Source organism: Burkholderia sp. GW821-FHT14F03 (genome assembly GCF_058803765.1).
In genome coordinates this window covers 1,384-57,894 of record NZ_JBXAPG010000035.1, presented here as the reverse complement: position 1 = coordinate 57,894, position 56,511 = coordinate 1,384, and the positions used below count along the sequence as shown (strand labels likewise).

Below are 56,511 nucleotides of genomic sequence, written 5' to 3'. Positions count from 1 at the left end.
CAGCGCCATCACGCCCGCGTTGAGGCCTTGCGCGACGGCCCAGTAGCTCGCGCCGAGATACACCCCTTGCAGCAGCGCGCCCGCGAGCAGGTGGCGGCCCCACTCGCGGCCGGCCGGCCAGCGTGCGCGCGCGGCGAGCGCGACGCCGGCGTACAGCAGCGCGGTGCCGGCGAAACGGGCGAGCAGGTAGAGATTCGGATCGGCGTGGGGCTTGATGGCGCGAGCGACGATGAAGCCGGTCGACCAGAGCGCGACGAAGGTCGCGGCGAACACGGAAGCGAGCATGCGGACACGGCCGGACGCGGGCCGGCGAAAGGAAGCGGAAGCGCAGTATGGTGCGCGCCGCATCCGTCGTCTTGTCGAAAACTGCACGCGCCGCGCGGGCGGCGCGGGGCCGCTTACTCGATCGAGAAGGTGTCGAGCGGCTGGTTCGCGCTGGCGTCGGTCGCGAGCCGGGCGCTCAGCAGCTGGTGCAGGCGGCGCGCCTCGTCCAGGGTGAGGTCGATCCAGTACGGATCGCCGGCGGCGTCGTTGAGCCGCTCCGGCGGGAACTGGATTTCGAGCACGGTGCCTTTGCGATACATCTTTTCCTCGTCGGTGGCGTTCGGTCAGACGGCGAGTGTAGCAACCCGACGCACCGGCGATTCGCGCATGGGAGGAAATACACCATTGACGATGCCGCTGCGATCGGGCGCGCCTGACACATGCGCTTCAAACACCCGTACTACAATAGGCCGCCCTCATTTCGCCGGCCATCCGGGCCGGCGCTTCGCCGCAATGCTCGCAGAACAACGACATCAATACATCCTGTCCGAACTCGGCAAGACTGGCGCGCTGTCGGTCGCGGAACTCGTCCGCACGCTCGATGTGTCGCGCGAGACGATCCGCCGCGATCTCAACGCGCTCGCCGCGCGCGGCCTGCTGGTGATGACGCATGGCGGCGCGCTGGCCGCCGACCGGCGCGAGCCGAGCCTGTCCGAGCGCGAGGCCGCGCACGCGGGCGCGAAGCAGGTGATCGGCCGACGCGCGGCGACCTTCGTGCCGGACGGCGCGTCGGTGCTGCTCGATTCGGGCAGCACGACGCACGCGGTGGCGCTCGCGCTGGCCGACCGTCACCGCCTGACCGTCTATACGAACGACTGGCGGATCGCCTTCGTGCTCGCGCGCCGCAATGAAAACCGCGTGACGCTGCTGGGCGGCGAATTGTCCGACGACGAGGATGCGACCTTCGGGCTCGATACGATCCAGCAGCTGGCGCAGTACAACGTCGATTTCGCGTTCGTTGGCGCGGGCGGCGTCACGCCCGACGGCGATCTCACCGATTACTCGCGGCTCGCGGCGGAAGTGCGCAGCCGGATGCTGGCCGCGGCCGGCACCGTGGTGGTGGTCGCCGACCATTCGAAGTTCGGCCGCGTGACGCCGGTGCGGATCAACGGCGTCGAAGCCGCCCGCTATCTGGTCACCGACCGCGCGCCCGACAAGGCGATGCGGCGCGCGCTCGCGGCGCGCGGCCTCGAATTGATCGTCTGCGGCTGAGCGCGGCCGCGCGGAGCGGGGCGCGCGCGTGTTCCGGGTCGTTCAGCAGGATACGAAGCGCAGCACCGCGTCGCAGATCGTCGCGCGATGGCGGACCCGCAGGCGCGGGGCCGACGGATCGCGGCCGAACGCGGCGCCGAACGTGTAGCGGTTCGACACGCGGTGGAAACAGAACGAGCTGATCAGCAGGTGCAGGTCGTAGGGATCGACGTCGTCGCGGAACGCGCCGCTCGCGACGCCGCGCGCGAGCAGTTCCTCGATCGTCTTGATGATGCTGACGTTGCGGTTCTTGAACGATTTCAGCTGTTCGAGATACTTCGCGCCGTGGGTGTTCTCGATCGAGACGAGGCGCACGAAATCGCGATGCTTGTCGTGGTAGTCGAACGTGAATTCCACGAGCCGACGCAGCCCCGCGACCGGCTCCAGCTCGCCGATGTTCAGCTCCAGTTCGAGCGCGCGGATGTCTCCGTAGACTTTTTCGAGCACGGCCTCGTACAAGCCTTCCTTGCTGTCGAAGTAGTAGTACAGCATGCGCTTGGTCGTGTTCGTGCGCTCGGCGATCGCGTCGACGCGCGCGCCCGCGAGCCCCATCGCGGAGAATTCCTGCGTGGCGACGTCGAGGATGTTGCGCTTGGTCTCTTCGGGATCGTACTTGCGACGTGTGTCGTCGCGGCGTGCGCCGGCGGTGGGCGGCTCGCGGTTCTCCGACGCGGCAGCCTTGCTTCCTGGTTTCATTGTGTGGGTTCGGGCGGCAGCATGGACGGCGCATTCTAGCATGTGGAAAAGTGCCGTCCGGGTGGGCCGGATCCTCTAGGAAACCCTGATTGGACGGGCGCGCCGCGCCGTGCTGGAGGCGGGGCGCGCCGAATCCGGGCGATCATCGGGCGTCTTCAGTCGAATCGATACTCGCTGCTCACCAGTCCGCTGGGATACTGGCGGGTGGCCACATGCCGGAGCCGGATGTCGCCGGGTATCGCGCCGAACAAGGGCCTGCCCGAGCCGATCAGCACCGGCACCCGCGTGACCACGAGCCGCTCGATGAGGCCCGCGCGAATGAATGCCTGGATGGTCAGGCCGCCGTCGATGTAGAAATCGCGCGACCCGGTGGCCGTGAGTGTTTCGATGATCCCGGCGGGCGGCCCGCTCATCGTCTCGATCGCCTTTCCCTGCACGGCGGACAGATCGATAGGATGGCTACTCAAAATGACGGAGCGTTTTTTCTCGTAGGGCCATGACGGAAGCGCCAGAACGGTCTCGAACGTCTTGCGTCCGATGACGACCGTATCGATGCCCGCCATGAATTCCTCATACCCGTGGGGCTCGCCGCCGTCCGCCGGCAGGAAGTCGTACGCGCCGTCCGGCCGGGCGAGGAATCCGTCGAGGCTGGTGCCGACGAAGACCGAGATCATGGTTCGATTCCTGCTTGGCTTGATGACGGGCGAGGGATTTCCGATGCGATCCCGCTGGGTTGGATGCACCGTTTTTTCTCTCGAAAGATAGTCGAGCAGCGCGGAAGCTTCAAGGATGACGAAGCATCCGTCGCGGCGAGCCAGGGGCGCGCTGTCGTGAACGCGCGCTTGCGCTGCGACCTGTTCAGGAATCGGTCGTCGATGGAAAGCGCGCCTGCTGTTCGGGCCGGCGGACGTGATTCGCCGAGCGCCGGCTGAATGTCCGCTCGGGGGCGGCAATGGTCGCCCCTGTGGCATTCATGAACGAGGCGTTGCCCCTGCGCCCCGCCGAGACGCTTGCCGTTCCCGCCGCGTCACGCCGCCTCCGCCGGCGCCACGCTGTCCAGCCACTCGGCCAGGGCGGCGAACGGCTCGCTGTCCGCCGTCGCGTCCGGCGCGACGAGGTAGTACCCGGCGTCGCTCGCGAGCCGCAGCGTCGACGCCGCCGCGAGCCGTCCCGACGCCAGTTCGTCCGCGACCAGCAGCGCGGGCATCAGCGCCACCCCCAGCCCCGCATGCGCGGCCGCCGACAGCATCGTGAACAGCTCGTAGCGCGGGCCGCGCACCGCGCGCACGTCGTGTTCGAGGCCGTGCGCGCGGAACCAGTCGCGCCAGGCGTCCGCGCGCGTCGACAGGTGCAGCAGCGGCAGCTCCAGCAGCGCGTCGCGCGCGAGCGGCGCGCCGGCCGACAGCAGCGCCGGATGACAGACCGGCACCATCTCGCCTTCCTGGAACAGCAGCCGGCCGCGCGTGCCGGGCCAGACCGCATGGCCGAAGTAGATCGCCGCGTCGAACGGCGAGTCGCTGAACAGGAAGGCCTCGGTGCGCGCGGACAGGTTGACCGTGATGTCGGGCCGCCGCGCGCGGAACTGCGGCAGGCGCGGAATCAGCCATTGGCTCGCGAAGGTCGGCACGACCGCCAGTTCGAGCGTCGCGCCGATGCCGCGCTGCGCCATCAACTCCAGCGTGTCGCGCTCGATCCGTTCGAGGTTCTTGCGCACGAGCGCCGCGTAATGGCGGCCGTGCGGCGTCAGCACCACCCGCTTCTTGATTCTCAGGAACAATGCGACGCCGAGCCGTTCCTCCAGCGCCGTCATCTGCCGGCTCACCGCGCTCTGCGTGAGCGCAAGCGCATCCGCCGCGCGGGTGAAGCTTTCGTGGTGCGCCGCGGCCTCGAAGATCTGCAGCGCCGCAAGATTCGGAATGCCTTTTCGCATCGGGAAGAACGGCCGCGTTCGGCCTAGGTTGGTGAGTTTTAGGAATGAACTGGTGAGTTTATATCAGTTGCCGGCGAGTTCTGGCGCATCGAAAATGGCCCCGATTATTTTTTTCATTGCCTGTTTTTCGGCCGACCGGATGCCGGAAACAGCCGAAACGCCCCGGAAATCCCGATGAACGACAATCTCGCCGTCCTGCTCGCCTCGGTTCGCGACGCACGCGCCATCGACGCATTGATGCGGCTCATGCATGTTCCCGCACTGTTTTCGCGCGGCGAGCCCGGGGTGGTGACGCGCGCGGAACTCGCGCAGGCGCTCAACATGGCCTTGTTCGCGGACCTGCTCGAACGGGTGCCGACGGGCCGCGCCTACACCGACGACGTGGCGCGCACCGGCGGCCGCGTCACGTTCGACCACGGCGCGCTGCGCACCGTGCGCTGGCCGTCGTGCGGCGCGCTGCCGCCCGGCGAGGCCGCGTTCACGCGCATCCTGCGTCCGCTCGGCTATCGGCTGAACGGCACCTATCCGCTCGATCGCCTGAAGATGACGGGCCGCTCCTACGCGCACCTCGACGCGCCCGACCAGATTGCCCAGTACTTCGTCAGCGAGCTGCATCCCGAGCGCTTCAGCGGCGCGTTCCAGCAGGCGGCCACGCGGGTGCTCGACAGCTCGGCCGATCCGCTGACGCCGCACGCCGTCGCGACGCTCGCCGAGCTGGAGCGCGACGCGTGGCTGCCGCTCGCCGACGCATGCGCGCTGCTGCCGGTGCTGGTGCGCTGCTTCGCTCGCCAGCATGCGACGCCGAGGCTTTCGGACTACGAGACGCTGCGCGCCGAGTCGGCGGAAATGGCCTGGATCGCGACCGAGGGCAACGCGTTCAACCACGCGACCGACCGGGTCGCCGACGTGGACGCGGTGGCCGACGCGCAGCGCGCGCTCGGGCGGCCGATCAAGGCGGTGGTCGAGGTGTCGAAGTCGGGTCGCGTGCGGCAAACCGCATTCCGCGCGGACCCCGTGCTGCGCGCCTTCGTGGATGCGGCCGGCGCGCGGGTCGAGCGCGAGGTGCCGGGCTCCTTCTATGAATTCATCACCCGCGATCAGGTCGAGGACGGCGCAACCGGCCGCACGACGCTCGATCTCGGTTTCGACGCGGGCAATGCGACCGGCATCTTCAAGATGACGGCCGCCGCCTGAGCACGGGGAGCCACATGCAGGCCGCCATCGAATATCCGTTCGCCGCGCCGTTCGCCGATCCGCAGGGCTCGCCGATCCGCGAGCTGTTCCGGCATCTGGGCAAGCCCGGCATGATTTCGTTCGCGGGCGGCTATCCGTCGCCCGACCTGTTCGACCGCGAGGGCATCGCGGCCGCGCTGGCCGACGCCTGTCGCGACGATCCGCTCGCGTGCCTGCAGTACGGCGACACCGCCGGCGCGCCGGGCCTGCGCCGTGCGCTGGCCGAGTGGATGACGCAGATGCGCGGCGTGTCCTGCGAGCCGGATCAGGTGCTGGTCACGACTGGTTCGCAGCAAGGCTTCGACCTGCTGCTGCGCACGCTGATCGAGCCGGGCGACGCCGCGCTGGTCGAGGCGCCCGCCTATCCGGCCGCGCTGCAGGCGCTGCGCCTCGCGGGCGCGACGATCGTGCCGGTCGCGACCGACGCGCACGGCATCGACGCCGATGCGCTGCACGCGCAACTGGCCGCGTGGCCGGCTGCGCGGCCGCGTCCGAAGCTGCTGTACACGGTGCCGACCTTCGCGAACCCGACCGGCGCGACCTTGCCCGCCGAGCGCCGCGCGGCGCTCGCGCGGCTCGCGCAGGAACATCGCTTCGTGCTGGTCGAGGACGATCCCTACGCGGACCTGCGCTTCGCGGGCGAGCCGCTGGCGCCGATCCTCGCCTGCGCGGGCGCGGCGGACTGGACGGTCTATCTGGGCAGCCTGTCGAAGATCGTCGCGCCGGGCTTGCGGATCGGCTGGGCCGTCGCGCCGGCCGCGATCGCGCGCCGGATGACGGTGGCCAAGCAGACGAGCGACCTGTGCACCGCGCCCGTCGCGCAGGAGGCGGTGCGCCGCTATCTCGACAGCGGCCGGCTCGCCGGCCACCTGCGCACGATCGCGCGCGCCTACGGCGGCCGTTGCGATGCGATGATGCGTGCGCTGCAGGCGTTCCTCGCGGACGACATCACGTGGAGCGCGCCGTCGGGCGGCATGTTCGTCTGGGCGCGGCTGACGGGCGGCCGCGACGCGGCCGAGGTGCTCAAGCGCGCGCTCGAGCACAACGTGATGTACGTGCCCGGCAGCGCGTTCTACGCATGCGACGCGGATCCGGCCACGCTGCGGCTGTCGTTCGCCGCGGCGGGCGAGGCGGAGATTTTCGAAGGCGTGCGGCGCCTGCGCGCGGCATTGGCGGTGCGTTAGCGTGGGCGGCCGAGCCGCCCGCGCGGCTTGCATGCCGCGCGCGAACGCGTTTCAATCGATCAACCCAAGCGGCGCAGCCGCACCGATCAACCTGTCCCTCAAGAGGAAGTGATGCAATTCAACGACATTCTCGCGGCGCTCGACATCGATCTTGGCCAGTGGCGGGGCAGCGCGCTGACCGCGCGTTCGCCGCTCGACGGCGCGACGCTCGCGACGCTCGCCGTCGACAGCGCGGCCGACGCCGAGCGCAAGATCGACGCCGCGCACGCGGCGTTCCTCAAGTGGCGCTCGGTGCCCGCGCCGGTGCGCGGCGAACTGGTGCGCGTGTTCGGCAACGTGCTGCGCGAGCACAAGGCGGCGCTCGGCCGCCTCGTCACGCTGGAGGCGGGCAAGATCGCGTCCGAGGGGCTGGGCGAGGTGCAGGAAATGATCGACATCTGCGATTTCGCGGTCGGTCTGTCGCGCCAGCTGTACGGCCTGACGATTGCCTCCGAGCGGCCCGGCCACCGCATGATGGAGACCTGGCATCCGCTCGGCGTGTGCGGCGTGATCTCGGCGTTCAATTTCCCGGTCGCGGTGTGGTCGTGGAACGCGGCGCTCGCGTTCGTGTGCGGCGACTCGGTCGTGTGGAAGCCGTCGGAAAAGACCCCGTTGACCGCGATCGCATGCCACACGCTGTTCGCCAAGGCGCTGCACGAATTCGAGAAGACCCACCCGGGCGTCGCGCCCGCGGGGCTGAGCCAGCTCGTGCTCGGCGCGCGCGAGGTCGGCGAGGTGCTGAGCACGTCGCCGAAGGTGCCGCTCGTCAGCGCGACGGGCAGCGTGCGGATGGGGATCGAGGTCGCGAAGGTGTTGAGCGCGCGGCTCGCGCGCAGCATCCTCGAACTCGGCGGCAACAACGGCATGATCGTCGCGCCGAGCGCGGATCTCGATCTCGTGGTGCGCGCCGTGACGTTCTCGGCGGTCGGCACGGCGGGCCAGCGCTGCACCACGCTGCGCCGGCTGATCGTCCATCGCAGCGTGGCGGACCAGCTGCTGCCGCGCCTCGAAAAGGCGTTCGCGAGCGTGACGGTCGGCAATCCGCTCGAGGCGGGCACGCTGGTCGGGCCGCTCGTCGATCGCGCGTCGTTCGATGCGATGCAAAAGGCGCTGGCCGACGCGCGCGAGCAGGGCGGCACGGTGCTGGGCGGCGAGCGCGTCGATCTCGGCCATGCGGATGCGTACTACGTGCGGCCTGCCCTTGTGCGGATGCCCGCGCAGAGCGCCGTCGTGGAGCGCGAGACTTTCGCGCCGATCCTGTACGTGCTGGTCTACGATGAGTTCGCCGACGCGCTCGCGGTGCACAATGCGGTGCCGCAGGGGTTGTCGTCGTCGATCTTCACGAACGACGTGCGCGAGGCCGAGCAATTCATGTCGGGCGCGGGCAGCGATTGCGGGATCGTCAACGTGAACATCGGCACGAGCGGCGCGGAGATCGGCGGCGCGTTCGGCGGCGAGAAGGAAACGGGCGGCGGCCGCGAATCGGGCTCCGATGCGTGGAAGAGCTACATGCGCCGCGCGACCAACACGATCAACTACAGCCGCGAGCTGCCGCTCGCGCAAGGCGTGAAGTTCGACGTGTAAGCGCCGAACGGCGCGGCCTGGCGCCGCGTTCGTCCGCATCGCATCGGGCCGCGCGCCCGGCCGCCTTCATCGCCGGATCCGCGCGTCGTTGCATCCGCAACCGCATCGCCTGCCTGCCGACCTTGTGGGCCGGCGGGCCGCATCGGGCCGCGCGCCCGGCCGCCTTCATCACCGGATCCGCGCGTCGTTGCATCCGCAGCCGCATCGCCTGCCTGCCGACCTCGTGGGCCGGCGGGCCGCATCGGGCCGGGCCGCGCGCCCGGCCGCCTACGCGGCGGTGCGCGCCGCCGTCGAGCCGCGCACCACGAGTTCACCCGGCAGCACCAGCGTGCGCGCCGACATCGTCCGATCCGCGAGCCGTTGCATCAGCAACTGCATCGCGTTCTTGCCGATCTCGTAGACCGGCTGCGCGATCACCGTCACCCCCGGGGTGACCAGTTCCGTCCACGCATCATTGTCGAAGCCGGCGAGCGCGATGTCGTCGGGCACGCGCACGCCGTGCTCGCGCAGCGCGCGGTAGGCGCCGAGCAGCAGCAGGCCGTTGCTCGCGACGAGCGCGTCGGGCCGCGCCCCGGGCGCAGCCGCGAGCCATGCGGCCACCCGCGCATGCGCGGCTTCCGGATGCGGCTCGACGAATTCCACGGCGGCGTCGAGGCCGTGGCGGCGCAGCGCGTCCATGCAGCCCGCGTGCCGCTCGCGGCCCGTCGTGCTCGCATTGCCGAACAGGCCGGCGATGCGCCGGTAGCCGCGCGCGACCAGATGTTCGACGAGGCGCGTCGCGGCGTCGCGGTTGTCGAGCGTGACCGCATCCGCCGCGCCCGCGGGGCCGGCCCGGTCGATCATCACGACCGGGAACGCATGCGCGCGCGCGTCGAAGCGCTGCGCGGCGTCGTGGGTCGGCGAGTAGATGACGCCCGTCACGCGTTCGCTTTCCATCAGGCGCAGGTACATCGCCTCTTTTTCCGGGTTCTCGTCGGTGTTGCAGAGAATCACGCGCATCCCCTGCCGGTACGCGGCGTCCTCCACCGCGCGGCTCACCTCCGTGAAGAACGGATTGCGCACGTCCGACACGAGCAGGCCGATGGTCGCGGTGTCGCCCGAACGCAGCCGCCGCGCGGCCGCGTTCGGCCGGTAGTCCAGCCGCTCGATCACCTCCAGCACGCGCCGACGCACCGCGTCTTTCACGGGACCGTTGTTCGACAGCACGCGCGAGACCGTCGTGACGGACACGCCCGCCGCTTCCGCGACATCCTTGATGCGTAGGGTCATGGCAGTGGAATCGATTTCTTTTCTGATCGGTACTTACCCTGAGTCTGGTGCGAGATCATGCGCCGGTCAGCCAGACCCACGACCACGCGCCATCGGGCGCAAGCCGCCATTTTACAGGGCGGGTGGCCCGCCGACACGGGATTTTGCGATTTAGGGCGCGCTTGACTGAAAAAGTGGTATCGATTTCAATACGCACATTCCAACGATTCGAATCCAGGAGACGCGATGTCGATGTTGCTGACTGCGGAGCAAGTCCGGCTCGGCGCCGAGCCTCGCTCGAAATACGAGGCGATCGCCGAGGCCGGGGCGTTGCTCGTGGCGGCGGGCGCGATCGAGCCCGGCTATGTCGACAGCCTGCTCGGGCGCGAACAGGTGTCGAACACCTACCTGGGCCAGGGCGTCGCGATCCCGCACGGCCTGCAGGCCGATCGCCACCTGATCCGCCGCACCGCGATCGCGGTGCTGCAGGTGCCGGAGGGCGTCGAATGGCACGACGGCGAACGCGCCCGTCTCATCGTTGCGATCGCCGCCCAGTCCGACGAGCATATCGCGCTGCTGCAACGCCTCACGCGCCTGATCGGCGAACCGGGCCGGCTCGATGCGCTGCTGGATGCGCACGATCCGCGACAGGTGGTCGACGCGCTGAACGGCGCGACGGCCGCGACCGATGCCGCCGCGCCCGCGCCTGCGATCGTCGCGGCGACGCCGGCCGATTATGCGGAGCGCGCCGAACTGACGCTCGACTATCCGCACGGGCTGCATGCGCGGCCCGCGAGCGCGTGGGTGGGCACCGCGAAGCGTTTCCAGGCCGCGCTGCGCGTGCGGCATGGCGCGACGGCCGCCGATCCGAAGAACCTCGTGAGCCTGCTGCAACTCGGCGCGACGGCGGGCGCGCAGCTGGTCGTGTCCGCGCAGGGCGTGGACGCGGCCGATGCACTCGCCGCGCTGACGCGCACGATTGCCTCGCTGGCGGCCGAGGAGCACGCGCGCGCGGCCGCCGCGAAGGCGCGTCGTGAGCCGGCGCCGCCGGCGTGGACCCCGCAGGGCGCGGCGACCGTGATCGGCGGCGTCGGCGCGGGCCCGGGCTTCGTGGTCGGGCCGGTGCGCGTGCTGCGCGGCGCGCGGCTCCAGGTCGACGACGTGCCGGGCGATACGCTCGAAGCGACGCGTGCGCTCGACCGTGCGCTGCGCGCGACCGGCCAGGAGCTCGATGCGCTCGCGCGCGACACGGCCGCGCGTCTGGGCGCGGCGGAAGGCGAGATCTTCGGCGCGCAGCGCGCGCTGCTCGACGATCCCGAGCTGCTCGCGGAGACCGCGCGCCGGCTGCTCGACGGGCACGGGCTCGCGTGGGCGTGGCACCAGGCCGCGGAGCAGCAGGCTGCGCGGCTCGCGGCGCTGCCCGATCCGCTGCTCGCGGCGCGCGCGATCGACCTGCGCGACGTCGCGCGCCGCGTGCTCGCGCAGCTCGGCGTGGCGGGCGCGGCCTCGTCGCTGCCCGATACGGCGCGGCCGTCGATCCTGATCGCGGAGGATCTGACGCCGTCCGACACCGCACGCCTCGATCGTGCCGTCACGCTGGGTTTCTGCACGGTGTCGGGCGGCCCGACCTCGCATACGGCGATCCTCGCGCGCACGCTCGGCGTGCCGGCGGCGGTCGCGTGCGGCGCCGCGCTGATGACGGTGGCCGACGGCGCGGACGCGGTGCTGGACGGCGCGGCCGGACGGCTGTACGTGGGCGTGTCCGCGCAGGATCTCGCGCGGGCGCGGCAGGTGCAGGCCCAGTTGCTGGAGGACGCGCGCCGCGCGGCCGCGAGCCGCGCGCTGCCGGCGACGACGCTCGACGGTCATGTGCTGGAGATCGGCGCGAACCTGACCCGTCCCGACCAGGTGCGCGACGCGCTGGACAGCGGCGCGGACGGCGTCGGCCTGATGCGCACCGAGTTCCTGTTCCTGGAGCGCGACCATGCGCCGGACGAGGACGAGCAGTTCGACTGCTACCGGCGCATGGTTGCCGCGAGCGGCGGCCGGCGGCTGATCATCCGCACGCTCGACATCGGCGGCGACAAGCAGGTGCCTTATCTGAACCTGCCCGAGGAGGCGAACCCGTTCCTCGGCGTGCGCGGCGTGCGGCTGTGCCTGCGCCGGCCGGATCTGTTCGTGCCGCAGCTGCGCGCGCTCTACCGTGCGGCCGGGACGGGGCCGCTGTGGATCATGTTCCCGATGGTGTCGACGCTGGACGAAGCGCGCCAGGCGCTCGAACTGGCCGAGCATGTGCGCGCCGAACTCGACGCGCCGAAGGTGCCGCTCGGCATCATGGTGGAGACGCCCTCGGCGGCCGCGCTCGCCGATCACTTCGCGGCGCTCGTGGATTTCTTCTCGATCGGCACCAACGATCTCACGCAGTACGTGCTCGCGATCGACCGCGAGCATCCGGAGCTGGCGCGCATGGCCGAAAGCCTGCATCCCGCTGTCCTGCGCATGATCCGGCAGACGGTGGACGGCGCGCGCCGTCATCGCAAGTGGGTCGGCGTGTGCGGCGGGCTGGCGGGCGAGCCGCTCGGCGCGTCGATTCTCGCGGGGCTCGGGGTCGACGAGCTGTCGATGAGCGCGCGCGACATCCCGGCCGTGAAGACGCGGCTGCGCGGCGCACGCCTCGATGCGTTGCAGGCGCTCGCCGAGCGCGCGCTCGCATGCGCGGACGCCGATGCGGTGCGGGCGCTGGACGGCGCGGACATCCGGGCGGCCGCATGAAGACCGTCGTGACCGTGACGCCGCATCCGGCGCTCGACCAGACCGTGCGGGTGGCGAACCTGGCGCCGGGCGAGGTGAACCGCGCCGAGTCGCTCGAAGTGAACGCGGGCGGCAAGGGCGTCAACGTGGCGGCGTGCCTCGCCGACTACGGCCTTGCGACCATCGCCACCGGCCTGCTCGGCGAGGAGGACCGCGGCGCGTTCGAGGCGCTGTTCGCGGCCAAGCACATCACCGATCGCTTCGTGCAGGTGGTGGGCCGCGCGCGGATCAACGTGAAGCTCGTCGATCCGGCGCGCGGCGAAACCACGGACATCAATCTGCCGGCCGCGCGCGTGACGCCGGCCGAGGTCGACGCGCTCGCGGCGCGGCTGCGCGAGCTGGCGGCGCCGGGGCGATGGTTCGTGCTGGCGGGCAGCCTGCCGCCCGGGGTGGACGCGGGTTTCTATCGGCGCGCGATCGCGGCGCTGCGCGGCGCGGGCGCGCAGGTCGCGCTCGATACGAGCGGCGCGCCGCTGGCCGAGGCGCTGTCGGCCGGCCCCGACGCGCTCCCCGATCTGATCAAGCCGAACCGCGAAGAACTCGCGGCGGCGCTCGGGCACGCGCTGGAGAGCGACGACGCGGTGCTGGAGGCCGCGTGCGCACTGGTCGGGCGCGGCATCGCGCGGGTGGTCGTGTCGCTGGGCGCGCGCGGCGCGCTGGGCGTGACGGCGGACCCGGGCGCGGGCGCGGCGCGTTGCCGCGTGTTCCGGGCGACGCCGCCGGCGGTGCCCGTGGCGAGCACGGTGGGCGCGGGCGATGCGCTGGTCGCGGGGCTCGTTGCCGGGCTCGTCGAGGGACGGCCGTGGGACGAGGTCGGGCGACGCGCGACCGCGATCGCGGCGGCGAAGCTGGCGCGGGTGGGGCCGCATCTGCCGGGGCGGACGGCGCTCGATGCGCTGGCCGAACGCGTGGCAGTCGAGACATACACGGTGGCCGCGCCGATGGGCGCGGCGATACAGCGGGCCGGATAGGCGGAGACAACGGCAATGGAAAAAATGATAGGACTCGTCGCGGCGCCGGAACAGGCTGCCGCGCCCGTGGTGGCGGCGCAGGCGTTGAGCCGCGCGGCGCGTGCGCGCGGCGCGGCGCTGGCGCTGGAGACGCGCAGCGCGCTGGGCGTGGAGGCGCCGTTGTCGGCCGCCCAGATCGAGGCGGCGCGCACGGTGCTGATCGCGGCGGACGTGGGCGTGTCGATCGACGCCGCGCCGTTCGCGGGCAAGACGATCGTGCGGGTGACGCTCGACGATGCGATCCGCGAGGCGGACGCGGTGCTCGCGCGCGCGGCGGACAGCGCGCGGCGCGAGACGCCGGCAACCTCGGCGAGGCCGCCGAAGGTTCTGAAAATCGTGGCGGTCACGTCCTGTCCGACCGGCATCGCGCACACCTTCATGGCGGCGGAGGGGCTTGCGCAGGGCGCCCAGGCGCTCGGTCACGAGATCCACGTGGAGACGCAGGGCTCGGTGGGCGCGCAGAACCCGCTGACCGACGCGCAGATCGCGGCGGCGGACCTGGTGGTGATCGCCGCCGACACGCAGGTCGACAAGAGCCGCTTTCGCGGCAAGCGGCTTTACGAAACCGGCACCAAGAGCGCGATCGGCAAGGGCGCGGCGCTGCTGGAGCGCGCCTGGGCGGAGGCGCGCGTCGAGGGCGACGCGCCGGCGCGGCCGCTCGCGGACCAGGTGGCGGCGGCCAAGCAGACGCGCGCGGCGCAGGCGGGCGGACCCTATCGCCATCTGATGACGGGCGTGTCGTTCATGCTGCCGTTCGTGGTGGCGGGCGGCTTGCTGATCGCGCTGTCGTTCGCGCTGGGCGGCATCTACGCGTTCGACGACGCGCACCGGGGCACGCTCGCCTGGGCGCTGTTCCAGATCGGCGCGAAATCGGCGTTCGCGCTGATCGTGCCGGCGCTGTCGGGATATATCGCGTACTCGATCGCGGATCGCCCGGGGATCGCGCCGGGCATGGTCGGCGGGATGCTGGCCGCGAGCCTCGGGGCCGGCTTCCTGGGCGGGATCGCATCGGGTTTCCTGGCCGGCTACGCGGCGTTGCTGATCAACCGGCGCCTGAAGCTGCACCGCAACCTCGAAGGCTTGAAGCCGGTGCTGATCATTCCGCTGCTGTCGACGCTGATCGTCGGCTTGCTGATGATCTACGTGGTCGGCACGCCGGTGGCCGCGGCGCTGCATGCGCTGGAGGGGTGGCTGCGCTCGATGCAGGCGGGCAGCGCGCTCACGCTCGGGCTGATCCTCGGCGCGATGATGGCGTTCGACATGGGCGGGCCGATCAACAAGGCCGCGTATGCGTTCAGCGTGGGCCTGATCGCGAGCCACGTCTACACGCCGATGGCCGCGACGATGGCGGCCGGGATGACGCCGCCGCTCGGCATCGCGCTCGCGACCTGGCTGTTCCGCGCGCGCTTCTCGCCGGAGGAGCGCGAGGCCGGCAATGCGGCCGCGGTGCTCGGCATCGCGTTCATCACCGAAGGCGCGATTCCGTTCGCCGCGCGCGATCCGATGCGCGTCATTCCCGCCTGCGTCGCGGGTTCGGCGGTGGCCGGCGCGATCTCGATGGTGGCCGGCGCGGAACTGAAGGTGCCGCACGGCGGGATCTTCGTGCTGCCGATTCCCAATGCGGTCTCGCATCTCGGCCTGTATGCGGTCGCGATCCTCGCCGGCACGCTCGTGACCGCCGTGGCGGTGGGGGCGTTCAAACGCAAGTAGGCGGTTCGCCCATGCGCCCGGCGCTCCGCCGGGCGTCGCGGTTTTCCCGACGATCTCGTGCGTCTTTGCATGCCGCGGCGTGGGCGCGCCGGTCGTCCGGTCGAGTCGGGTCGATGCCGGAACCGATCGCCTGACGGACGTTCTCCCTTCTTGCACTCGACACGCACGCTCGCATCGTCATCGGGGCGGCGTGTTGGCCGAGCGCGTCGGATTTCGCCGTGCATGTCCCCGCCGGCGGCAGCGGTTTCTCCGTGTCCGCGCAGGGCGACCATGCGGCGGCGAACGACGACGTCGACATGCCGGCGCGCGTGGAGGGCACCCGCGTCGTATCGATCGCTTGCGCCCGAACATGACTCCCGGTTCGACATGCGTTTCGGGACGCTCCGCTCGATGCGGCGGCGAGTGCTTGCCGACGAGGCGAACGACGGCGGCAATCCGGCTTCCTTATATGAGTGCGCGACAAGGCGCGCGTGGCCGGTCTCGTCGCGCGCGCTTCCCCCGCCGTCTTCCGATTGCCAATTCATGTCGATGGCGCATCCCCGCGCTTGGGAGCGGCGCCCGATGCCGGTGTGTCGGCAGTTTGAAGAAAAGCTTGCGATGAGTTTGCAGGTGATTGGATTAATGAAATAAATCGGCGCGATGAGAGGTAACGTTGAATAGTCGATAAATATCAATAAAATCGAGCAAGGAATTTTCCGACATGATTTAATTGGAACATTCCTATTTTTCCATTCGAAACCACTGATGGGCAAAACGCCACGGGATGAACGCGTGGCGTTTTTCGTTTCGGCTGCGCGGATCTTGCGCGGCCGGCGCAAGATCCCGCCGCGCGTTGACGAGTGGACGACACGATCCCGTTCCGAGGGGGATGCCATGCCGCTGATTACCGTTTCGATGTTTCCTGGCCGCAGCGATGCGCAGAAGGCCGCGCTCGCCGAAGCGCTGACCGACGCGTTCCTGAGCACCTGCGGCGGCGACCGCGGCGGCGTGTGGGTGATCCTCGACGAGGTGCCGAAGTCGAACTGGGCGGTGGGCGGGCAGTTGCGCGCCGGCGCCGCGCCGAAATCGGAGTAGGCGTGTGACGAAGGTGTGCGCCACATGCTGAAGAATCTTTCGCTCTTCTCGCTCGTCGTCGCGGTTTGGGGCAGTACCTGGTTCGGCATCAAGCTGCAGGGCGGCGTCGTGCCGATCGAGCTGTCGGCCGGCTATCGCTTCCTGCTCGCGGCCGCGTGCCTGTTCGTCATCAGCGCGGCAACCGGCCGGCGCCTGCGGTTTCCGCCGCGCACGCACGCGCGCTTCGCGGCGATCGGCGTGCTGCAGTACGGGGTCAACTACATCCTGTTCTATCACGCGTCCGAATACATGGTGTCGGGGCTGATGTCGGTGGTGTTCGCGCTGTCCGCGAGCTTCAACCTGATCAACGCGCGCGTGTTCCTCAAGCGGCCGATCCGGCCCGGCATCGCCGTCGCCGCCGGGGTCGGCGCGCTCGGCCTGTGCATCGCGTTCTGGCCGGACATCCGCCGCAACACGGCCAACGACGGCATGCTGCTCGGGCTCGCGCTGAGCCTCGTCGGGACCTTGTCGTTCTCGCTCGGCAACACGCTGTCCGCGAAGGTGCAGGCGGCGGACGTGCCGGTCATGTCGGGCGCGGCGTGGAGCATGCTGTACGGCGGCGCGTGGTCGACCCTGTTCGCGCTGTCGCGCGGCGCGGTGCTGCAATTCGACTGGAGCACGGTCTATGTCGGCAGCCTGCTGTATCTGTCGATCATCGGCTCGGCGGTCGGGTTCGTCGCCTACCTGACCTTGCTCGGCCGGGTCGGGCCGGGGCGCGCGGCGTTCACGACGCTGCTGTTTCCGCTCGTCGCGCTCGGTTTTTCCGCCGCACTCGAGCATTACCACTGGAATCCGTATCTCGGCGTCGGCGTCGTGATCGTGCTGCTGTCCAACGCGACGATGCTGAGGCGGCGCTGAGCGTCCGCGCTCGACGGGGCGCGGCGGTCGGCCTGCCGTCGTGCGTTCAGCGTGCGCGAAGGCCTTGCAATGAGGCGGGGGAGCGGCGAGGCGGCCGGCGCGACGCGCGTCGGCACACGGTGGCGCGACCGCCGCGGCGCGGTTGCCCGCGCCGCGCGGTGCGTCAGTGATGCGAGTAGGTGTCCTGCGCAGGCGTATGCCGTGCGTGATGCTTCTTGTGGTGCTTCTTCTTGGTCGCCTTGTGGTGAGGCGCGGCGGTCGGTTGCTGCGGCGCGCCATTCATGGCCGGTTGCGCCGGAGCGGGCGCCGGCGCCGCGGCGCCGCCGTTTCCGGACATCGTTGCCTGGCCTTCGCCGAACTGATAGTTCGTTTGCGCATAGGCGGCGGCCGTCGTGGCGAGCACGGCGCATGCGCCGGCGAGCAGCTTCGTGACTTTCATCGGGAATCCTCCTTATCTGAACCGGGCGAGAGCATACCCTGTCAGACGGGCGGGATCATGTCGTTTCGGTGACAGCGAAGCATCTTTGACAATTCCGCCCGCGCCGTGTCATTTGCCGCACATCCGATGTTCAGTACTGCCGGTTTTCGTCCCCGCGGCGATCGTCGCCCCGGTCGTCCCTGGGCGGATGCGCACGCTCCCACTCGGCGCGTTCCCAGTAACGGTGCCCATCCCAATAGCGATCGCCGTGCCAGCCGATGCCCACGTTCACATCCACGCCCGGCCCGGGCGCGGCCGGATAGACCGCGCATCCGGCCAGCGCGATCGTGACGAAGGAGGCCAGCAGCGCCGGCGCAATCAGTTTGTTCATTGTCCAATCCCCTTTTCGAGTCGGGTGGCTGTTTCGCGCACCCTGTCATGGAGCATAAGCACGACGCGCGTCACGCGAAGTAAGGGATTGCAACGATTGATGACGGCGCGCCGCGCTGGCGGTGCCCGCGCCGCGCCGGGGCGCGGCGACCGCCGATCGTCAAGCAGTGTCAGCCGCGCGGGCGGCTCAGGCCGCGGGCGGCGGCACGTTCTGCACCACCAGCATTTGCGGATTCGACAGCTGGATGCCCGCCGCGCGCAGCCGTTTCAGGATCTCGAACAACAGGTCGCTCTTGGTCGACGATGCGATGCGCGGGCTCGCCACGTAGCCCGTCACGCTCAACGTGATCCCGTCCGGCGTGAGCTGGCTGAAGGACACCGACGGCGCGGGCTTGTCGAGGATCGCCGGGTGTTCGCGGTACGCCTCCAGCAACAGGTCGCGCACCTGCTCCGGATCGGTGTTGAGCGGGAAGGTCAGCACCAGCGTCGCCACGCCCTGCGTGCTGTTGCCCATCGTCACGTTGCGCAGGTTCTGCGAGATCAGCTGCGAATTCGGCACGATCACGGTCGAGCGGTCGCTGAGCTGGATTTCGGTCGCGCGCACGTTGATGCGGCGGATGTCGCCCTCCACGCCGCTGATGCTCACCATGTCGCCGACCTTCACCGGCCGCTCGGTCAGCAGGATCAGCCCCGATACGAAGTTCTTCACGATCTCCTGCAGGCCGAAACCGATCCCGACCGACAGCGCGCTCACGATCCAGGCGAGGTTGTTCCACTTGACGCCCAGCATCGACAGCGTCATCAACACGACCAGCACGTAGCCGAGGTTGCTGAACAGCGTCACGAGCGACGCGCGCATCCCGGGGTCCATGCCGAGCGTGGGCAGGAACTTCGTGTCGAGCCAGCGGCGCACTGAGCGCATCACGTACATGCCGATCGCGAAGCCGATCAGCGCGTTCAGGATCTGGTCCGGCACGATGTTGAGCGCGCGCAGCTTGTCGCCGCCGAGCATTGCGAGCAGGCTGTCGAACAGGTCGCCCGGCGTGGTGCCGAAGCCGCCCGTCGACAGCGCCAGCACCGCGAGCAGCAGCAGCACGCTGGTGCCGATCCCCGACAGCACGGTCGAGGCCTGTTCCAGGTGGCTGTCGGTCAGGCCGAACAGGTGCTTGATCAGCTTGCCGCTCGAATGATTCGCGGAAAACACGCTTTCGCAGATGTCGCGCGTGAGCTGCGTCAGCAGGTAGGTGCTGCACAGCACGATCTCGAACCACACCAGCTCGTAGGTGATGAAACGCGCGACCGTGATGTAGCCGATCAGCAGCGCGAGCAGCGACGCCACCACGGCCAGCGTGACGGCGGCATGGATCAGCCCCGCCAGCGTCGAGCGCGCCTCGGGCGGCTCGCCCGCGGCCGCGAGCGCGGTGCGCACGCGATTCGCGCGCAGCAGCGATGCGCCGATCGTCAGCACGACGACCAGCGAGACGATGCCGCGCCCGAACAGCGTGACCTGCAGGCTCGTGTCGGCGATCCGGTTGATCTGCTCGAGCGTGCCGGACACCAGCAGCAGCGCGCCGAGGATCGCGGGAAACGGCCGCATCGCGCGCGCCACCGGATCGGCCATCTCAGGCAGCCGCCAGGTCGGATGCTCGGTGCACAGCAGCGCGCGGCCGAGGCCCGTGATCAGCGCGCAGGTCAGCGTGAGCTTGGTGAACTCCGTCGCGAGATCGAGCAGGGCCGGGGTCAGCTCGTGGTTGAAGAACAGCGCGACGAACATCACCTGCACCGCGACGCCCGTCGCCAGCAGGGTCGCCAGCGCGGTCGACAGCGCGAGCGCACTGCGCCGCAGGCGGCTTTCCGGCAGTTGGTTCACGCTGAACCACGCGAGCCCGCGTTCGAGCAGGCGGCGCCCGCCGAGCCACACCGCCAGCGCGAGGATCAGCAGCAGCGCGGTCGTGATGCGCTGGCCCGGCTGCCAGGCCGTGTGCCACAGGTCGGCGAGTTCCGCGTCGAATGCGTCGAGGCGTTGCTGGTCTTCCGGCAGCGGCCGGTACAGCGGCGCCCAGAACTGCGCGCCCAGGATGCTGCTCGAGCGCAGCGCCAACTGGTTCTTGAGCAGGCTGCGCCGCAGTTTCGCGAACTGCAGCGTCAGGTTGAGCAGCTTGCTCCGTTCATCGGCCGCCTGCTTGAGCGCCGCGTCGAGCTGGGACTTGCTGCTGCTCAGATTCTCGCGCTGTTCGGCGACGGCCGGTGTTTCCGGCGCGGCGCCCGCCACGGGCGGCGGCCCGAGCACGTCGAGCTTCGCCTGCAACTGGGCGCGCTGCGGCGTCAGCACGGTGGTCAGCTTGTCGACGTCGGCGCTCAGCTGCTGGGTCGCGTCGTCGAGCGCGTCCAGTTGCTTGCTGCTGGTCGCGCTCGACGTCTGTTGCTTGATCTGGTCCTGCGCCGTTTGCAGCCGCTTCAGTTCGGCCGCGATGGCCTCGCGGGTCATCGCGGGCGCGGTGGCGATATCGGGCACGAGCGCGGTGGGCGCGGAAGCAGTAAAGACGGCGGACGCAGCGGATGCCGTGGATGTCGCGAAGGCGGGCCGCTGCGCCGCCATCCCGGCGGGCAGCCAGTGCAACAGGACGAGGAGCGCGAGATAGCGCGCGCAACGGGACAGTTTGGATATATGCATGGGTAACCTTACGAACTGCTGACGATCGTGGCATCAGTGAATGGCTCGTAGCTTGCCACGGTTCGGCCGATCGACGCGGTTCGGCGGGTCGCGCATATCGATCCGGCGCATCCGGCGCATTGCGCCGAGGCGCGCGCCGGCCGCGTCATGGGCCGGTAGAATGCGCCGGTGTCCCGCCGCGCGGCGGGGCGCCTACGATCACGACATGCATCCGCCAGGAGACAGCGCCCGATGGCCTTACCGGAAACTTCCCCGCGCGCGTCCGCCACGCCCGCTTTCCCGCTCGACGCCGCGACGATCGCGGCGCGGCTCGACCGCCTGCCCGCCACCCGCAGCATCTGGAAGCTGGTGGTGCTGCTGAGCCTCGGCTTTTTCTTCGAGCTGTACGACCTGCTGTACAGCGGCTATGTCGCGCCGGGCCTCGTCAAGAGCGGCATCCTGAGCGCCACGACCCACGGCCTGTTCGGCACCACGGGCGTCGCGAGCTTCATCGCGGCGCTGTTCGCCGGGCTCTTCATCGGCACCATCGCCTGCGGTTTTCTCGCCGATCGCTTCGGCCGCCGCGCGGTATTCACCTGGTCGCTGCTGTGGTACACGGGCGCGAACGTGGTGATGGCGTTCCAGGACACGGCCGCCGGGCTCAACTTCTGGCGCTTCGTGGTCGGCCTCGGGCTCGGCGTCGAGATGGTGACGATCGGCACGTACATCTCCGAGCTGGTGCCGAAGCAGATCCGCGGCCGCGCATTCGCGTGCGAGCAGGCGGTGGGCTTCACGGCGGTGCCGGTGGTCGCGTTCCTGGCCTATCTGCTGGTGCCGCATGCGCCGCTCGGCTTCGACGGCTGGCGCTGGGTCGTGCTGATCGGCGCGCACGGCGCGATCTTCGTCTGGTGGATCCGCCGCGCATTGCCGGAGAGCCCCCGCTGGCTCGCGCAGCAGGGGCGGCTCGCGGAGGCCGACCAGATCATGACGGCGCTGGAGGCGCGGGTCGCGGCCGAGTACGGCCGTCCGCTGCCGCCGCCCGCGCCAGCCGACGCCGCGCCCGCGCGCGGCCGTTTCGCGGACATGTGGGTGCCGCCTTACCGCAAGCGCACGCTGATGATGACGCTCTTCAACGTGTTCCAGACCGTCGGCTTCTATGGTTTCGCGAACTGGGTGCCGACGTTGCTGATCAAGCAGGGCATCACGATCACGACGAGCCTCATGTATTCGAGCGTGATCGCGCTCGCCGCGCCGCTCGGCCCGCTGCTCGGCCTCGTGATCGCCGACCGCTTCGAGCGCAAGACCGTGATCGTCGCGATGGCGGGCGCCGCGCTCGTCTGCGGGCTGATGTTCAGCCAGGCCTCCGCGGCGGGGCTGCTGGTCGGCCTCGGCATCTGCCTCACGCTCGCGAACAACATCATGTCCTACAGCTTCCACGCGTATCAGGCGGAACTGTTTCCGACCGCGATCCGTGCGCGCGCGGTCGGCTTCGTCTATTCGTGGAGCCGGTTCTCGGCCATCTTCACGTCGTTCGCGATCGCGGCCGTGCTCAAGGGTTTCGGCACCACGGGCGTATTCGTGTTCATCGCGGGCGCGATGGCGATCGTGATGGCGACGATCGGGCTGATGGGGCCGCGCACCAAGGGGATCGCGCTCGAACGGATCTCCGGCTGACACCGGGCCGGCGCGCCGGCAACGGGCGCGCCGGCGCCGCGCTCAGGCTTCGAGCGCGAGCAGCGCGAACGAGGCGAGCCAGTGCTCGCCCATGTAGTCGCCGGCAACGTGCGCGAGCGCGGTCGACAGGTGAGTGTCGGCCGCGTCCAGCAGCACCGCGCGGCGGGGGTCGCCGTCCGCCAGCGCGCGCGCCAGCGCGCGCTGGCACCATGCGCGGCTCAGGTTCAGCCCGTCGAGATGGGCGATCTTGCCGTCGCTGCGATCGGTGACCGTCGCGGGCGTAAACAGCGTGGCCGGGCGGCGTTCGGCCAGCTCCGGCAGGAAGCGCGCGAACCAGCCGTCGAACTCGGCCGGCGGCAGGACCCGCCGCATCAATTCCGCCTCCATCAGCGCGGGCGACAGGAATTCGTCTCCGCTGGGCTCCCACGCCTGGCAGTGCGCGTCGCCGAGGTGCCAGCGGCGCGCGGTGTCGACGATCAGCGCCGCCAGCGCGTCGTGGCCGGTCTGCCGCGCGAAGTCGAGCGCCAGCGACAGGGCGAACGCGGTGTTGAAATGCGTGCCGACCCGCAGCGGATAGATCGCCTTCGGCAGGAACGCGGTGAAGCGCTCGACAAAGCGCTCGGTGAGCGGCGCGAGCGTGCGCGACCAGCGGCGGCCGTCGTCGTCGGGCATCGCCGCGAGCTGCGCGGCCAGCGCGAGCAGCCAGCCCCATCCATACGGACGTTCGAAGCCGCGGTTGTGCGGCAGATCCAGGTAGGCCGCCTCGCCGGCCATCTTGTCGGCGGTGAAGTGCGCATCGACGACCGAGCGGATCTGCGCGGCCTCGGGCAGGCCGGGATAGCGGGCGAGCAGCCGCGTGACGAGCCAGTAGCCGTGCACGCAGGAATGCCAGTCGTAGCTGCCGTAGAACACCGGATGCAGCGCGCGCGGGCCCTGCACGTCCTGGGGACCGTCGAGGCTGTGCGTGAGCTTGTTCGGATATTCGCGCGTCAGGTGCTTGAGCGCGAGGGTCGCGAAGCGCGAGGCAAGGGCGGGAGTGAGCAGGTGTGAGGTCACGATGAGCAGGGCGTCGGGTGGACGGGCGCCACGCGACGCGGCGTGACGGCTGGCGCTCATGTTACCCGGCGCGCGCGGCGGGCGTTTGCCCGTGATGTACTCAGCGGCCGCAGCCCAGTTGCCGGTAGCGCGCGTCGAGCGCGGCCCGTCGCGCATCGGGTGCGGGTTGCGCGGCCTGCGGGCGGGAACCGGCCGGTGCGACGAGCGCATGGCCGGTCGCGGGGGCGGCGGCCGGGCGTGCGGTGGTGGACGGTGTCAGGCCGGCGGACATCGCGGTGCGCGCGAGCGCGTCGCGCTGCGCGGCCAGTTTCCGGCAGGCGGCCTGGCGCGCCGGCGCGCGCGCGGGGGCGGCGGCCGTCGCGGGCTCGGCCGGCGCGGCGAATGACAGCGGGGGCGGCGGCAACGGCTGGGTCGGCCGCAGGCCGAACGGCTGTTGCGGCACCGCCTGCATCTGCGCCGGCTGCAAGCCGAACTGGGCGGCGGCGGCCGCACCGCCGGCGAACGTGACAGCGAGGCCCGCGATGCAGAGGATCGGAAGTTTCATGGGTGACGATGGAAGCGCGCGAATCACGGCGCGGCGCGCGATCTTCTCATGGCCGACCCTCGCGCGTCGAGCGCCGTTCGTCGCCGCGCGGTGCGTTTCGCGCCGGTGGCGGACGCTTCGTCGCATGCCGCTTCGGCCGCCGCCGCGCGCCGCGCACACTGGCCGCATCGTGATCGATTGATAGGAGGAAAACGCGATGTCGCCTTATCTGTTGACCCATCTCGTCGCCGCGGGCGTCTGTGTCATACTCGGCGCGGCTTTGGCGCTGTCCCCCAAGGGCGGTGCGCGGCACCGGCTGCTCGGCCGGATCTGGTGGGCGGTGATGGTGATCGTGGCGCTCAGCTCGTTCGGCATCCGGATCCAGAACGACGGCCGCTTCTCATGGATCCACCTGCTGTCGATCCTGATGCTCGCGACGCTCGCGCGCGCCGCCTGGGCGATTTACCACGGCGACGTGGCCGGCCATCGCGCGGCCATGACCCGTGCGATGTTCGGGCTCGGGTTCGCCGGCATCGCCGCCGTCGCGGTGCCGGGCCGCATGTTGAACCTTCTGTTCATGGGGTGGATCGGATGGCCGTCGTAAATCTTTCCGCCGCGGCCGCCGCCTATGCGCATGCCGCCGGATCGCGGCGCGGGTTCCTCGTCTCGTTCGCGCGCGGCATCGTGGTGATCACGATCGGCAATCTGCTGATCGCCACGAGCTTCGCGCTGATCGAGGGCAGCGGCTGGCACGCCAATCTCGTGTTCGGCGAGGCGATCGGCTTCGCGATCATGGTCCTCGTCCAGGTCGGGCGGCTCGCATTGCAGCGTGCCGGACTCTTCACGCTGCCGCGCTATCTGGCCTGGGCGATCCTCAGTATCGCGCTCGGTTCCTGTGCGGGCATCGCCATCGCGAGCGTCCTGCTCGGGATGCCGCTTGCGCGTCTCATCACTGCGCAGGAACTGGCGATCGTCGGCTGGATCGCGTTCCTGTGGACCGCGCTCGCGGTCTGGTTCGGCCTTTCGCGCGCCCGGATCGAGGTGTTGCGCGAGCAGTCGACGCAACTCGCGCTGCAACGCGAAGTCGCGGAAGGCGCGGCGACGCGCGCGCGTCTGCAGGCGCTGCAGGCGCAGATCGAACCGCATTTCCTGTTCAACACGCTCGCCACCCTCGACAGCCTGATCGCGACGGATCCGCCGCGCGCCCGACATCTGCTCGTGCAACTGAACCGGCTGTTGCGCGGGGCATTGCAGACCTCGCGCGTGGAGCGAGAGACGCTCGCCGAGCAGTTCGCGCTGATCGAGGCCTTGTTGGAGGTGCACGCGGTGCGGTTCGGCGCGCGGCTCGCCTACCGCGTCGCGTTGCCCGCCGCGTGCGCGTCGCTCGTCGTGCCGCCGATGCTGTTGCAGCCGCTCGTCGAGAACGCGATCCGGCATGGCATCGAGGGCCAGCTCGACGGCGGCCGCATCGACGTGAACGCGACTCGCGACGCGACGCACCTGCAACTGTCGGTCGTCGACACCGGGGCCGGCTTCGGCGCCCATCCCGCGCGCGCGGGCACCGGCATCGGGCTGGCGAACGTGCGCGCGCGGCTCGACGCGCTGTACGGCCGTGAGGCGATGCTCGCGATCGACGAGAACCGGCCGCGCGGCGTCGTCGCGCGCATTGAATTGCCCTTGCACGCCTGCATGGCGGAGGGGGCGGCATGAGCGGCGTTCCGCAGATGGAGGCCGGTGCGCCGACCGCGCTGATCGCGGACGACGAGTCGTTGCTGATCGATGCGCTGCGCCGCGAGCTGGCGCTCGTGTGGCCCGCGCTGCGCATCGTGGCGACCGTCGGCGACGGACGCGGCGCGATCGAGCGGATTCGCGCGCTGCAACCGGACGTCGCGTTCCTCGACATCTCGATGCCGGGGGCGACCGGGCTGGAGGTGGCGCGCGCCTGCGCGCCGCTCGCGCGGCCGCCGGCGATCGTGTTCGTGACCGCCTACGACGAGCATGCGCTGGCCGCGTTCGACGCCGCGGCCGTCGATTACCTGCTGAAGCCGCTCGAGACGGCACGGCTTGCACGCACCGTCGCGCGGCTCGGCGAGCGTCTCGCGGGGCGTGCCGCCGATCCGCTGGCGCAGCCCGCGCTGGAACGCCTGCTTGCGCGGCTCGAACCGCGCGTCAGCGCGCCGCCGCTGCGGTTCCTGCGCGCGGCGCAGGGCGAGACGGTGCGGCTCGTGCCGGTGGACGACGTGTTGTATCTGGAGGCGGCGGACAAGTATGTCGCCGTGACGACGCGCGACGAGGCGCTATGGATTCGCGCGAGCCTGCGTGAACTGCTCGCGCAGCTCGATCCCGCGCGTTTCTGGCAGGTGCATCGCGGCACCGTGGTGAATGTCGATCATGTGGAAAGCGCGCGCGTGAACGGCTTCGGCAAGATGACGCTGACCCTGCGCGCGCATGCCGCGACCGTGGCCGTGAGCCGGCAGTACGCACACCTGTTCAGGCAGATGTGACGCGGGCGCGCCCGCGCCCGTGATGCGCGTGGTTTCCGGTGCGCGCCGGGACGGCGGCGCGCACCATGCGTTACCCGTCGGGCTTCGCCGACAACTCCTTCAGCCCCGCTATCACGGTCAGCAGCGCGCGTCCGTGCTCCTCCGAGCCATCCCAGGCCTCGACGATCGCATCCCGCAGCAATTCGTTATAGCCGGACGCCCGCCGGCCCGACATGGGCACGTTGACGCCATAGAAACTGCATAGCTTATTGAATGGCGCGCTCTTGCGCAGCCGGCGTCCGTTCGATAGTCTCAGCCGCGACACGGTCGGCTGGCTTACCCCGGAAAGTCGCGCTATTTCGCTGGATGAGCGTGTATCCGCCGCCAATCGACTCAGTAGATCCTGCACCGAAAATTTCGTGTCTCGGGTTCCCATGGTATGCATTATACTTATACATTAACGAATATTGAATTGCTCGTTGAAGTTGGCGAGCAGCAGCACCCCGAGAAAGCTTGATGACCTTGAAACACCTGCCCCCCACGTTTTGCTGGACCAAGATCGGCACCGAGTCCGGCGAAGCGCTTCCGACCACCGTGCTGCGCAAGGAATGGGAGCGGCGGATGGGTGGCGGGCGGTTTCTGTGGGGGATCGGCCAGTCGCTCGGCGCGAGCGCGCAGGTGGCCGCGCATCGCATGGGGTCGCTGATGGCGCTGTTCTCGCCGGTCGCGAGCCGGCCGCGGGCGCACGAGCGCAAGCCGGAGGCCGGGCTGCTGTGGCATGCGTGGATCGACGCGGCCGGCCAGGTGCGTCAGCTGCCGTTGCACACCATCATCGCGAGCCGCGCGACGCTGCCGTCCGGGCGGCCCCGCCTGCATCACCACGCGCTCGTCTGCGCGTCGCCCACGCCGCTCAGCATCGGTACGCGCCTGAGCGTGCATCCGGAGCATTTGCGCAGCGTCGGCACCGGGCGCGCGCTGGGCATCGCGCAGGGCGCGGCCGTGGTCGATTGCGTGGGCCGCGACGAGCCGGCGAGCGGCAAGCGTTATCCGCTCGCGTTGTCGGTCGAGCTGGAAGCGCCGTACGTGGTGAGGCTCGCGCAGCCGAGCGTGCTGAAGGCGCGCGATCTGGCCGAGCTGAACAAGGCGGCGCGCGATGGTGATTTCGAAACCTACGCGGAGCACGTGAAGCGTTTGCGCAACCGGCCGTGCGCGGAGGATGTGCGCGGTTTCACGCGCGATCTGTTCGATGGGCCGCCGCCGGCTGTGGAGCCGGCGCGCGGGTTCAGCGGGAAAGCGCATACGCAGGTGAGCCTGTTCCTGTGACCGGCTGAGTCGCAGGCACCGGGCACCATCCGCGCGAGTCGCGCGGATGGTGCGCCGTTCAGGATCACGCGCGATGCGCGGCGGCCGGCGGGCCGCATCGGTCGGTGGGCGCCGCGCATCGCGGCGGCCCGCCTGTTGCACTTGCAACCTGACGGAGGACGGTGAATGACGATCATGAATCACTCACGCGAGGCGCTGGCCGCCCAGCGCTTCTTCGAGGCAACACGCAATGTCGATCAGGCATTCCGGGCGGTACGCGGCGAACACGACGAGGATGCGTCGGGCGAGGCCTACGCCAGCGCGATGTCCCGGCTGGATGAAGCGCTCGACGAGCTTGCGCGCGCCCAGGCATTGTTCGATTCGGCGGTGCGGGTGTGTGGCCGACGTTATTGAGCAAGGGGCGGCGTGGGTGCGATCGCTGCCGCCGCGCTGGTGACGGGAGGCGCGGGGCGGCGTGACGTGTCGCGTGCTTGTTTCATGACTCGCACGCTCCTCGTGCGCGGGGCCCGATGGGGATGTCGTCGAGGTGGTCGCGCGCATCGTTGATCGGCAGGTTCGACAACGCCTTCTTGCGTTCGTCGATTGGCCAAGGCGCGGCCGCTCGGCCGCGCTTCACTACTGTTCGCGCACGTGCGCGTTCTTTCAATTGCACCGCCGGCTTGCGATCGCTCGTCTTGATCGCCGTGCGCGCTGCTTTAACGTTTGATCAGGTTCCTGCACGCCTTCAGGAATCACTCGCGCGGCGCGATCGCGGTGGCCGGCGCCTGATCTCGATTGGGTTGGCCGCGATCAAGGCCCGACATGCGCGGGACAACCCGCCTCATCCCAATCACGTTGCGTCTCGCGATTCCTGCTAGCCTCCACATCGCTTTTCCGGCTGAAGTTGCGCGGAAGAGGTAAATGATCCGATGGAGGGCGGAATGGGGACGAGAGAGAGAATCGCGGCCATACGCGGCCGGCTGACGCAGCAGGACCGTCTCCTGAAACTGGATACGCCGGCGGGGAATGACGTTTTGCTACCCCACCGCGTTGTCGGACGCTCACGGATTGGCCGGGATTTCTTCTTCCTGCTCGACTGCGTATCCACCTCGGGAGATGTCCGGCTCAAAACGCTGATCTCCCAGGACGTCACTCTCTGGATTCAGCAGACCGATGGATCTTACCTGCCGCATCACGGCTATGTGCATACAGCGCGCCGGCTTGGGGCGGATGGGCATCTGACAAGTTACCAGCTCGGTTTTTCCTCGTGGATGCACTTCCTGAGATTCCGTCGCGACCAGCGTCATTGGCAAAGCAAGGCTGCGGACGAAATCATCGCGGACGTCTTCAACCAGCACCCTCAGGCACGAGGAATGTTCCGGTTTGCGCTTTCGAACGTCCTGCCGGCACGCACATATTGCCGGCAGGACGAGACTGACTGGAACTTCGTCCACCGGATCCTCGAGTCCGAAGGACTGTATGGCGTCTGGCGGCAGGCTGTCGACGGCAAATCGCATACGCTGGTCATCACCAACCGTCTGCAGACGCTCGAACCGCTTGCGCCGGCAGCCGTCGGATTCCATCGTGCGGGCGTGAACAGCGAGGCCGATGCACTGACGCAATGGTCGGGCACGCGGACACTGCAATCCGTGCTGCTGTCGACTCGCACCTTCGACTACAAGCATCCTTCGACGCCCGCCAATCCGAAGGGGACATCGATCCCGACGATAGTGAATCAGGGCGCGTTGCCCGCTTCAATCGAGGTCTATGAATACACCGGCGGGTACACGTTTCGGGAACAGAGGCGTGGTGATCAGCTGTCGACGATCCGCGTGGAGGAGTGGGAGTCTCGGGCCAAGCGCTTTCACGGTGTGGGCAGTCTGCGCGCAATGGATGCGGGCCGGCGCTTTACGTTGACCGGTCATCCCGAGCACGATCGGGACGCAGTGGACCAGAACGAATTTGCGAGCATCGAGGTTGAGTGGGCCATTGAGAACAATCTTCCTCTCGCAGGGCACGAAGCGAACTATCCGCACAGCCTGAGTAACCCGTTCGCCCGCGCCCTCGCCGACGATCCCGGTGAGGCATTCGGCGTGAATCACGTGGACGGATCCACCGGCTTCTATCGGATTTGCGTTGAGGCGCAGCGCACGACGGTGCCGTACCGAAGCCCATTCGAACATCGCAAGCCCGAAGCGAAGCTGGAATCAGCAATCGTGGTGGGACCAAAAGGCAGGGAGTGCTACACCGATGAGCTGAACCGGGTGAAGGTGCGGTTCATCTGGGACCGGCTCGACGAAGCCGACGAGCGGGCATCATGCTGGGTGCGCGTGGCGCAGTCCGATACCGGGGAGGGTTATGGCGGCGTCCACATGCCGCGCGTGGGTGAGGAACTGCTCATCGGTCACATCGGAAATGATATAGACCGCCCGATCGCGCTTCATCGCGTCTACAACGGCGTGAGGAAACCGATGTGGCACTCGAACGGCCTGCTGTCCGGCTATCAGTCCCAAGAGCACGGTGGAGGCGGCGGCTACAACCAGCAGGTGATGGATGATTCGACGGGCCAGCCGCGGATGCGGGTCATGAGCAGCCACGGCATGAGCGGCCTGCATCTCGGCTATCAAATCGTCCAGGACGGTAATTCACGTGGCGCGTATACCGGTAGCGGCTTTACCTTGCGTACGGACTACGCCGGCGCGGTCCACGCGGGCGAGGGATTGTTTCTCAGTACCCATCAGATCGACGTCGATGGCCAGCCGCTCGATACCACCGAGCCGCGTGAGATTCTGGCACGCGCAGATCTGCTGATCGAATCGCTTTCTTCGGCAAGTTTGACCGCCGGGGCTGAGCATATGAAGCCTGGCCGTGAGGTGCTCTCGCAGTTCGCGAAGGCCACTCAGCACAGTAAGGCGGGGGTAGTCGGCGGCGGCAACACGGCAGGCGGCGGGACAGGCAATGCGAATGCGTTCTCCAAGCCCATCTTGCTTGGATCGAGTCAGGAGTGCATGGGATTTACCACGGGTGCTTCGTCGCAGATGGTTGCAGACGAGCATCTGAATTTCGTGAGCGGCAAGGATACTTACTGGGCCGTTGGAAGATCGCTGGTTGCGAGTGTCGCAGAGAAAATCAGCGTGTTCGTCCAGCGCGCCGGCATGAAACTGATCGCCGGAAAAGGCACGGTCGATATCTTGGCGCTGACCGATCAGATGCGATTGTTCTCCGAACTCGGCCTGAGGCTCAAGAGCCGTAACGGCTGTATCGAGATCGACGCGAAAACCGAGCTGATGCTCAAATGCGGCGGCTCATATATTCGCATCACCTCCGAAGGTATCGAGGACGGCACGCGCGGGACACGCACGATCAAGTCGGCTGCATTCAGTAGGCAGGGGCCGGGTTCGGTGGCCGAGCACATGAACAGCCTCGAGACGCCGGCGTTCAACGACAAATACCTTTTGCGCGACCGGATCACGGGCGATCCGCTCAAGAACCATCCCTACGAGATAGTGCGTGGGGACGGCACGCGTCTGACGGGAGTCACGGATGAATTCGGCCATACGGCCGAGCAGAAAAGCAACGATATCGAAACCGTGATGATTCGGGCGCTGCGTCGTGGTGTGAGCAAGGGATGAGCGAGCATCCATGAGCGACAATCATTCCGACGGCCCGGGGGCGACGGACCAAACGTTCGGCGGCGACGATGCCGGAGTTGTCCGCCTTGCGTCGCGGACCGATGCGGACGGCCACTCATCGGCCCGTGCGCCCTTGACGCCAGCCGACGACACCCGCGCGAAGGAGAGCTTGCACGACCTGCGTCCGATCATTCCCGTGATTTTCATACCCGGTGTGATGGGTTCGCCGTTGGCTACCAAGGACAGTGGAGACGCGGCATGGTCCCCACCGAATACCGACACGATGGGCGCAATACTTGGCGCGTTGTGTTCGCTCGTCGCCGGATGGTTTCGCAGCGCGTCGTCTCGCGAAGCGCTTTTCGATCCCGATAGCGTGACGGTGACGCCGTTCGGTCCGCTCATCGATCTCGGGAAGCAGGATCCGATTACCGGGGAGGAGGCGCGGCGGCGTGGGTGGGGCTCTGTCTACCGGACGGGTTATCAGCCTGTTCTGCTGTGGCTCGAACAGCAATTGAATAACCCTATGCTGCTTGGTGAGCCAGAAGGGGTATGGATCAATCCAGATTCTGGAGGCGAGAAATGGACACTCCATCCGGTTCTGGGTACCGATCCAAAGATCTACGGCGCCTTTGCGAGTCCAGGAAAAGGACGGGCGATTGCACCAGACTCCGCAGAATTCAAGAAATTTGCGAAGTATCGCTATCGTGTCTATGCGATTGGATACAACTGGTTGCAATCGAATGAGTTATCGGGGCAGGATGTGGTGGAAGGTTTGGATGTTCCCGATCCGCAAACAAAGAAGACGGCGCGGCTGATGGGCGTCAGCGAGATCTGCAAGGAAAATGATACCGGTAAGGCAATTATTCTGACGCATTCGATGGGAGGGCTGGTCGCCCGCTTTGCGGTGGTGAATGACGGGTTGGAGGGCCTTGCACATGGTGTATTCCATGGGTGTCAACCTGCCACGGGTGCGCCACTTGCAGCAAAGAGATTCAAGACAGGCGGCGGTCCTGAAGGCGGCGTGAATGGTTTCGTTAATGGCAGTCTGCTGGGACGCGACGCCGACGAGTTTCTGGCGGTGATGGCGAATGCACCGGGACCGTTGGAGCTGACGCCGATGCCGGATTATCACAATGGTGCCCCGTGGTGGATTTTTGCTCGACCAGATGGGCAGAGGCTGATGGAGTTCCCGCAAGAAGGTAATGCGCTAAATGACTTGTATCTGAATTCGCAGTGGTACGGTTTGCTGCCGAACGAAAAACAGCTTGATCCGGCAGGTGTCGTGATGAAGCGACTCAAGAGGATTGGACGGGAAGGTAGTCTGCCGGACCACTATGCAAAAACCATAACCAAAGTCGTCGAACGACAAAATCAGTTAATCGGCAAATATCATGGTGCGACTTATGTGGCGTACGGCGAGGGCGGTCTCGACTTCAGACCACCGCAGCCCGGCATGACGACGGAGTCCAACGACAAGGGTGGACCAACCATCGAAAAAGGCGACCCTACGAAGAGTCTGCTGACGTGGGGTAACGCAATCTGGACGGGGGATGTGCCATCCGATGTGCAGGCGGCAGAACTTCAGGCCGCGAAGTTGCTGCACGATTCGGGCAAAGGCGAGATCCGCGTGTTTTTGGAGCGGCGCAAACTCAGTGTGACCTTCGCAGTCCAGAAGACGAGCACTTTGCCCGACGTGAATGCCAAGACCGACTGGACGCAGGTAGCAGCCAGGACAGGCATTATCCGCGGCGACGGCACCGTGCCGGTGTGGTCGGCCGACGCGCAGGCGCGCGGACTGAAACCCGATGTTCCCGGTGATCCGGTCGAGGGTGTCCAGATGGCGTTTGTGCAGGGCGGATATCAGCACATGAACAGCTATGCGCACTCGTGGACTCACTGGGCGCTGCTCTACAGCGTGGTCCAGATCGTCAACGATATTTAGATGCCGAGAACATGCTAATGACCGGCCTCCTTCGCTCGTTCATTCTGCTGGTAGGTCTTTGTGCTTGCTCTCTCGCGTTTCCCGGGGAACCAACGATGAACAATCCGCTGAGGTCCGGAGTACGTCCGTGGTGTATTGGCCGCCTGATGTTCGACCGGCCGATGTCGAGCGAGATTTCGAACCAGACCTACACATGGAGAGGCGAAAAACTGGTGACGATCCATGATACGTCGCTCGACGCTTATCGCAGCAAGGTCGGGGCGCGAGAGAACGAGCTTCGGACTAAAAAACGAGTGGATCCCGGGAATAGAAATGCCGAGACGTCCCACGCGTGGCTGGAGAAAGCATTTTCACCTGTGCAGAATTCCCGGGTCTTTATTTTCAATGATGCTGTAGCGACGGCATATAAACTCCCTTTCAACTCGGAGGGCTACATCCTTGTTGGACGTACACTTTTCAAAACCTCGGGGACTTTTGGTGCCACGGGCCTTGACCTCTCCGAAAGTGTCTATGAAGACATGTACAGACGCATCAAGGCACGCGATAACTGGGCAGTGCCCACGGAACCGGGCTTCTGCATAGACGGTGGGATCGTTACCGGATCTTCGACTTACACCGAGGAAGTCAGCCAGTCATTCGCGCTGATGCCGGGGCGGCCTGCGTTGCTACTGATTAAGCTGCGCGATTCGATGGACGACGACCAGGCTCAACCGCTCACCAAAAATCTGGCCGCGCTGCGCGCGCAACTCGATCGCATGCCGGGGAGCTATCGCATTCTGCGCAAGGGAAAGCGGGTGGTCGCCGGGATGAGCGCCGAGGAAGTGCTTTTTGCGCTTCAGGACGGCCCGGTTACGGTCTACCGCTTCTATCTGCTGGCGCCGGGCAATCCTGCCACGCTTGCACAACCGCATACCTCGGTCGAGTTGCTGATGGGCAACGCTTCTCGAAGCGATCTGCCGTCCGATGAGGCGACGTCCCCGGTCGACGAGGCGGGAGCGCTGCAGCTATGGGACACGCTGCTGAATAGCCTCCGCCCGCGACCTGACACAGTGTAGGAGGCGCAAATGCGGCGCTATGACATCGTGAAAGGCGACAAGACGACGGTAGGCGGCATCGTGCAAGGCGGTGATAGTTGCGACCGGCTCGGTGCGCGCGAGCAGGCTTATGAAAACGATCCGATCCTGTGTCCGGTCTGCGAGGCCGTCGGTGTGATCAAGTGCGAAGGCGCGCGCATTTCCATGACCGGTCCCGATGGGCGGCAGGCGGCCCTGAGCGATGATCTGTGCGTTTGCCTTTGTTCCCCGCATCCTCGTCTCGTTCCGTCGCAAACGACATCCTACGTCGACATATAGGCGGCCGCGCATATCGGCAGTCGGCCCGGTCCGGCCCGTTCCGGTGCGCCGCGGGCGTCCTCACCCAGGACGGGAGAGGGCGCAACCCAACGCGTTTCATGGACAGCAACAGTCGCCTTCGTTATATTTATAAAAATATAACGGGGACATTCATGAACATCGAGATGCAGCAAAGTGGCGCGGGCAAGCAGGCGGTCGGAAGCGCGTTTGTGCTGGAGCAGATGCGATTCGCCCGCGACAGGACCTGGGAAGTCGTCGAGCGCGTCGCGCAAGCGATCGAGCCGGGCATGCGGGAATCGGAAGCCGTCGCGCATTGCAAGGACGTGATCGCGACGTCGGGTGCCGATCGCATCTGGCATCCGGTCATCATCCGTTTCGGCGAAAACACACTGAAAACCTTCAAGCAGCGTTCGGACGACGATCCGCGCCTGCATGCCGACGATATCTTCTTCATCGATCTCGGCGTCGTCTGGAACGGCCACGAGGGTGACGCCGGCGCGACCTTCGTGGTGGGCGCGGATGAGGAGAAGCGCGCGTGCGCGTCGGCCGCCCGCATGCTGTTCGACGAGGTCGAGCAGCGCTGGCGCGACGGCGGCGTCGCCGGTACCGCGCTTTATGCATTCGCGGAGCAGCGCGCGGCCGAGATGGGCTGGCGTCTGAACCTGGATATCAAGGGGCATCGCGTCTCGGATTTTCCGCACGCGATCTACAAGGCGGGGAATCTCGGGGATTTCGACGCGCGTCCCGACGCCGGCCTGTGGATCCTGGAAATCCAGCTCGCGCATCCGACCCGGCCGTTCGGCGCTTTCTACGAAGACCTGCTGGTCTGACGCGGTGGGTGGCCGCCCGGGTGGGCGGCATGGATGGACGAACGGCGCGGCATCGGCCGGCGGGTCCGGTGTGGTCGCGTCGCGCAACTGAAGGAGTATGGTGTGCCCTTGCTTTTCTCGTCGGTCCGGGCGGCGCGCGTGGGGCCACGTCGATCGGCGCTACGCACCGCCGCGATCCTGACGCGGGTTCAAGCGTCGCATTGCCGTTGGCGCGCGACCGCGGCGTTGAAGAGGCCGTCGACTAGGTCGGGTGGATTGTCGGCGAGCAGGCCGAAGATCATGGCCGCAATCCCAATGCGCTAGCGTTACCGGCACCCAAATTGCTCGATATTCCATCAATGCGGGCCATCGGATATCACCTGAATCAAAAGATGTAGCGGTACCCCGCGCTGACGGACCAGGGCTTGCCCAGCCTCGCGCCATCGACGTACTCGTAGTCGACGTACAGCCGGTGGCTATCTCCCATCGAAGCAGAAACACCGAGCCCAAGCTCCGTGCGGCCGCCTGACAGATCCGTGCGCGTGGCGATGCCGTTCGTGCGCACGGTGCTCTTGCCATCGAACTCATGCGACCGCGCCAGCTTGACGTAGGGCTGCACGACATTCCCGTTGCCCAGTACGAAGCGCCGGCCCAGCAGCGACCCTGCGCGGAACTGCAGTGAAGCGCCGGAGCCGGCGGATACGTCGAGGCCATTGCTTGTCCGGTAACTGTCACCGCTGACGTGGTTAAGCGCCATGCCGGCTTGTGGTTCGATGAACCAACCCGCGCCCAGTTGCAGTTGCCGGCCAATTTCCAGGGTGGCGCCGATCGCGTTCTGCGATGTCTTGCCCTTTACCGAACGGCCGTCGGTTGTCTCGACCTTGAAGTCTTGCCGGAGATGGTTCGCTTTGAGTACGCCGTCGACGTACCAACCGGTATCGGCCAGCCACGTGGCATAGCCGCCCAGATGATAGCTATCGGCGCTGCCCCGGCCCTCGCCGGGGAATGTGCGATCCGAATAGCTGTAGCCGGCCAGGGCACCGACATACCAGCGTCCGCCATTGACGGTCAGCATTTTGTCCGCGCCCAGCTGCAAGCCCCCGAGGTTCTGCGCGAAGTCCCGGCCTCCCTTGTTGTCCAGCTTCTGGCGTTCGCCGAACCCCCGGACCCACAGACCATCGCGGCCATTGCCTTGGCGCAGCTCGCCCATGCGCCTGGTCAGCGCGGCTGACTCGGCGTACCAGATCGCCTGCGCCGTGCCGACGGCGGAGGTATTGATCGCGGCATTGGCCGTGGTCGACAAATGCTCCGGGCGCGGCCTGATTGGACCAGGCAGTATCACCGGTGGGGGCGCAGGCGGGAGCGTCGCCGGTGGTATTTCAGCTTCGGGGTCCACCGGCGGCGGTGATACGGGTGGGGGCGCCACGGGTGGTGGATCGGGGGGCAGCAGACGCGCGGTATTCACCAGGCTCCAATCCGAAGCCCGCCCGCCTACCGTGTCATTGGTTTTCAATTCATAGCGGTAAGTCCCGACATCCACGACCTGACCGTGATTGGCCAGCGAGAACAAGCCGGAGCCACCTTCGGTCTGGATCAGCGTGACGACGCCGTGCTCCGCCAAGGGCTCGGCTCCGCTATGGGCGATCAATACACGGTGGCTTCCTTCGACGGTGCCGACGCGCAGTTGGTCGGAATGGCCGGCCACGAGGTCGGTGCGCATTTCGAACAGGCCGCTGCCGCTGAGCGTACCGGAGACGTCGAGCACCTTGAAGCCGGTATTCGGCGTGGAGAACGAGATCGTGCCCGTCGTTTCCAGATCCTTCACCGCAGAATTGGCGCGCATTTGCCAGAGACTTCCGTCGTCGATGTTCAGCTTGTCGACGGTGCGGCCGCCGCGATCGAGCAATGCGCCGGTCAGCGTGGAACTGTCCCGCAGACTCACGCTGGCAGATCCGCTGTCGATCACTACATCGCCGACGAGCCGGCTTCGCTGCGCGTTGAGTTCCACGTGGCGGGCTGCGATGGCCGGGGCATTCGGATCGCTGTCGTTGATCCATTCATACACGTGCAGCGCGGCGCCATCGATGCCTGCCGCGCGCGATTTTCCAATGATCGTGGTGCCGATCAGGTCCGCCTTGAGGCCGCTGCCCGAGACGGCGATGCCGCTGCCATCCTCGGTTTCGATATGGCTATCGACGAGCGTGATTTCATTGTCCACGCCGGATTTTCTCGCATAGGCGTTCACGCCATCGGCGCCTTGGCCAAAAGTACGCAGAGCGACGCCATCCAGGGCGACGGACACCCCCGGGTTGCCCATCATCAGGGCCGTGGAGAAGTCACCGTGAGTGCGGACTTTCGTTCCGGTTGCCGTCAGGCGAGCGCCGTTGGCGAGCATGCCATAGGCCGTATTGCCATGGGTGACGACCGAACCGCCGTCGAGCGCTACGTTCGAGACTGCGGTGCGCGAGACCACTCCTATCGCCGAGTCGCCGAAGGTTTCGATGGCGACGCCACGCGCGCTGATGTTCGCCCGGCCGCCGCTGCCGGAATATAACTCCGAGGCGTAGAGGCCATGCCCGCTGCGACCATAAGTCGTAATCTTGCCGCCGTCCATGATGACTGTGCCATCGCGGGTATCGATTCCTACGCCATTGGGGCCGGTCATCTCGATGGTCGAATCCTTGAGGGTCGCGGCGCCCCTGCTTGGAAGCCAAAAGCCCGACACATAAGTGCCGTTGCTGGTGATCTGCACACGCTTCAAAGAGACCTGGACGCCGCTGCCTTGGGCGATGATGCCGTTGCCTGTCTCCGAGCGGATTATCACGTCCGTCAGGATTGCTTGGGATGGCATCAAGGTGGGACCTGATGCACTGCTCAGGAGAATGCCGAAGCTATAGGCATTGATGCTGCTTTGCGCAAGCGAGAGCGTACCGCCATAAGCGTCGACGCCCATGCCCCGGAGCGAGGAGATTGCCGTATTGGTTGCCGTCACGCTACCGCGATAGATGCCGATGCCGGTGTTTCCCCTCTGTTCTTCGGTGCTGTTGGCGTTGAGCCTCGCCTGGTCCAGGACGACGTGGCCGCCGTCCTGGGCACTCACCGCGGCGGCGTTAACGCCCAGGGCGGTGATTTTCACGTCCCGGCCGAAGATGGTCGCGCCATTGCCCTGGGCGATCAGGCCGTGGCTATCGCTGCCTTGGGTATGAATCGAACCACCGGTGATGTCTGCGCGGGCGCCATCCCTGACATGAACCGCATAGGAATGCAGCCCATCAGTGGTGATCGTGTTGCCGCTCAAAATGGCTTGGCTTCCCGTATGCCGCACCGCGACGCCTGTCGCATCCCTTGCCCCCAGCGCCTGAATCGCGCTGTTGGACAGCGTCAGCGTGCCCGCAGAGTCGACCGCGATACTGGCCGGTGCGGCTTGCCCGCCGGCGATACCTGACTGGATGACGACGCCATCGCCCGACAGGCTGTTTTCGGATCCGCTGATCGTGATTGCCGTGGCATCTTGTGTGATGACCGTGTCGCCGGGGTTGAGCACCATGCTTTCGCCCTGAGGGGTCGACAGGTTGATGCCGGGATGGGCATGCGCGGCCGCCGTTGTGGGTAGAGAGGGGAGCAGGGCCGTCAAGACGGCGAGGGAGAGCCGGGTTGGTCTGAGCGTCATTGAGGAGGTTCCGTCGAACGCATCTCTACGCGAAACTCCCCGGATCAGCAGGCGGGCACGAAAGCGACGGGCTAAGTTCGTAGAGCTGGGATTTGCTTGAGGGATTGGGACATTTCAAGCGATGCCATATTCTTGCTGCTCACCGTTTCGATGCCTATGAGACCGATCTTAAATATCGAGAGAATCGCCTTGCAGATGGGACGCGGCCCATTTCATTCGCGGCAATCCGCTCCATCGATTCCGGCAGCGCCAGCACATCGGACTTGACGGAGGCGGCGCCGCGACGCCCCGGATACAGGGCCTCCAGGGTGTCGTCGAGGCTGGCTCGGATACTTCTCAAGAAATGGCCGTGGACGTTCCTGCGGGCCGCGAAGAACGTCGTGAAATTGACCAATGACGCATCCTGTTGACGCGCACGCGTCTTCCCGCTCGGCCTGGATCAGGCCAGCGTACCGACGGCCTCGCTGAAGTGAACACGTTTCGTTGAGAGGCCGGCCGAGACGAGGATGCGCAGGAACGACAATCCTCGTTATGTTTTGCGGTATATTACGGTTCACCGAAGTCGCGAGGGACCGTCGATGTCGTGGTGGTTGCCGTGGTTGACCACGATTCCGCCGCGATGAGGGCGAGGCGGATGATCTGGCAAGGTTGTCGTTCATCCGGAGCGCGGGGTCGCGCGTCGAGCGGCGCGCGCATTCCATCGGCAAGATGGCTGCTGTGTGCGATCGCCTTGCGCTGCGCGTCCATAGCATATCTGCGGCACATCGGCTCCGAGGGGCTCCATCGCGCTCCCTGCCGCGTTTGACTTTTGTCGTGGCGCGCGCCATCGATGCCGATGGCGTGGCCTGCGTCGAACGTGTATGCGGCGGCCGCATGCACCGGCCGCTCAATGGTGCGACGCGGAGCCGCGCAACGATCCGACGGTGCCCACGGCGCGGAGCGAGGCGCCGGGCGCCGATCGATGACGGAATCCCGGCACGCCAACTGAAGGAACCGTTCGATGGACAAGCCTCCGTTCCAACTTTCCCGGCTGGTGTCCGGCCAGGCCGATGCGCCGCCGCTCCGTCCGTTCCAGGACCGTTGCTGCGAACCCGCATCGTCCGCCCGGCCGCTCGCGCCGCGCCGCGCGCGGCTCGCCGAACTCGACATGCACATCCATTGCTCAGTGATCGGCACCTGCCTGACAATCGGCGAATTGCGCAAGCTCGTGCCGCGTCACGCGGACATCGATCGCGAGCACGCCACCGATCTGCAGATCCATCACGCGGCAGTCGAACTCGCCGTGCAGGGCGGGGAGGGCGCGAAGGCGCTGCACAAGGCGCTCGACCAGCGCTATGCGGCGGCCATCAAGCGCTTCACACCGGTCAAGGATGTTGCCGGCCTGCGCGAACTTTGGCGCGAGGCGCTGAAGACGGGCGACGTGCCGCCCGCCTACTGGGCCGTGATGACGCATCCGGCCGCCACGCTGGAAATGCGCCAGCTCGCGTTCGGCGACGTCCACATGCTGTCGCATCTGGTGGGCGCGGCGAACCGCGCGGACATTCGCCGGCTGGTCGCGCTCGAGGAAGACAACGCCCAACTCAGGAACAAGATCGAGCGGCAGCAAGCGCGCTTCCAGGCGTTCGCGCTCGAACGCGACGCCGAAGCGCGCGCCCGGCGCGCGACGCTCGATGCCCGGCGCGCATCGCCGCGCGGCCCGGACGCGGAAGCGCCCGAGGCGGAAGCGGAGCGGTGGCGGGCGACGTTGGGCGAGCGCGACGATGCGCTCGCGCAGCAGGCTGGGCGTTGCGCCACACTCGAACGACGCCTGAAGGAAGAACAGGCGCGTGTGCAGACGCTGCGCGCGCAACTGCAGCAGACCTACGACCAGCTCGACGCACTGCGCGGCGAAGCGCTCGCGATGGAGCAGGCGGTGGTGCGCACGGCCGTCGAGGCCGACGGCGAAGCGGCGACGCTCGATTCGGTGCGCGGCAAGCGGATTGTCTACGTGGGGGGCCGTCCGGGTTCGACGGCGGCGATCCGCCGGCTCGTGGAGGCCGCGGGCGGCTGGCTGAACCTCCACGACGGCGGCATCGAGGATCGCAAGGGCCGGCTCGCGGCGCTGGTGCCGGGCGCGGACCTGGTGGTGTTCCCGGTCGACTGTGTCGATCACGATTCGATGAGCACGCTCAAGCGCCTATGCGAGCGTCATGGGGTGACCTATCACCCGCTCCGCACCGCGAGCGTGGCCAGCTTCGTCGACCTCGTGACGCGCGCGCCGGAGGCGGCCGTGGGCGCGCCCGGCTGCGGCCGCACGCCGGCGTTCTGCCTGCGCCACGGCTAGGGCTGGCGATGCGTCACGGCTGCATGAATTTCGTGAGGGCCGCGATCTGCCGGGCGCAGCTCGCTTCGGCCTGCCGCTCGATGTCGCGGTAGAGCCGGACCATCTCTTCGCCGACCGTCGTCAGCGCGCAGCCGCCGCCGCTGTGCCCGCCTTGTTCGGAGACGGTGGCGGGCGACTTCAGCGAACGGTTCAGTTCATCGATCAACATCCAGGCGCGGCGATACGACATGCCGAGGCTGCGCGCGGCCGCCGAGATCGAGCCGTGCTCGCGCACCGCTTCGAGAAGGGCCACCTTGCCAGGCCCGAGCGCGACCGTATCGCCGCGGCGGATGCGCATGCGGAAGCTGACGACGGGTGGGGTGCCGGGCGTGGCGGAAGTGGGGGATCGGCTCATGCGGGCAAGCATACACGAACGATGCTGCCGCCCGCCCCGCAGGCGGCTAGGCGCCTGGCGGGAAGCAGCGCGCGTGATCCTCGCAGCCGAAGCAGCCCGGTGCGGGCGCGGGCGGCGCGCCCTGGTCGAGGGCGACCTCGCGCGCGAGGAATTTCTTCCAGCGCAAGGCGGCCGTGTTGCGTGCGGCGAGCGCGGGGAAATAACGTTCCAGCAGCGCAGACACGTCATCGCGCCCGTCGAGCCCGAGATCGCGCCACAGATGATCCGGGCGCAGGCACGCATGCGCGATGATGGCGGCGAGACAGGCGGCGTCGCCGCGGTGCGCCGCGGCGCCGGCCTCGCGCATCAGCAGGCTGCGCAGCGTCGCGACGAAGGCGGCGTGCGGTGTGGGGATCGCCGTGGGCGGCGATGTCTCGACGACGCCGGGCCGCAGGCGCGGAAAATGCCGTGCGAGCAGCGCGCGCAGGCGCGCGGGCGACAGCCCGAGCGACGGGTCGAGCGTGGTCGGCGCATCTTCGCCGGCGCGCGCCGCGAGGAGCGTGGCGAACAGGCGGGCGTCGGTCGAGCCGGGATTCGCCGCGTCGATGAGCCGGGCGTGCAGCGCGCGCCGGGCGGCGAGGCTGCAACAGGCGTGCGCGGGGCTCATGGCGTTACTAGGCGCGCGACGATCCGGGTCAGCCGGTTGACGTGCCGGGGCGCGGGGAAGCGATCCGCACCGGAGTGGAGCACGGGCGCGCCCTCGGCTTCGTCGAGCGGCCGGCCGCCGCATTCGTGGGCGACGATCGCGTGGTCGCCGATCTCGGTGTTGAACAGCTCGTGCCAGGAAAACGTGACCGCGTAACCGTCGTGCCCGACGGCCAGGAGGATCATCCGCTTGAAGTCGCCGGGGGTGTCGGAGCGGAGTCCGGCGCGCGACAGGAGATCGGTCAGCCGCACGCCGCGGTACGGCTCGATCCGGCGGATGAAGCGCCGCGTCTTGAAGCAGCGCAGGTCGAACGGCTCGGCCGTGACGCTGTCGAGGCGGCGCAGCGCATCGAGGGACAGCGACAGCGGCTGGACCACGTCGCCGCTCACATCGAGGCGGCCGACTTCGGCCATGACGGATGGGGTCGATTCCGCATTGTCCATCCTCCGCCTCCAGGTCGATCCCGGGCGACTGCCCGAGCGTGATATCCGGGGCTATATTACGCGGCAACGCCGCGCCATGCTACGCGCGCCCCGATTCCAACTGCTCCACCGCGTCCTTCACCGCATCGCGAAAGCGCGTGAGCGCGGCGAGGTCGGGCGCGGGCGGCTGCATCGCGACCCACAGCATCTCGATCAACTGTTCCGCGGTCTGCTCGGTGTCGAGCTTGCGGCGGCCGAGGATCGCGTCCCACAGCACATGTTCCATCGGTCCGAACACCAGCGAGCGCAGCAGGCTGAGCGGCAGGTCGGAGCGCACCTGCCCCGTCGCCTGGCCGCGCGCGAGCACGTCCATCAAGGGCGCGGTGTAGCGCCGCTGCAATTCGGTCAGCTCGTCGCTGAGCGCATGCTGCTTGGCGCGCCCCTCGGACAGCACCAGCGCGCACAGCCCGGTGCCGTTCACGAGCATCAGCCGCAGGTGGGTGCGCACGATGAACGCGAACTGCTGGCGCACCGGCGCGTCGCGCGGCATGCCGTCCTCGAACGCCGCGATGATCTCGTCATACCAATCCGCGATCACGCGCGCGCACAGCTCGCGCTTGCCGCGGAAGTAATTGAACACCGTCGCCTCCGACACGCCGATGCGCTGCGCGATCTCGGCGGTCGTCGCGTGTTCGTAACCCTTTTCCGCGAACACGTCGCGGCCCGCCCGCAGGATGTCCTGCACGCGCTGCTGGGATTTCCGGCTCGCCGGCGCGCGCGCGAGATCGGGGCGCTCGGTCTTGAGGGAGGAGGTCATGAGTGGCTGCCTGCGAGGGATCCGATGCGCTCGATGATATCTGAGTGTCACTCAAAAAACTATTGACTCTATCCCGCATCCAGCGCGAAACTAGCCAAAATTTCCGCAAGATATCGTGCTGTATTGGTGAAATACGTGGTTTTGAGTGTTGCTCAAAATCACGCCCGCAGACTTTCTGGAGACGGAGGAGACATGAGCAACCTGCCCGGCGTGCAATTCATGCTCGGTGAAGACATCGACATGCTGCGCGACGCGATCGCGACGTTCGCGGCCAAGGAGATCGCGCCGCGCGCGGCCGAGATCGACCGCACCGATCAGTTCCCGATGGACCTGTGGCGCAAGCTCGGCGAGCTGGGCGTGCTCGGCATGACGGTCGCCGAGGAGTACGGCGGCGCGAGCCTCGGCTATACCGCGCACATGGTCGCGATGGAGGAGATCTCGCGGGCTTCCGCGTCGGTCGGCCTGTCCTACGGCGCGCACTCGAACCTGTGCGTGAACCAGATCCACCGTAACGGCACCGATGCGCAAAAGCGCAAATACCTGCCGAAGCTGGTGTCCGGCGAGCATGTCGGCGCGCTCGCGATGAGCGAGCCGAACGCGGGCTCCGACGTCGTCAGCATGAAGCTGCGCGCCGAGCGGCGCGGCGACCGCTACGTGCTCAACGGCACCAAGATGTGGATCACCAACGGCCCCGACTGCGACACGCTGGTCGTCTACGCGAAGACCGCGCCCGAGGCCGGCCCGCGCGGCATCACGGCGTTCCTGGTCGAGAAGGGCATGAAGGGTTTCTCGGTCGCGCAGAAGCTCGACAAGCTCGGCATGCGCGGCTCGCACACCGGCGAGCTGGTGTTCCAGGACGTCGAGGTGCCGGAGGAGAATATCCTCGGCGAACTGAACGGCGGCGTGAAGGTGCTGATGAGCGGCCTCGACTACGAGCGCGCCGTGCTCGCGGGTGGCCCGACCGGCATCATGGCCGCGTGCCTCGACGCGGTCGTGCCGTATATCCACGACCGCAAGCAGTTCGGCCAGTCGATCGGCGAGTTCCAGCTGATCCAGGGCAAGGTCGCCGACATGTACACCACCTTCCAGGCGTGCCGCGCGTACCTGTACGCGGTGGGCCGCCATCTCGACTCGATCTCGTCGGGCGGCCACGTTCGCCAGGTGCGCAAGGATTGCGCGGGCGTGATCCTGTACACGGCGGAGAAGGCCACCTGGATGGCGGGCGAGGCGATCCAGGTCCTCGGCGGCAACGGCTACATCAACGAATACCCGGTCGGCCGCCTGTGGCGCGACGCGAAGCTCTACGAGATCGGCGCGGGCACGAGCGAGATCCGCCGCATGCTGATCGGCCGCGAGCTGTTCGCGGAAACCGCCTGAGTCCACCGGGAGCACGCACGCGATGTCGATCATCGAATCCAGGCTGAATCCGCGTTCCGACGAGTTCCGCGCGAACGCGGCGGCGCTCGAGGCGCTCGTCGCCGACCTGCGCGCGAAAATCGATCAGCTCGCGCAAGGTGGCGGGCAGGCGGCCCGCGACAAGCACCTGTCGCGCGGCAAGCTGCTGCCGCGCGACCGGATCGCGCAGCTGCTCGATCCGGGCACGCCCTTCCTCGAACTGTCGCAGCTTGCCGCCTACGGCATGTACAACGACGACGCGCCGGGCGCGGGCGTCATCACCGGGATCGGCCGTATCGCCGGGCGCGAGTGCGTGATCGTCTGCAACGACGCGACCGTGAAGGGCGGCACCTACTATCCGATGAGCGTGAAGAAGCACGTGCGCGCACAGGAGATCGCGGCGGAAAACCGCCTGCCCTGCGTGTACCTCGTCGATTCGGGCGGTGCGAACCTGCCGAACCAGGACGACGTGTTTCCCGATCGCGATCATTTCGGGCGCATCTTCTTCAACCAGGCGACGATGTCGGCGGCCGGCATCGCGCAGATCGCCGTCGTGATGGGTTCGTGCACCGCCGGCGGCGCCTATGTGCCGGCGATGAGCGACGAATCGGTGATCGTCAAGAACCAGGGCACCATTTTCCTCGGCGGTCCGCCGCTCGTGAAGGCGGCCACCGGCGAGGAAGTCAGCGCCGAGGATCTCGGCGGCGGCGACGTGCACACACGGCTGTCCGGCGTGGCCGATCATCTCGCGCAGAACGATCCGCACGCGCTCGCGCTGGCGCGCGGCATCGTCGGCAATCTCGGCGGCAAGGCGCCGGCGCCGCTCGCGCTGCGCGCGCCGCTGCCGCCGCGCTACGATGCCGGGAGCCTGTATGGCGTGATTCCGGTCGATACGCGCAAGCCGTTCGACGTGCGCGAGGTGATCGCGCGGATCGTCGACGATTCGGCCTTCGACGAATTCAAGGCGCGCTTCGGCACGACGCTCGTCACGGGCTTCGCGCATATCTGGGGGCACCCGGTCGGGATCGTCGCGAACAACGGCATCCTGTTCTCCGAATCCGCCGTGAAGGGCGCGCATTTCATCGAGCTGTGCTGCCAGCGCAAGATCCCGCTCGTGTTCCTGCAGAACATCACGGGCTTCATGGTCGGCCGCAAGTACGAGAACGAGGGCATCGCGCGCCACGGCGCGAAGATGGTCACCGCCGTGGCGACCGCGAAGGTGCCGAAGTTCACCGTGATCATCGGCGGCTCGTTCGGCGCGGGCAACTACGGCATGTGCGGCCGCGCGTATTCGCCGCGCTTCCTGTGGATGTGGCCGAACGCGCGCATTTCGGTGATGGGCGGCGAGCAGGCCGCGTCGGTGCTCGCGACGGTGCGTCGCGACGGCATCGAGGCGAAGGGCGGCGCGTGGTCGGCGGAAGAGGAGGAGGCGTTCAAGCAGCCGATCCGCGACCAGTACGAGCGGCAGGGCCACCCGTATTACGCGAGCGCGCGCCTGTGGGACGACGGCGTGATCGATCCGGCGCAGACCCGCGACGTGCTCGGTCTCGGTCTCGCGGCCGCGATGAATGCACCGATCGAGGACACGCGCTTCGGCGTGTTCCGGATGTAAGGAGCCGATCATGCGATACGAAACGATCGAGGTGGGCGTCAGCGGCCGCGTCGCGTCCGTTACGCTCGCGCGCCCCGACGTGCGCAACGCGTTCAACGAGACGATGATCGCGGAGCTGACCGCGGCGTTCGGCGAACTCGACGCGAACGACGCGGTGCGCGTCGTGGTGCTTGCCGCGCAAGGCCCGGCGTTCTGCGCGGGCGCCGACCTGAACTGGATGAAGAAGATGGCGGGCTTCTCCGACGACGAGAACCGAGCCGACGCGCGTCTGCTCGCGCGGATGCTCGAAGCGATCTACCGCTGCGGCAAGCCGGTGATCGCGCGCGTGCACGGCGACGCCTACGCGGGCGGGGTCGGCCTCGTCGCGGCCGCCGACGTGGCGATCGCGGCCGACGGCGCGCGTTTCTGCCTGTCCGAGGCGCGGCTCGGCCTGATTCCCGCGACCATCGCGCCCTACGTGGTGCGTGCGCTGGGCGAGCGCGCGGCGCGCCGCTACTTCGCGACTGCCGAGGTGTTCGACAGCGCGTGCGCGGCGCAGCTCGGCTTCGTGCACGAGGTCGTGGCGGCCGAGGCGCTCGACGCGACGGTCGCGAAGCTCGCGGATGCGCTGGTCGCGAACGGTCCGCGGGCGGTGCGCGCCTGCAAGCGGCTGGTGGACGAGGTCGCCGGCCGCGAGATCGACGACGCGCTGATCGAGCGGACGGCCGCGCTGATCGCGCAGACCCGCGCGGGCGCGGAAGCGCGCGAGGGCATCGCTGCATTCCTGGAGAAACGCACGCCTGCCTGGCGCGCGTGACGACGCCTGCCGGCGCGCGCGATGGCGCGGGCCGGCATCCCGATTCGAGTGGGTTCTTCCTGTTTCCTGACAACCATGTTCGACAAGATCCTGATCGCCAACCGCGGTGAAATCGCCTGCCGGGTCGCCGCCACCTGCAAACGTCTCGGGATCGCGAGCGTCGCGGTCTATTCGGACGCCGACGCGAACGCGAAACACGTCGCCGCCTGTGACGAAGCCGTGCACATCGGCGGCGCGGCCGCGAGCGACAGCTACCTGCGCATCGAGCGCATCATCGACGCGGCGCGCGCCACGGGCGCGCAGGCCATCCATCCGGGCTACGGCTTCCTGTCGGAGAACGAGGATTTCGCGCAGGCGTGCGTGGCGGCCGGCATCGTGTTCATCGGGCCGCCCGTCGAGGCGATCGCGGCGATGGGCTCGAAGGCCGCCGCGAAGGCCCTGATGCACGCGGCCGCCGTGCCGCTCGTGCCCGGCTATCACGGCGACGACCAGACGCCGGCGCTGCTGCAGCGCGAAGCCGATGCGATCGGCTACCCGGTGCTGCTGAAGGCGAGCGCGGGCGGCGGCGGCAAGGGCATGCGGGTCGTCGAGCGCGCCGAGGATTTCGCGGCGGCGCTCGCGTCGTGCCAGCGCGAGGCGGCGAGCAGCTTCGGCAACGATCGCGTGCTGATCGAGAAGTACCTGCAGCGCCCGCGTCACGTCGAGGTGCAGGTGTTCGGCGACCGGCACGGCAATACCGTCTATCTGTTCGATCGAGACTGCTCGGTGCAGCGTCGCCATCAGAAGGTGCTCGAGGAAGCGCCCGCGCCGGGGCTCGACGCCGCGCTGCGCCAGGCGATGGGCGAGGCGGCGGTCGCGGCCGCGCGCGCGGTCGGCTATGTCGGCGCGGGCACGGTCGAATTCATCATGACGGGCGACGCGTTCTATTTCATGGAAATGAACACGCGCCTCCAGGTCGAGCATCCGGTCACCGAGATGGTGACGGGGCTCGATCTGGTCGAGTGGCAATTGCGGGTGGCGGCGGACGAGCCGCTGCCGCTGCGCCAGGACGCGCTGCGCGTGAGCGGACATGCGATCGAGGCGCGGCTGTATGCGGAGAACCCGGCGCGCGGCTTCCTGCCGTCGACCGGCCGGCTCAAGCATCTGCGGCTGCCCGAGGGCGTCGAGTTCGCGCTGGGCGCGCCGGTGCGCGTCGACAGCGGGGTGCGCGAGGGCGATTCGATCACGCCGTTCTACGATCCGATGATCGCGAAGCTGATCGTGCACGGCGCGGACCGCGCGGCGGCGCTGGCGCTGATGCTGCGCGCGCTGCGCGCCTGTGAGGTGGTCGGGCTGCATACCAATGCGGCGTTCCTGCAGCGCATCGTCGCGAGCCGGCCGTTCGCCGAGGCCGATCTCGATACCGGCTTGATCGAACGCAACCACGACGCGCTGTTCGCGCCTCGGCAGCGGCCGCGCGCGGCGCTCGCGCTGGCTTGCGCGGCGCGGCTCGCGCGCGACCGGGACGCTGCGGCAGGCGGTCCTGCGGCAGGATCGCCCGTGTCGCCGTGGGGTGGCCTGTCCGACTGGCGGCTGAACGCCGGCTACCGGCGCTTGCTCGAATGGCGCGCTGACGACGATAGCGCGACGCTCACGGCCGACTACACGGCGGACGGCGGCGCGGCCACGCTCGCGGTCGACGGCGCGCCGGCCGAGACGTTCGCGTGGACGCGCGGCCCGGGCCCGCTCGACTACGAGGTCACGCTGGGCGGGGTGCGCTCGGGCGGCCGCGTGCATGTCGACGGCGATGCGTTCCAGGTGTTCACGCAGGGCCACGCCTACGCGTTCGAATGGAACGACCTGCTCGCGCACGCGGCGGACACCGATCACGGCGGGGGCCGGCTGACCGCGCCGATGCCGGGCAAGGTCATCGCGGTGCTGGTCGAGCCCGGCCAGCGGGTCGAGCAGGGCGCGCCGCTCATCGTGATGGAAGCGATGAAGATGGAGCATACGATCGGTGCGCCGGCGGCGGGCGTCGTGAGCGAGGTGCTCTACGCGGTTGGCGACCAGGTCGCCGACGGCGCGCAGTTGCTCGTGATGGCGCAGGCCTGAACGAGGGTGCGATCGCGCGGTCGACCTTAACGAAATCTGACAGTCGCGGCCGGGGATGTCGGCTAGACTCGACGAACACTATTCGGGGCGCGCCGCGCGGCGTAGGACAGGGCACTCAACGGGCCGGTAGCGCGCTACACTGCGACTTCCAACCTCCCTCCTGCATATAATGACGCCCCCTGTCGAATTGAACGGCTTGCGGATCGGCATCACGATCGGCCTTCGCGAGCCGAATGAAAGCCTCTGGATCAACGGCATCAAGCAAAATGCGTTGTTCCTCGCCAAGCTCCTGATGAAATCGTCGCGCGCCTATCGCGTGACGATGGTCAACACCACCGACGTCGCGCTGACCGACGCGCTGCCGTGGGACCGCCGGATCTTCGACACCCAGTCGTTCACGACGATGAAGGATTCGCTCGACGTGCTGATCGAGCTGGGCGGCCAGATCGACGGCGAGCAGACCGCCTACCTGAAGGCGCGCGGCGTCAAGATCGTCAGCTATTGCTGCGGGTTCGAATACATCCACGCGACGCAATCGATCCTGTTCGGCCGCCGCATGTGGGACACGCTGTTCATCAATCGCGGCTACGACGAGATCTGGGCGATTCCGCAAATCGCGCCGTCGTCGCTGCCGTTCCTGCAGTCGCTGCGGCGCGCGCCCGGGCGCGTGGTGCCGTTCGTCTGGGATCCGATGTTCCTGACCGAACGCGCCCGCCTGCTGCCCGAGCGCGGCGAGTACCGGCCGAGCGGCCAGCGCGCGAAGCGGCTGACGATCATGGAGCCGAATCACGACGTCGTGAAGTTCTGCCTGTACCCAATGCTGATCATCGACGAGGTCTATCGCCGCGAGCCGGAGGCGATCGCGTTCACGCACGTCACCAATGCGGAGCGTCTCGCGCACGAAAGCCCGGAATTCGTGATGCTGATGAATTACCTCGAGATCGTGCGCGCGAGCAAGGCGAGCTTCGTCGGCCGCTTCGAAACGCCCGCGTTCCTCGCGGAGTTCACCGACGTCGTGGTGTCCCATCAGTGGGAAAACCCGCTCAACTACTTCTACTTCGACGTGTGCTGGCAGGGCTATCCGCTCGTTCACAACGCGCACCTCGTGCCCGATCTCGGCTACTACTACCCGGAGAACGACGTGGAGGCCGGCGCGGAAGTGCTGACCCGCGTGCTGCACGAGCACGACGGCGACTGGGAAGGCTACACCGCGCGCCAGCGTGGGCTGCTGCGCCGGTATACGTCGAAGAATCCGTCGCTGGTCGCCGAATACGACGTGCTGCTCGCGAACCTGGTGGGCGTGCATCCCTGACGCTTCGTCGCGCGCCGCGATGCAAAACGGGCCTGGACGCGCAGCGCGCATCCAGGCCCGTTTGCCGTGGGGCGTGGCGGGCGCGCCCGCCCGCCGTCACTCGCCGGGGGCGCCCGGTATCTGCCCCTGATTCTGGCGCGGCACGTAGCCGGTCAGGCGCCATTTGCCGTCGTCGAGCCGGAAGCTGAGCTTCTCGAAGGCAATCTTGCCCGAGGCCAGCGTGCTCGCGTAGTCGACGTTCGCATACAGGCCGTCCGGCACCGCCTTCGAGTTCGTGAACTGGATCCGCGTGATCGCCGCCCAGCCGCGCTGCGTGACCGTGCCGAGCGACTTGCGCGCCAGCAGCGTCTCGCTGACGAACTGCTGCTGCGTGACCTTGCTCTTCACGAACGGCGCGACGTCGGCCCAGACGTCGTCGACGCGCCCCGCGTCGAGCTGGCCCACGATGCGGTCGGCGTCGGCGAGGAGTTCGTCCGCCGACGTGCCCGGCTGCTGCGCATGGCCGAGCGCGGCGGTCGCGGCCAGCAGGCCGCCGATGATCCAGTGAGCGAAGGTAGGTTTCACGGGGCTTCTCCTGGCGGATGGTCGGGCGTCAGAGATACATCGCGGCGAGCGCGTCGGTGTAGGCCGCCACGTTGTCGGGGTTGTAGATGCTGACGGAATCGAGCAACTGCTTCGAATGCTCGCGATACGCGTCGAGATTGCGGTCGTGTTCGTGGAACGCCTTGAGCAGCTGGCGCCCGCCTTCCTGGCAATCGAAATCCGGATAGTAATAGCCGCATTTGCCCAGGTAAGGCGAGTTGTGGATCAGCGGATAGTCGCCGTACAGCAGCTCGTAGTACAGGTAGTTCTGCGCGTTCTCCCAGGTGTGGGACACCACGGCGTCGCCGTGCGCGGCCATGAACTCGTAGATCGCGAAGCGGCCTTCGAAGGTGGTCAGGCTGTGCGCGACGATGTCGAGGCTGCGCGCGAAGTTGACGAAGGTCGTGTGTTCCTTCATGTGCAGCGTGTTGCACACGCGCACGAACTCGATGAACGACGGCTCGGCCCGATAGGCCTCTTCCGTCACCAGCATCGGGATGATGCTGGTCTTCACCATGCAGATGTTCGGCTCGTACATCGTCACGCGCCAGCGCGGCTTGCCCGGCTGATAGCCGTAAGTGAGCCCTGCGCCGAGCGTCGCGCGCGCCTTGTCGAACAGCAGCGGGTGCCAGATGTGCGGGACGATGGTGACCGGGCAGCGCAGGCCGGTTTCCAGGTAGTGCTGGCACGAGTGCTCGAACTCCGGGATGGTCCACACGCCGTCGTAGGTCGCGCCCGAGAACAGGAAGCCGGACGGCTTCTTGAAGATCGCGCGCTCGATGTCGATCACGTAGTCGTTGCCGACCCGCATCGTCACGACCTTGCCGCCCTTCGCGCGATACGCGGCGATCCAGTCGGCGTTGAACTGCGCGCTCATCTCGATCAGGACGTCGCAGCGCTCCATGGCCTCGTCCATCGACAGCAGCGGCACGTTCCACTCGCCGAGCATCAGCTGCGGATCGGCCGCGCTGCTGCCGCCGTTGACCATCACGGCCTCGGCGACGAGCGGCGACTGGCGCAGCATCAGCACGAGCAGCAGGCAGTTCTGGAAGATGCCGTTTTCCCACAGGGACTGGCCGGCGCCGCGCACGAACAGCGAGACGCCGACGACGAGGCGCTTGCCGCCGTTCTGCACGTCGCGGCCGGTGATATCGTCAGTCATGCGAAGTCTCCGGATGGTCAGGCGCGGGCGTAGAGACGCTCGACGAAAGCATCGATGTTCCTGGGGTTGTCGATCGAGACGTCGTGCAGAAGGGCATTGGCTTTGGTGCGATAGTCGTCGAAATGGGCGTCATGGTTGCGCCACGCGTCGAGCAGCGCGCGGCCGCCGGAGACGGAGTCGAACCCGGTGTAATAGTACCCCGCGTCACCCAGCAGCTTCGAGTTGTGCACGAGCGGGTAGCCGCCGTACAGCACGTCGTAGTACAGGTAGTTCTGCGGATTTTCCCAGTGGTGCGAGATCACGGCATCCGCGTGCTGCGCCATGAACGAGGGCAGGTCGATGCGCGGCTCGAAGGTGGCCTTCTGCTGGCGCACCAGGTCGAGGCTGTTCGCGAAGTGCACGAAGGTCGGGTGCTCCTTCAGGTGCATCGCGTTGACCACGTACAGGTGCTCGACCGCGTCCGGCTGCGCGCGGTAGAACTCCTCGGCGGCGAGCATCGGATAGTGGCAGGTCTTCACGACCGAGATGTTCGGTTCGAGGATCGACAGCCGCCATTTCGCGCGGCCGGGACGGTAGCCGAACGTGAGGCCCGCGGCTTCCAGCTCGCGGGCGCGGCGGTCGATGAAGTAGGGCGACCAGATGTGCGGGATCACGTGCACCGGGGCGCGCGTCAGCGTGCGCAGGAGCGGCGCGTCGATCTTCTCGGATTTCGGCAGGATCCACACTTCGTCGAACGGGCCGCCGTTGAAGATGTGGCCGGACGGCAGCTCGAACATCGGCGTCTCGCACAGCCCGGTGTAAGTGTGGCCGACGAAGCACACCACGAGCTTCTTGCCGAGCGCCTTCATGTACTTGAGCCAGTCGACCTGCAACTGCGCGCCCATCTCGATCACGACGTCCAGATCGTGGGATACGTCGCGCGGATTGACGAGCGGGATGTCGAGGCCGGCGAGATCGAGCCCGGCCGGTAGCCGGCTGGCGTCGCCGCCGTTCAGGAAGTAGATCGGGCCGATCCGGTCCGATTTTTTGAGCAGCATCGCGAGGTACGCGATGTTCTGATGGATGCCGTTTTCCCAGATCGCCTGACCGTCACGGGCGAACAGCGAGATGCCGACGGCCAGGCGCTTGTCGCCCGTGGGGCGGGAGGCGGTTTGCGTTTCGTATGTCACCAACTGTATCCATAACCGGCACCGTAGGCGGTATTGCTACCCGCAACCCCGACGCCCATCTTGAGAATGCCATTGGTCGTCACGTGGGCGCTGGCACCGAATGCCGTGCCAGTCTGGCCCGCGAAGCGCGCCACGCCGACCGCTACGTTGATCGTCTTGCCGGGTTCGACCTGCGGCATCATCGTCAGCGCGGTGACGGCGGCGACGCCTTGACGCGCCATCGTATCCGTCTGCTGCAGCTGTTGCTGGGTTTGCTGCAACTGCGTGCCCAGATTGTTGATCGAGGTTTGCTGCCCGGTCAAGGATTGTGACACAGATGTCGACAGGGCATTCAACTGGTTGAGGTTGACCGCGTCGGTGCCCTGCGTGCCGGCCGCGACGTTGGTGATCTGGCGCTGCTGGGTGCTGCTGCCGACCGAGACCACGTTCGAGCGGCCGCCGTCGGTGGAGTTCGCGCCGATCGCGACCGAGTTCGAACCGGCGGTGACCGTCGGCTTGTCGTTGCTGGCGCCGTTCATGTCGGCCGCGATGCCGCCGGTGTTGGCGGTGCGGGTCGTGTTGTTGTTGATCGAGGTCGACAGCGACGAGATCTGGTTGTTGATGTTGGTCACGCCGCTCGACAGCGAGGCGACGTTGCTGTTGGTGGTGCTGAGGCCGGTGGACAGCGAGTTGACGGCGGTCGAGGTCGAGGTCGACAGCGAGGCGACGTTGCTGTTGGTGGTGCTGAGGCCGGTGGACAGCGAATTGACGGCGGTCGAAGTCGAGGTCGACAGCGACGACACCGTGCTGTTGGTGCTGCTCAGTCCGCTCGACAGCGAGCCGATCTGGCTGCTGGCGCTCGACAGGCCGGTGGACAGCGAGTTGACGGCGGTCGAGGTCGAGGTCGAGAGCGAGGCGACGTTGCTGTTGGTCGTGCTGAGGCCGGTGGACAGCGAGGCGACGTTGCTGTTGGTCGCGAACAGCTGGCTGCCGTTGATCGCGTCGGTGCTGGTCGCGGTGACTTGTCCGGCGGCGACGTTGGTGACCTGGCGTTCCGCGCCCGGCGCGCCGACGCTGAACACGCCGACCGGGTTGCTGCCCGCGAAGGTGCCGAAGGTCAGTCCACCGACGGTGGCTGACGAGACCGGGACGGCGGCGGACGTGGTGGCGCCGTTGCCGATCGCGACCGAGTTGTCGATGTTGGCGACTGCGTTCGGCCCGATCGCGACGCTGTTCTGGCCGGTGGCCTGGCTGTCGGGGGCGGTCGAGTTGGCATGGAAGTACTTGATGCCGTTCGCGTTGATGTTGTCGATCGCCGAGCCGACGTTGTTGTTGGTCGTGGTCGTGCCGTTGGTGTTGTAGGTGATGTAGGCCGGGGCGGAAATGGTGCCGGTGGCCGGGTTGTAGGTTGCACCGCCGCCCAGCGCCGCGGCGGTGCTGGTGCCGAGGTTGTTGGTGTTGGTGGTGATCGAGCTGATGCTGGTCGACAGTGAGCTGATGCCGGTCGAGGTCGAGGTCGACAGCGATACGACGTTGCTGTTGGTCGTGCTCAGGCCGGTGGACAGCGAGCCGATGCCGGTCGAGGTCGAGGTCGACAGTGACGCGATGTTGCTGTTGGTCGTGCTCAGGCCGGTGGACAGCGAGCCGATGCCGGTCGAGGTCGAGGTCGACAGCGACGCGATGTTGCTGTTGGTGGTGCTGAGGCCGGTGGACAGCGAGCTGATGCCGGTCGACGTGGAGGTCGACAGCGAGGCGACGGTGCTGTTGGTGGTGCTCAGGCCAGTGGACAGCGAGCTGATGCCGGTCGACGTGGAGGTCGACAGCGAGGCGACGGTGCTGTTGGTCGTGCTGAGGCCGGTGGACAGGGAACTGATGCCGGTCGATGTCGAGGTGGACAGCGAGGCGATCGAGCTGTTGGCCGACGAGAGGCCGGTCGACGTGGAGGTCGACAGCGACGCGATGTTGCTGTTGGTCGTGCTGAGGCCGGTCGAGAGCGAGCTGATGCCGGTCGAGGACGAGGTCGACAACGACACGATGTTGCTGTTGGTCGTGCTCAAGCCAGTGGACAGGGAACTGATGCCGGTCGAGGTCGAGGTCGAGAGCGACGCGATGTTGCTGTTGGTCGTGCTGAGGCCGGTGGACAGCGAACTGATGCCGGTCGAGGTCGAGGTCGAGAGCGACGCGACGTTGCTGTTGGTGGTGCTGAGGCCGGTGGACAGCGAGCTGATGCCGGTCGAGGTCGAGGTGGACAGCGAAGCGATCGAGCTGTTGGCCGACGACAAGCCGGTCGACGTGGAGGTCGAGAGCGAGGTGACCGTGCTGTTGGTGGTGCTGAGGCCGGTCGAGAGCGAACCGATGCCGGTCGAAGTCGAGGTGGACAGCGAAGCGATCGAGCTGTTGGCCGTCGAGAGACCGGTCGACGTGGAGGTCGACAGCGACGTGACGGTGCTGTTGGTGGTGCTCAAGCCGGTGGACAGCGAGCTGATACCCGTCGAAGACGAGGTGGACAGCGAGGCGATCGAGCTGTTGGCCGATGACAAGCCGGTCGACGTGGAGGTCGACAGCGAGGTGACCGTGCTGTTGGTGGTGCTGAGGCCGGTCGAGAGCGAGCCGATGCCGGTCGAAGTCGAGGTGGACAGCGAAGCGATCGAGCTGTTGGCCGACGACAAGCCGGTCGACGTGGAGGTCGACAGCGAGGTGACCGTGCTGTTGGTGGTGCTGAGGCCGGTGGACAGCGAGCTGATGCCGGTCGAGGTCGAGGTGGACAGCGAGGCGATCGAGCTGTTGGCCGACGACAAGCCGGTCGACGTGGAGGTCGACAGCGACGTGACGGTGCTGTTGGTGGTGCTCAAGCCGGTGGACAGCGAGCTGATACCC

The 56,511-nt window shown here is 67.7% G+C and carries 49 protein-coding genes (1 of these 49 only partly in view); 26 read left to right on the top strand and 23 right to left on the bottom strand.

Annotation, left to right across the window (positions count from 1 at the left end; genetic code table 11):
• Positions 1-285 carry the beginning of a DMT family transporter gene (locus AC1RQF_RS22825; protein WP_492873024.1) on the bottom strand. 588 nt of this gene lie to the left of the window's left edge, so only the first 285 of its 873 coding nucleotides appear in the window; it begins with the start codon at positions 283-285; the stop codon falls past the left edge of the window.
• 113 nt (positions 286-398) lie between these two features.
• Positions 399-584, bottom strand: coding sequence for a hypothetical protein (locus AC1RQF_RS22820; RefSeq protein ID WP_252984869.1), 186 nt, complete (start codon positions 582-584; stop codon positions 399-401).
• A gap of 193 nt (positions 585-777) precedes the next feature.
• On the opposite strand from AC1RQF_RS22820, the gene AC1RQF_RS22815 reads away from it, so the two are divergent.
• The gene (locus tag AC1RQF_RS22815) at positions 778-1,536 is read left to right on the top strand and encodes a DeoR/GlpR family DNA-binding transcription regulator (RefSeq protein ID WP_273997574.1); all 759 of its coding nucleotides are present in this window, start codon (positions 778-780) and stop codon (positions 1,534-1,536) included.
• 42 nt (positions 1,537-1,578) lie between these two features.
• Here the strand turns inward: AC1RQF_RS22815 and AC1RQF_RS22810 are convergent, their stop codons facing one another.
• From AC1RQF_RS22810 to AC1RQF_RS22800, 3 genes are all read right to left on the bottom strand, one after another.
• Entirely contained in the window at positions 1,579-2,271 is a 693-nt protein-coding gene (locus AC1RQF_RS22810; protein ID WP_492873022.1) for a TetR/AcrR family transcriptional regulator, read from the bottom strand.
• A gap of 155 nt (positions 2,272-2,426) precedes the next feature.
• Positions 2,427-2,945, bottom strand: coding sequence for a dihydrofolate reductase family protein (locus AC1RQF_RS22805; RefSeq protein ID WP_492873021.1), 519 nt, complete (start codon positions 2,943-2,945; stop codon positions 2,427-2,429).
• 353 nt (positions 2,946-3,298) lie between these two features.
• A complete protein-coding gene (locus tag AC1RQF_RS22800; RefSeq protein WP_492873019.1) occupies positions 3,299-4,201 on the bottom strand; it encodes a LysR substrate-binding domain-containing protein in 903 nt (300 codons plus the stop codon).
• A 174-nt stretch (positions 4,202-4,375) separates the two neighbouring features.
• Here AC1RQF_RS22800 and AC1RQF_RS22795 point away from each other — a divergent pair, with 174 nt between their 5' ends.
• The 3 genes from AC1RQF_RS22795 to amaB all read left to right on the top strand — a co-directional run bounded on the left by AC1RQF_RS22795 (position 4,376) and on the right by amaB (position 8,241).
• Positions 4,376-5,395: a DUF1338 domain-containing protein gene (locus AC1RQF_RS22795; RefSeq protein ID WP_492873017.1), complete on the top strand. Its 1,020-nt coding sequence runs from the start codon at positions 4,376-4,378 to the stop codon at positions 5,393-5,395.
• 14 nt (positions 5,396-5,409) lie between these two features.
• The gene (locus AC1RQF_RS22790; RefSeq protein WP_492873015.1) at positions 5,410-6,618 is read left to right on the top strand and encodes an aminotransferase-like domain-containing protein; all 1,209 of its coding nucleotides are present in this window, start codon (positions 5,410-5,412) and stop codon (positions 6,616-6,618) included.
• A 111-nt stretch (positions 6,619-6,729) separates the two neighbouring features.
• Complete coding sequence (gene amaB, locus AC1RQF_RS22785) at positions 6,730-8,241, top strand: L-piperidine-6-carboxylate dehydrogenase (RefSeq protein WP_273997580.1); 1,512 nt, start codon at positions 6,730-6,732, stop codon at positions 8,239-8,241.
• Between the two features lie 267 nt (positions 8,242-8,508).
• Here the strand turns inward: amaB and AC1RQF_RS22780 are convergent, their stop codons facing one another.
• On the bottom strand, positions 8,509-9,510 hold the full coding sequence (locus tag AC1RQF_RS22780) for a LacI family DNA-binding transcriptional regulator (protein WP_273997581.1): 1,002 nt from the start codon (positions 9,508-9,510) through the stop codon (positions 8,509-8,511).
• Between the two features lie 225 nt (positions 9,511-9,735).
• On the opposite strand from AC1RQF_RS22780, the gene ptsP reads away from it, so the two are divergent.
• The 5 genes from ptsP to AC1RQF_RS22755 all read left to right on the top strand — a co-directional run bounded on the left by ptsP (position 9,736) and on the right by AC1RQF_RS22755 (position 16,991).
• Positions 9,736-12,261 (top strand): phosphoenolpyruvate--protein phosphotransferase, encoded by a 2,526-nt coding sequence (ptsP, locus tag AC1RQF_RS22775; RefSeq protein ID WP_492873014.1) that lies wholly within the window; start codon positions 9,736-9,738, stop codon positions 12,259-12,261.
• On the top strand, positions 12,258-13,271 hold the full coding sequence (gene pfkB / locus AC1RQF_RS22770) for a 1-phosphofructokinase (RefSeq protein WP_492873013.1): 1,014 nt from the start codon (positions 12,258-12,260) through the stop codon (positions 13,269-13,271). Before ptsP ends, pfkB begins: the two co-directional genes overlap by 4 nt.
• Positions 13,272-13,286: 15 nt before the next feature.
• Complete coding sequence (locus AC1RQF_RS22765; protein WP_273997584.1) at positions 13,287-15,020, top strand: PTS fructose-like transporter subunit IIB; 1,734 nt, start codon at positions 13,287-13,289, stop codon at positions 15,018-15,020.
• Positions 15,021-15,764: 744 nt separating this feature from the next.
• Positions 15,765-16,094 carry a tautomerase family protein gene (locus AC1RQF_RS22760; RefSeq protein WP_273997585.1) on the top strand — a complete coding sequence of 110 codons (330 nt, stop codon included), beginning with the start codon at positions 15,765-15,767 and terminating at the stop codon, positions 16,092-16,094.
• A gap of 24 nt (positions 16,095-16,118) precedes the next feature.
• Positions 16,119-16,991, top strand: a complete 873-nt coding sequence (locus tag AC1RQF_RS22755; protein ID WP_492873012.1) for a DMT family transporter — start codon at positions 16,119-16,121, stop codon at positions 16,989-16,991.
• A gap of 163 nt (positions 16,992-17,154) precedes the next feature.
• Here AC1RQF_RS22755 and AC1RQF_RS22750 read toward each other — a convergent pair whose 3' ends face one another.
• From AC1RQF_RS22750 to AC1RQF_RS22740, 3 genes are all read right to left on the bottom strand, one after another.
• Positions 17,155-17,430: a hypothetical protein gene (locus AC1RQF_RS22750; RefSeq protein ID WP_273997587.1), complete on the bottom strand. Its 276-nt coding sequence runs from the start codon at positions 17,428-17,430 to the stop codon at positions 17,155-17,157.
• 130 nt (positions 17,431-17,560) lie between these two features.
• On the bottom strand, positions 17,561-17,800 hold the full coding sequence (locus AC1RQF_RS22745; protein ID WP_273997588.1) for a hypothetical protein: 240 nt from the start codon (positions 17,798-17,800) through the stop codon (positions 17,561-17,563).
• 186 nt (positions 17,801-17,986) lie between these two features.
• On the bottom strand, positions 17,987-20,473 hold the full coding sequence (locus AC1RQF_RS22740) for a DUF3772 domain-containing protein (protein WP_273997589.1): 2,487 nt from the start codon (positions 20,471-20,473) through the stop codon (positions 17,987-17,989).
• 231 nt (positions 20,474-20,704) lie between these two features.
• Here AC1RQF_RS22740 and AC1RQF_RS22735 point away from each other — a divergent pair, with 231 nt between their 5' ends.
• Positions 20,705-22,126, top strand: coding sequence for an MFS transporter (locus AC1RQF_RS22735; protein WP_492873010.1), 1,422 nt, complete (start codon positions 20,705-20,707; stop codon positions 22,124-22,126).
• Positions 22,127-22,168: 42 nt separating this feature from the next.
• Here the strand turns inward: AC1RQF_RS22735 and AC1RQF_RS22730 are convergent, their stop codons facing one another.
• Together AC1RQF_RS22730 and AC1RQF_RS22725 are read right to left on the bottom strand one after the other, a co-directional pair.
• Positions 22,169-23,182 carry a DUF2891 domain-containing protein gene (locus AC1RQF_RS22730; protein ID WP_273998300.1) on the bottom strand — a complete coding sequence of 338 codons (1,014 nt, stop codon included), beginning with the start codon at positions 23,180-23,182 and terminating at the stop codon, positions 22,169-22,171.
• A 100-nt stretch (positions 23,183-23,282) separates the two neighbouring features.
• Positions 23,283-23,726, bottom strand: a complete 444-nt coding sequence (locus tag AC1RQF_RS22725; protein ID WP_273997590.1) for a hypothetical protein — start codon at positions 23,724-23,726, stop codon at positions 23,283-23,285.
• A 196-nt stretch (positions 23,727-23,922) separates the two neighbouring features.
• On the opposite strand from AC1RQF_RS22725, the gene AC1RQF_RS22720 reads away from it, so the two are divergent.
• Genes AC1RQF_RS22720 through AC1RQF_RS22710 form a run of 3 tightly spaced genes read left to right on the top strand, consistent with a single transcriptional unit; the run spans position 23,923 to position 26,209 of the window.
• Entirely contained in the window at positions 23,923-24,309 is a 387-nt protein-coding gene (locus AC1RQF_RS22720) for a DUF2306 domain-containing protein (RefSeq protein ID WP_492873009.1), read from the top strand.
• Positions 24,297-25,415 carry a sensor histidine kinase gene (locus AC1RQF_RS22715; RefSeq protein WP_273997592.1) on the top strand — a complete coding sequence of 373 codons (1,119 nt, stop codon included), beginning with the start codon at positions 24,297-24,299 and terminating at the stop codon, positions 25,413-25,415. The genes AC1RQF_RS22720 and AC1RQF_RS22715 overlap by 13 nt, the downstream gene beginning before the upstream one ends.
• Positions 25,412-26,209, top strand: a complete 798-nt coding sequence (locus tag AC1RQF_RS22710) for a LytR/AlgR family response regulator transcription factor (protein ID WP_492873008.1) — start codon at positions 25,412-25,414, stop codon at positions 26,207-26,209. The genes AC1RQF_RS22715 and AC1RQF_RS22710 overlap by 4 nt, the downstream gene beginning before the upstream one ends.
• Positions 26,210-26,279: 70 nt before the next feature.
• Here the strand turns inward: AC1RQF_RS22710 and AC1RQF_RS22705 are convergent, their stop codons facing one another.
• Positions 26,280-26,633, bottom strand: coding sequence for an XRE family transcriptional regulator (locus AC1RQF_RS22705; protein ID WP_443111479.1), 354 nt, complete (start codon positions 26,631-26,633; stop codon positions 26,280-26,282).
• 71 nt (positions 26,634-26,704) lie between these two features.
• On the opposite strand from AC1RQF_RS22705, the gene AC1RQF_RS22700 reads away from it, so the two are divergent.
• From AC1RQF_RS22700 to AC1RQF_RS22670, 7 genes are all read left to right on the top strand, one after another.
• Positions 26,705-27,511, top strand: a complete 807-nt coding sequence (locus tag AC1RQF_RS22700) for a hypothetical protein (RefSeq protein WP_492873007.1) — start codon at positions 26,705-26,707, stop codon at positions 27,509-27,511.
• 165 nt (positions 27,512-27,676) lie between these two features.
• Complete coding sequence (locus tag AC1RQF_RS22695; protein WP_273997596.1) at positions 27,677-27,904, top strand: hypothetical protein; 228 nt, start codon at positions 27,677-27,679, stop codon at positions 27,902-27,904.
• A 527-nt stretch (positions 27,905-28,431) separates the two neighbouring features.
• The gene (locus AC1RQF_RS22690; protein WP_492873006.1) at positions 28,432-31,122 is read left to right on the top strand and encodes a type VI secretion system Vgr family protein; all 2,691 of its coding nucleotides are present in this window, start codon (positions 28,432-28,434) and stop codon (positions 31,120-31,122) included.
• Positions 31,123-31,132: 10 nt separating this feature from the next.
• A complete protein-coding gene (locus AC1RQF_RS22685; protein ID WP_492873005.1) occupies positions 31,133-33,064 on the top strand; it encodes a lipase family protein in 1,932 nt (643 codons plus the stop codon).
• 95 nt (positions 33,065-33,159) lie between these two features.
• Positions 33,160-34,119: a T6SS immunity protein Tli4 family protein gene (locus AC1RQF_RS22680; protein WP_492873004.1), complete on the top strand. Its 960-nt coding sequence runs from the start codon at positions 33,160-33,162 to the stop codon at positions 34,117-34,119.
• 9 nt (positions 34,120-34,128) lie between these two features.
• Entirely contained in the window at positions 34,129-34,416 is a 288-nt protein-coding gene (locus tag AC1RQF_RS22675; protein WP_273997605.1) for a PAAR domain-containing protein, read from the top strand.
• A 152-nt stretch (positions 34,417-34,568) separates the two neighbouring features.
• Entirely contained in the window at positions 34,569-35,246 is a 678-nt protein-coding gene (locus AC1RQF_RS22670) for a M24 family metallopeptidase (RefSeq protein ID WP_492873003.1), read from the top strand.
• A gap of 364 nt (positions 35,247-35,610) precedes the next feature.
• On the opposite strand, the gene AC1RQF_RS22665 is transcribed toward AC1RQF_RS22670, so the two are convergent.
• The 3 genes from AC1RQF_RS22665 to AC1RQF_RS22655 form a co-directional block, all read right to left on the bottom strand.
• Positions 35,611-38,895, bottom strand: a complete 3,285-nt coding sequence (locus AC1RQF_RS22665; protein ID WP_492873002.1) for an autotransporter outer membrane beta-barrel domain-containing protein — start codon at positions 38,893-38,895, stop codon at positions 35,611-35,613.
• 154 nt (positions 38,896-39,049) lie between these two features.
• Positions 39,050-39,289: a hypothetical protein gene (locus tag AC1RQF_RS22660; protein WP_492873001.1), complete on the bottom strand. Its 240-nt coding sequence runs from the start codon at positions 39,287-39,289 to the stop codon at positions 39,050-39,052.
• Between the two features lie 152 nt (positions 39,290-39,441).
• On the bottom strand, positions 39,442-39,642 hold the full coding sequence (locus AC1RQF_RS22655) for a hypothetical protein (protein ID WP_492873000.1): 201 nt from the start codon (positions 39,640-39,642) through the stop codon (positions 39,442-39,444).
• Positions 39,643-39,895: 253 nt separating this feature from the next.
• Here AC1RQF_RS22655 and AC1RQF_RS22650 point away from each other — a divergent pair, with 253 nt between their 5' ends.
• Positions 39,896-41,218 (top strand): DUF2325 domain-containing protein, encoded by a 1,323-nt coding sequence (locus AC1RQF_RS22650; protein WP_492872999.1) that lies wholly within the window; start codon positions 39,896-39,898, stop codon positions 41,216-41,218.
• A gap of 13 nt (positions 41,219-41,231) precedes the next feature.
• Here the strand turns inward: AC1RQF_RS22650 and AC1RQF_RS22645 are convergent, their stop codons facing one another.
• The 4 genes from AC1RQF_RS22645 to AC1RQF_RS22630 form a co-directional block, all read right to left on the bottom strand.
• On the bottom strand, positions 41,232-41,624 hold the full coding sequence (locus tag AC1RQF_RS22645; RefSeq protein ID WP_443111480.1) for a winged helix-turn-helix domain-containing protein: 393 nt from the start codon (positions 41,622-41,624) through the stop codon (positions 41,232-41,234).
• 34 nt (positions 41,625-41,658) lie between these two features.
• Positions 41,659-42,258, bottom strand: coding sequence for a nitrogen fixation protein NifQ (locus tag AC1RQF_RS22640; RefSeq protein ID WP_492872998.1), 600 nt, complete (start codon positions 42,256-42,258; stop codon positions 41,659-41,661).
• Positions 42,255-42,710, bottom strand: a complete 456-nt coding sequence (locus AC1RQF_RS22635; protein ID WP_492872997.1) for a molybdopterin-dependent oxidoreductase — start codon at positions 42,708-42,710, stop codon at positions 42,255-42,257. Before AC1RQF_RS22635 ends, AC1RQF_RS22640 begins: the two co-directional genes overlap by 4 nt.
• A gap of 109 nt (positions 42,711-42,819) precedes the next feature.
• Complete coding sequence (locus AC1RQF_RS22630; protein WP_492872995.1) at positions 42,820-43,536, bottom strand: TetR/AcrR family transcriptional regulator; 717 nt, start codon at positions 43,534-43,536, stop codon at positions 42,820-42,822.
• A 192-nt stretch (positions 43,537-43,728) separates the two neighbouring features.
• Between AC1RQF_RS22630 and AC1RQF_RS22625 the strand changes: the two genes are divergently transcribed.
• The 5 genes from AC1RQF_RS22625 to AC1RQF_RS22605 all read left to right on the top strand — a co-directional run bounded on the left by AC1RQF_RS22625 (position 43,729) and on the right by AC1RQF_RS22605 (position 50,742).
• The gene (locus AC1RQF_RS22625) at positions 43,729-44,913 is read left to right on the top strand and encodes an isovaleryl-CoA dehydrogenase (protein ID WP_273997616.1); all 1,185 of its coding nucleotides are present in this window, start codon (positions 43,729-43,731) and stop codon (positions 44,911-44,913) included.
• A gap of 22 nt (positions 44,914-44,935) precedes the next feature.
• A complete protein-coding gene (locus tag AC1RQF_RS22620; RefSeq protein WP_273997618.1) occupies positions 44,936-46,543 on the top strand; it encodes a carboxyl transferase domain-containing protein in 1,608 nt (535 codons plus the stop codon).
• A gap of 10 nt (positions 46,544-46,553) precedes the next feature.
• On the top strand, positions 46,554-47,339 hold the full coding sequence (locus AC1RQF_RS22615; protein WP_492872993.1) for an enoyl-CoA hydratase/isomerase family protein: 786 nt from the start codon (positions 46,554-46,556) through the stop codon (positions 47,337-47,339).
• Positions 47,340-47,414: 75 nt separating this feature from the next.
• A complete protein-coding gene (locus tag AC1RQF_RS22610) occupies positions 47,415-49,430 on the top strand; it encodes an acetyl/propionyl/methylcrotonyl-CoA carboxylase subunit alpha (RefSeq protein ID WP_492872992.1) in 2,016 nt (671 codons plus the stop codon).
• 169 nt (positions 49,431-49,599) lie between these two features.
• Positions 49,600-50,742 carry a DUF2827 domain-containing protein gene (locus AC1RQF_RS22605; RefSeq protein ID WP_273997621.1) on the top strand — a complete coding sequence of 381 codons (1,143 nt, stop codon included), beginning with the start codon at positions 49,600-49,602 and terminating at the stop codon, positions 50,740-50,742.
• Positions 50,743-50,838: 96 nt separating this feature from the next.
• Here AC1RQF_RS22605 and AC1RQF_RS22600 read toward each other — a convergent pair whose 3' ends face one another.
• The 4 genes from AC1RQF_RS22600 to AC1RQF_RS22585 all read right to left on the bottom strand — a co-directional run.
• A complete protein-coding gene (locus AC1RQF_RS22600; protein ID WP_273997622.1) occupies positions 50,839-51,306 on the bottom strand; it encodes a DUF4019 domain-containing protein in 468 nt (155 codons plus the stop codon).
• Positions 51,307-51,334: 28 nt separating this feature from the next.
• On the bottom strand, positions 51,335-52,486 hold the full coding sequence (locus tag AC1RQF_RS22595; protein WP_273997623.1) for a DUF2827 domain-containing protein: 1,152 nt from the start codon (positions 52,484-52,486) through the stop codon (positions 51,335-51,337).
• A gap of 17 nt (positions 52,487-52,503) precedes the next feature.
• Entirely contained in the window at positions 52,504-53,655 is a 1,152-nt protein-coding gene (locus AC1RQF_RS22590; protein ID WP_273997624.1) for a DUF2827 domain-containing protein, read from the bottom strand.
• Positions 53,652-56,511 (bottom strand): YadA family autotransporter adhesin (locus tag AC1RQF_RS22585; RefSeq protein WP_492872991.1); only part of this gene is annotated, 2,860 nt, incomplete at its 5' end. The genes AC1RQF_RS22590 and AC1RQF_RS22585, both read right to left, overlap by 4 nt.

What these genes read in the sequence shown, in the direction of transcription:
- AC1RQF_RS22595 (WP_273997623.1), bottom strand. Translation starts at nt 52,486, where the DNA reads ATGACTGACGATATCACCGGCCGCGACGTGCAGAACGGCGGCAAGCGC.
- AC1RQF_RS22650 (WP_492872999.1), top strand. Translation starts at nt 39,896, where the DNA reads ATGGACAAGCCTCCGTTCCAACTTTCCCGGCTGGTGTCCGGCCAGGCC.
- ptsP (WP_492873014.1), top strand. Translation starts at nt 9,736, where the DNA reads ATGTCGATGTTGCTGACTGCGGAGCAAGTCCGGCTCGGCGCCGAGCCT.
- AC1RQF_RS22625 (WP_273997616.1), top strand. Translation starts at nt 43,729, where the DNA reads ATGAGCAACCTGCCCGGCGTGCAATTCATGCTCGGTGAAGACATCGAC.
- AC1RQF_RS22745 (WP_273997588.1), bottom strand. Translation starts at nt 17,800, where the DNA reads ATGAACAAACTGATTGCGCCGGCGCTGCTGGCCTCCTTCGTCACGATC.
- AC1RQF_RS22670 (WP_492873003.1), top strand. Translation starts at nt 34,569, where the DNA reads ATGAACATCGAGATGCAGCAAAGTGGCGCGGGCAAGCAGGCGGTCGGA.
- AC1RQF_RS22720 (WP_492873009.1), top strand. Translation starts at nt 23,923, where the DNA reads ATGTCGCCTTATCTGTTGACCCATCTCGTCGCCGCGGGCGTCTGTGTC.
- AC1RQF_RS22725 (WP_273997590.1), bottom strand. Translation starts at nt 23,726, where the DNA reads ATGAAACTTCCGATCCTCTGCATCGCGGGCCTCGCTGTCACGTTCGCC.
- AC1RQF_RS22710 (WP_492873008.1), top strand. Translation starts at nt 25,412, where the DNA reads ATGAGCGGCGTTCCGCAGATGGAGGCCGGTGCGCCGACCGCGCTGATC.
- AC1RQF_RS22790 (WP_492873015.1), top strand. Translation starts at nt 5,410, where the DNA reads ATGCAGGCCGCCATCGAATATCCGTTCGCCGCGCCGTTCGCCGATCCG.
- AC1RQF_RS22765 (WP_273997584.1), top strand. Translation starts at nt 13,287, where the DNA reads ATGGAAAAAATGATAGGACTCGTCGCGGCGCCGGAACAGGCTGCCGCG.
- AC1RQF_RS22760 (WP_273997585.1), top strand. Translation starts at nt 15,765, where the DNA reads ATGGGCAAAACGCCACGGGATGAACGCGTGGCGTTTTTCGTTTCGGCT.
- AC1RQF_RS22820 (WP_252984869.1), bottom strand. Translation starts at nt 584, where the DNA reads ATGTATCGCAAAGGCACCGTGCTCGAAATCCAGTTCCCGCCGGAGCGG.
- AC1RQF_RS22805 (WP_492873021.1), bottom strand. Translation starts at nt 2,945, where the DNA reads ATGATCTCGGTCTTCGTCGGCACCAGCCTCGACGGATTCCTCGCCCGG.
- AC1RQF_RS22815 (WP_273997574.1), top strand. Translation starts at nt 778, where the DNA reads ATGCTCGCAGAACAACGACATCAATACATCCTGTCCGAACTCGGCAAG.
- AC1RQF_RS22675 (WP_273997605.1), top strand. Translation starts at nt 34,129, where the DNA reads ATGCGGCGCTATGACATCGTGAAAGGCGACAAGACGACGGTAGGCGGC.
- AC1RQF_RS22640 (WP_492872998.1), bottom strand. Translation starts at nt 42,258, where the DNA reads ATGAGCCCCGCGCACGCCTGTTGCAGCCTCGCCGCCCGGCGCGCGCTG.
- AC1RQF_RS22810 (WP_492873022.1), bottom strand. Translation starts at nt 2,271, where the DNA reads ATGAAACCAGGAAGCAAGGCTGCCGCGTCGGAGAACCGCGAGCCGCCC.
- AC1RQF_RS22645 (WP_443111480.1), bottom strand. Translation starts at nt 41,624, where the DNA reads ATGCTTGCCCGCATGAGCCGATCCCCCACTTCCGCCACGCCCGGCACC.
- pfkB (WP_492873013.1), top strand. Translation starts at nt 12,258, where the DNA reads ATGAAGACCGTCGTGACCGTGACGCCGCATCCGGCGCTCGACCAGACC.
- AC1RQF_RS22755 (WP_492873012.1), top strand. Translation starts at nt 16,119, where the DNA reads ATGCTGAAGAATCTTTCGCTCTTCTCGCTCGTCGTCGCGGTTTGGGGC.
- AC1RQF_RS22615 (WP_492872993.1), top strand. Translation starts at nt 46,554, where the DNA reads ATGCGATACGAAACGATCGAGGTGGGCGTCAGCGGCCGCGTCGCGTCC.
- AC1RQF_RS22740 (WP_273997589.1), bottom strand. Translation starts at nt 20,473, where the DNA reads ATGCATATATCCAAACTGTCCCGTTGCGCGCGCTATCTCGCGCTCCTC.
- amaB (WP_273997580.1), top strand. Translation starts at nt 6,730, where the DNA reads ATGCAATTCAACGACATTCTCGCGGCGCTCGACATCGATCTTGGCCAG.
- AC1RQF_RS22635 (WP_492872997.1), bottom strand. Translation starts at nt 42,710, where the DNA reads ATGGCCGAAGTCGGCCGCCTCGATGTGAGCGGCGACGTGGTCCAGCCG.
- AC1RQF_RS22750 (WP_273997587.1), bottom strand. Translation starts at nt 17,430, where the DNA reads ATGAAAGTCACGAAGCTGCTCGCCGGCGCATGCGCCGTGCTCGCCACG.
- AC1RQF_RS22780 (WP_273997581.1), bottom strand. Translation starts at nt 9,510, where the DNA reads ATGACCCTACGCATCAAGGATGTCGCGGAAGCGGCGGGCGTGTCCGTC.
- AC1RQF_RS22610 (WP_492872992.1), top strand. Translation starts at nt 47,415, where the DNA reads ATGTTCGACAAGATCCTGATCGCCAACCGCGGTGAAATCGCCTGCCGG.
- AC1RQF_RS22715 (WP_273997592.1), top strand. Translation starts at nt 24,297, where the DNA reads ATGGCCGTCGTAAATCTTTCCGCCGCGGCCGCCGCCTATGCGCATGCC.
- AC1RQF_RS22680 (WP_492873004.1), top strand. Translation starts at nt 33,160, where the DNA reads ATGAACAATCCGCTGAGGTCCGGAGTACGTCCGTGGTGTATTGGCCGC.
- AC1RQF_RS22795 (WP_492873017.1), top strand. Translation starts at nt 4,376, where the DNA reads ATGAACGACAATCTCGCCGTCCTGCTCGCCTCGGTTCGCGACGCACGC.
- AC1RQF_RS22690 (WP_492873006.1), top strand. Translation starts at nt 28,432, where the DNA reads ATGGGGACGAGAGAGAGAATCGCGGCCATACGCGGCCGGCTGACGCAG.
- AC1RQF_RS22685 (WP_492873005.1), top strand. Translation starts at nt 31,133, where the DNA reads ATGAGCGACAATCATTCCGACGGCCCGGGGGCGACGGACCAAACGTTC.
- AC1RQF_RS22695 (WP_273997596.1), top strand. Translation starts at nt 27,677, where the DNA reads ATGACGATCATGAATCACTCACGCGAGGCGCTGGCCGCCCAGCGCTTC.
- AC1RQF_RS22655 (WP_492873000.1), bottom strand. Translation starts at nt 39,642, where the DNA reads ATGGACGCGCAGCGCAAGGCGATCGCACACAGCAGCCATCTTGCCGAT.
- AC1RQF_RS22700 (WP_492873007.1), top strand. Translation starts at nt 26,705, where the DNA reads ATGACCTTGAAACACCTGCCCCCCACGTTTTGCTGGACCAAGATCGGC.
- AC1RQF_RS22800 (WP_492873019.1), bottom strand. Translation starts at nt 4,201, where the DNA reads ATGCGAAAAGGCATTCCGAATCTTGCGGCGCTGCAGATCTTCGAGGCC.
- AC1RQF_RS22620 (WP_273997618.1), top strand. Translation starts at nt 44,936, where the DNA reads ATGTCGATCATCGAATCCAGGCTGAATCCGCGTTCCGACGAGTTCCGC.
- AC1RQF_RS22605 (WP_273997621.1), top strand. Translation starts at nt 49,600, where the DNA reads ATGACGCCCCCTGTCGAATTGAACGGCTTGCGGATCGGCATCACGATC.
- AC1RQF_RS22705 (WP_443111479.1), bottom strand. Translation starts at nt 26,633, where the DNA reads ATGCATACCATGGGAACCCGAGACACGAAATTTTCGGTGCAGGATCTA.
- AC1RQF_RS22665 (WP_492873002.1), bottom strand. Translation starts at nt 38,895, where the DNA reads ATGACGCTCAGACCAACCCGGCTCTCCCTCGCCGTCTTGACGGCCCTG.
- AC1RQF_RS22735 (WP_492873010.1), top strand. Translation starts at nt 20,705, where the DNA reads ATGGCCTTACCGGAAACTTCCCCGCGCGCGTCCGCCACGCCCGCTTTC.
- AC1RQF_RS22630 (WP_492872995.1), bottom strand. Translation starts at nt 43,536, where the DNA reads ATGACCTCCTCCCTCAAGACCGAGCGCCCCGATCTCGCGCGCGCGCCG.